At 73.5% G+C, this 54052-nt stretch carries 63 protein-coding genes (2 of these 63 cut by a window edge); 28 read left to right on the top strand and 35 right to left on the bottom strand.

The features are described 5' to 3' along the window. On the top strand, positions 1–528 hold the 3' portion of the coding sequence (locus O2W16_RS04415) for a GntR family transcriptional regulator (protein ID WP_269157595.1). The gene continues 192 nt to the left of window position 1, outside the view; the window shows 528 of its 720 coding nt (coding positions 193–720); its start codon lies beyond the left edge, outside the window; it ends in the stop codon at positions 526–528. A gap of 13 nt (positions 529–541) precedes the next feature. On the opposite strand, the gene O2W16_RS04410 is transcribed toward O2W16_RS04415, so the two are convergent. Then, a complete protein-coding gene (locus tag O2W16_RS04410) occupies positions 542–982 on the bottom strand; it encodes a rhodanese-like domain-containing protein (protein WP_269157594.1) in 441 nt (146 codons plus the stop codon). Positions 983–1091: 109 nt separating this feature from the next. Here O2W16_RS04410 and O2W16_RS04405 point away from each other — a divergent pair, with 109 nt between their 5' ends. The 6 genes from O2W16_RS04405 (at position 1092) to O2W16_RS04380 (ending at position 5889) form a co-directional block, all read left to right on the top strand. Then, positions 1092–1745, top strand: a complete 654-nt coding sequence (locus O2W16_RS04405; protein ID WP_442928900.1) for a GntR family transcriptional regulator — start codon at positions 1092–1094, stop codon at positions 1743–1745. After that, positions 1735–2793 carry a 1-aminocyclopropane-1-carboxylate deaminase gene (locus O2W16_RS04400; protein WP_269157592.1) on the top strand — a complete coding sequence of 353 codons (1059 nt, stop codon included), beginning with the start codon at positions 1735–1737 and terminating at the stop codon, positions 2791–2793. The genes O2W16_RS04405 and O2W16_RS04400 overlap by 11 nt, the downstream gene beginning before the upstream one ends. 641 nt (positions 2794–3434) lie before the next feature. Next, positions 3435–4049, top strand: coding sequence for an RNA polymerase sigma factor (locus O2W16_RS04395; protein ID WP_269157591.1), 615 nt, complete (start codon positions 3435–3437; stop codon positions 4047–4049). After that, positions 4046–5167 carry a hypothetical protein gene (locus tag O2W16_RS04390; protein WP_269157590.1) on the top strand — a complete coding sequence of 374 codons (1122 nt, stop codon included), beginning with the start codon at positions 4046–4048 and terminating at the stop codon, positions 5165–5167. The genes O2W16_RS04395 and O2W16_RS04390 overlap by 4 nt, the downstream gene beginning before the upstream one ends. 96 nt (positions 5168–5263) lie before the next feature. Continuing rightward, positions 5264–5512: a type II toxin-antitoxin system Phd/YefM family antitoxin gene (locus O2W16_RS04385; protein WP_269157589.1), complete on the top strand. Its 249-nt coding sequence runs from the start codon at positions 5264–5266 to the stop codon at positions 5510–5512. Then, positions 5509–5889: a PIN domain-containing protein gene (locus O2W16_RS04380; protein ID WP_269157588.1), complete on the top strand. Its 381-nt coding sequence runs from the start codon at positions 5509–5511 to the stop codon at positions 5887–5889. The genes O2W16_RS04385 and O2W16_RS04380 overlap by 4 nt, the downstream gene beginning before the upstream one ends. A gap of 3 nt (positions 5890–5892) precedes the next feature. On the opposite strand, the gene O2W16_RS04375 is transcribed toward O2W16_RS04380, so the two are convergent. Next, positions 5893–6426: a putative immunity protein gene (locus tag O2W16_RS04375; RefSeq protein WP_269157587.1), complete on the bottom strand. Its 534-nt coding sequence runs from the start codon at positions 6424–6426 to the stop codon at positions 5893–5895. 11 nt (positions 6427–6437) lie between these two features. Next, positions 6438–6911 (bottom strand): DUF6194 family protein, encoded by a 474-nt coding sequence (locus O2W16_RS04370; RefSeq protein ID WP_269157586.1) that lies wholly within the window; start codon positions 6909–6911, stop codon positions 6438–6440. Positions 6912–6957: 46 nt separating this feature from the next. Here O2W16_RS04370 and O2W16_RS04365 point away from each other — a divergent pair, with 46 nt between their 5' ends. Continuing rightward, positions 6958–7878, top strand: coding sequence for a MerR family transcriptional regulator (locus O2W16_RS04365; RefSeq protein ID WP_269157585.1), 921 nt, complete (start codon positions 6958–6960; stop codon positions 7876–7878). Between the two features lie 143 nt (positions 7879–8021). Next, positions 8022–8666, top strand: coding sequence for a LysE family translocator (locus tag O2W16_RS04360; RefSeq protein ID WP_269157584.1), 645 nt, complete (start codon positions 8022–8024; stop codon positions 8664–8666). 67 nt (positions 8667–8733) lie between these two features. Here the strand turns inward: O2W16_RS04360 and O2W16_RS04355 are convergent, their stop codons facing one another. Further along, a complete protein-coding gene (locus O2W16_RS04355) occupies positions 8734–9324 on the bottom strand; it encodes a TetR/AcrR family transcriptional regulator (protein ID WP_269157583.1) in 591 nt (196 codons plus the stop codon). Between the two features lie 110 nt (positions 9325–9434). On the opposite strand from O2W16_RS04355, the gene O2W16_RS04350 reads away from it, so the two are divergent. Beyond that, complete coding sequence (locus O2W16_RS04350; RefSeq protein ID WP_269157582.1) at positions 9435–10007, top strand: dihydrofolate reductase family protein; 573 nt, start codon at positions 9435–9437, stop codon at positions 10005–10007. 80 nt (positions 10008–10087) lie between these two features. On the opposite strand, the gene O2W16_RS04345 is transcribed toward O2W16_RS04350, so the two are convergent. Next, entirely contained in the window at positions 10088–10471 is a 384-nt protein-coding gene (locus O2W16_RS04345) for a hypothetical protein (RefSeq protein WP_269157581.1), read from the bottom strand. Positions 10472–10621: 150 nt separating this feature from the next. On the opposite strand from O2W16_RS04345, the gene O2W16_RS04340 reads away from it, so the two are divergent. Genes O2W16_RS04340 through O2W16_RS04330 form a run of 3 tightly spaced genes read left to right on the top strand, consistent with a single transcriptional unit; the run spans position 10622 to position 12116 of the window. Next, positions 10622–10918 (top strand): ArsR/SmtB family transcription factor, encoded by a 297-nt coding sequence (locus O2W16_RS04340; RefSeq protein WP_269157580.1) that lies wholly within the window; start codon positions 10622–10624, stop codon positions 10916–10918. Next, positions 10915–11304 carry a VOC family protein gene (locus tag O2W16_RS04335; RefSeq protein WP_269157579.1) on the top strand — a complete coding sequence of 130 codons (390 nt, stop codon included), beginning with the start codon at positions 10915–10917 and terminating at the stop codon, positions 11302–11304. Before O2W16_RS04340 ends, O2W16_RS04335 begins: the two co-directional genes overlap by 4 nt. 56 nt (positions 11305–11360) lie before the next feature. Then, the gene (locus tag O2W16_RS04330) at positions 11361–12116 is read left to right on the top strand and encodes a DUF6518 family protein (protein ID WP_331253733.1); all 756 of its coding nucleotides are present in this window, start codon (positions 11361–11363) and stop codon (positions 12114–12116) included. 28 nt (positions 12117–12144) lie between these two features. Here O2W16_RS04330 and O2W16_RS04325 read toward each other — a convergent pair whose 3' ends face one another. From O2W16_RS04325 to O2W16_RS04310, 4 genes are all read right to left on the bottom strand, one after another. Next, positions 12145–12873, bottom strand: a complete 729-nt coding sequence (locus O2W16_RS04325) for an alpha/beta hydrolase (RefSeq protein ID WP_269157577.1) — start codon at positions 12871–12873, stop codon at positions 12145–12147. A 25-nt stretch (positions 12874–12898) separates the two neighbouring features. Beyond that, positions 12899–13099 carry a hypothetical protein gene (locus tag O2W16_RS04320; RefSeq protein WP_269157576.1) on the bottom strand — a complete coding sequence of 67 codons (201 nt, stop codon included), beginning with the start codon at positions 13097–13099 and terminating at the stop codon, positions 12899–12901. 126 nt (positions 13100–13225) lie between these two features. Continuing rightward, on the bottom strand, positions 13226–14248 hold the full coding sequence (locus O2W16_RS04315) for an NADP-dependent oxidoreductase (protein ID WP_269157575.1): 1023 nt from the start codon (positions 14246–14248) through the stop codon (positions 13226–13228). Further along, positions 14245–15027 (bottom strand): SDR family NAD(P)-dependent oxidoreductase, encoded by a 783-nt coding sequence (locus O2W16_RS04310; protein ID WP_269157574.1) that lies wholly within the window; start codon positions 15025–15027, stop codon positions 14245–14247. Before O2W16_RS04310 ends, O2W16_RS04315 begins: the two co-directional genes overlap by 4 nt. Before the next feature lie 55 nt (positions 15028–15082). On the opposite strand from O2W16_RS04310, the gene msrA reads away from it, so the two are divergent. From msrA to O2W16_RS04295, 3 genes are read left to right on the top strand one after another with little or no spacing between them, the layout of a single operon-like run. Next, a complete protein-coding gene (msrA, locus tag O2W16_RS04305) occupies positions 15083–15736 on the top strand; it encodes a peptide-methionine (S)-S-oxide reductase MsrA (RefSeq protein WP_269157573.1) in 654 nt (217 codons plus the stop codon). Positions 15737–15792: 56 nt separating this feature from the next. Continuing rightward, positions 15793–16716 carry a haloalkane dehalogenase gene (locus O2W16_RS04300; RefSeq protein ID WP_269157572.1) on the top strand — a complete coding sequence of 308 codons (924 nt, stop codon included), beginning with the start codon at positions 15793–15795 and terminating at the stop codon, positions 16714–16716. Positions 16717–16730: 14 nt separating this feature from the next. Next, a complete protein-coding gene (locus O2W16_RS04295) occupies positions 16731–17864 on the top strand; it encodes a class I SAM-dependent methyltransferase (RefSeq protein ID WP_269157571.1) in 1134 nt (377 codons plus the stop codon). 59 nt (positions 17865–17923) lie between these two features. On the opposite strand, the gene O2W16_RS04290 is transcribed toward O2W16_RS04295, so the two are convergent. After that, positions 17924–18415: a phosphoribosyltransferase gene (locus O2W16_RS04290; protein WP_269157570.1), complete on the bottom strand. Its 492-nt coding sequence runs from the start codon at positions 18413–18415 to the stop codon at positions 17924–17926. Positions 18416–18604: 189 nt separating this feature from the next. Here O2W16_RS04290 and O2W16_RS04285 point away from each other — a divergent pair, with 189 nt between their 5' ends. Continuing rightward, complete coding sequence (locus O2W16_RS04285) at positions 18605–20215, top strand: methyl-accepting chemotaxis protein (protein WP_269157569.1); 1611 nt, start codon at positions 18605–18607, stop codon at positions 20213–20215. Between the two features lie 34 nt (positions 20216–20249). On the opposite strand, the gene O2W16_RS04280 is transcribed toward O2W16_RS04285, so the two are convergent. From O2W16_RS04280 to uraD, 4 genes are all read right to left on the bottom strand, one after another. Continuing rightward, complete coding sequence (locus O2W16_RS04280) at positions 20250–20984, bottom strand: GAF domain-containing protein (RefSeq protein ID WP_269157568.1); 735 nt, start codon at positions 20982–20984, stop codon at positions 20250–20252. 115 nt (positions 20985–21099) lie between these two features. Then, on the bottom strand, positions 21100–22005 hold the full coding sequence (pucL, locus tag O2W16_RS04275; RefSeq protein ID WP_269157567.1) for a factor-independent urate hydroxylase: 906 nt from the start codon (positions 22003–22005) through the stop codon (positions 21100–21102). A 62-nt stretch (positions 22006–22067) separates the two neighbouring features. Beyond that, positions 22068–22385: a hydroxyisourate hydrolase gene (gene uraH / locus O2W16_RS04270; protein ID WP_269157566.1), complete on the bottom strand. Its 318-nt coding sequence runs from the start codon at positions 22383–22385 to the stop codon at positions 22068–22070. Further along, complete coding sequence (uraD, locus tag O2W16_RS04265) at positions 22382–22885, bottom strand: 2-oxo-4-hydroxy-4-carboxy-5-ureidoimidazoline decarboxylase (RefSeq protein ID WP_269157565.1); 504 nt, start codon at positions 22883–22885, stop codon at positions 22382–22384. The genes uraH and uraD overlap by 4 nt, the downstream gene beginning before the upstream one ends. A gap of 20 nt (positions 22886–22905) precedes the next feature. Here uraD and O2W16_RS04260 point away from each other — a divergent pair, with 20 nt between their 5' ends. From O2W16_RS04260 to O2W16_RS04245, 4 genes are all read left to right on the top strand, one after another. Continuing rightward, positions 22906–24108: a DUF6986 family protein gene (locus tag O2W16_RS04260; RefSeq protein WP_269157564.1), complete on the top strand. Its 1203-nt coding sequence runs from the start codon at positions 22906–22908 to the stop codon at positions 24106–24108. Positions 24109–24380: 272 nt separating this feature from the next. Next, positions 24381–25292, top strand: coding sequence for a sensor histidine kinase (locus tag O2W16_RS04255; protein WP_269157563.1), 912 nt, complete (start codon positions 24381–24383; stop codon positions 25290–25292). A gap of 90 nt (positions 25293–25382) precedes the next feature. Continuing rightward, positions 25383–26231 (top strand): SDR family oxidoreductase, encoded by an 849-nt coding sequence (locus tag O2W16_RS04250; RefSeq protein ID WP_269157562.1) that lies wholly within the window; start codon positions 25383–25385, stop codon positions 26229–26231. Continuing rightward, complete coding sequence (locus O2W16_RS04245; RefSeq protein WP_269157561.1) at positions 26228–26794, top strand: MarR family winged helix-turn-helix transcriptional regulator; 567 nt, start codon at positions 26228–26230, stop codon at positions 26792–26794. Before O2W16_RS04250 ends, O2W16_RS04245 begins: the two co-directional genes overlap by 4 nt. 81 nt (positions 26795–26875) lie before the next feature. Here O2W16_RS04245 and O2W16_RS04240 read toward each other — a convergent pair whose 3' ends face one another. The 3 genes from O2W16_RS04240 to O2W16_RS04230 form a co-directional block, all read right to left on the bottom strand. Beyond that, positions 26876–27073: a hypothetical protein gene (locus O2W16_RS04240; RefSeq protein ID WP_269157560.1), complete on the bottom strand. Its 198-nt coding sequence runs from the start codon at positions 27071–27073 to the stop codon at positions 26876–26878. A gap of 84 nt (positions 27074–27157) precedes the next feature. Then, complete coding sequence (locus tag O2W16_RS04235) at positions 27158–27553, bottom strand: STAS domain-containing protein (protein ID WP_269157559.1); 396 nt, start codon at positions 27551–27553, stop codon at positions 27158–27160. Between the two features lie 29 nt (positions 27554–27582). Next, positions 27583–28164 (bottom strand): NUDIX domain-containing protein, encoded by a 582-nt coding sequence (locus O2W16_RS04230; RefSeq protein WP_269157558.1) that lies wholly within the window; start codon positions 28162–28164, stop codon positions 27583–27585. A gap of 39 nt (positions 28165–28203) precedes the next feature. Between O2W16_RS04230 and O2W16_RS04225 the strand changes: the two genes are divergently transcribed. After that, entirely contained in the window at positions 28204–28689 is a 486-nt protein-coding gene (locus O2W16_RS04225; protein ID WP_269157557.1) for a J-domain-containing protein, read from the top strand. Here the strand turns inward: O2W16_RS04225 and O2W16_RS04220 are convergent. The 4 genes from O2W16_RS04220 to O2W16_RS04205 form a co-directional block, all read right to left on the bottom strand. After that, positions 28648–28827, bottom strand: coding sequence for a hypothetical protein (locus O2W16_RS04220; protein WP_269157556.1), 180 nt, complete (start codon positions 28825–28827; stop codon positions 28648–28650). The two genes, O2W16_RS04225 and O2W16_RS04220, sit on opposite strands and share 42 nt — an antisense overlap. A 105-nt stretch (positions 28828–28932) precedes the next feature. Next, positions 28933–29484: a hypothetical protein gene (locus O2W16_RS04215; RefSeq protein WP_269157555.1), complete on the bottom strand. Its 552-nt coding sequence runs from the start codon at positions 29482–29484 to the stop codon at positions 28933–28935. Between the two features lie 189 nt (positions 29485–29673). Further along, on the bottom strand, positions 29674–31563 hold the full coding sequence (locus O2W16_RS04210; RefSeq protein ID WP_269157554.1) for a hydantoinase B/oxoprolinase family protein: 1890 nt from the start codon (positions 31561–31563) through the stop codon (positions 29674–29676). Then, positions 31560–33623, bottom strand: coding sequence for a hydantoinase/oxoprolinase family protein (locus tag O2W16_RS04205; protein ID WP_269157553.1), 2064 nt, complete (start codon positions 33621–33623; stop codon positions 31560–31562). The genes O2W16_RS04210 and O2W16_RS04205 overlap by 4 nt, the downstream gene beginning before the upstream one ends. A gap of 102 nt (positions 33624–33725) precedes the next feature. Here O2W16_RS04205 and O2W16_RS04200 point away from each other — a divergent pair, with 102 nt between their 5' ends. Further along, positions 33726–34235, top strand: coding sequence for a hemerythrin domain-containing protein (locus O2W16_RS04200; protein WP_269157552.1), 510 nt, complete (start codon positions 33726–33728; stop codon positions 34233–34235). Positions 34236–34283: 48 nt separating this feature from the next. Here the strand turns inward: O2W16_RS04200 and O2W16_RS04195 are convergent, their stop codons facing one another. The 11 genes from O2W16_RS04195 to O2W16_RS04145 form a co-directional block, all read right to left on the bottom strand. Beyond that, complete coding sequence (locus tag O2W16_RS04195; protein ID WP_269157551.1) at positions 34284–36731, bottom strand: FAD-dependent oxidoreductase; 2448 nt, start codon at positions 36729–36731, stop codon at positions 34284–34286. After that, positions 36728–37969 carry a beta-ketoacyl synthase N-terminal-like domain-containing protein gene (locus tag O2W16_RS04190; RefSeq protein ID WP_269157550.1) on the bottom strand — a complete coding sequence of 414 codons (1242 nt, stop codon included), beginning with the start codon at positions 37967–37969 and terminating at the stop codon, positions 36728–36730. The genes O2W16_RS04195 and O2W16_RS04190 overlap by 4 nt, the downstream gene beginning before the upstream one ends. Further along, positions 37966–39270, bottom strand: coding sequence for a beta-ketoacyl-[acyl-carrier-protein] synthase family protein (locus tag O2W16_RS04185; protein WP_269157549.1), 1305 nt, complete (start codon positions 39268–39270; stop codon positions 37966–37968). Before O2W16_RS04185 ends, O2W16_RS04190 begins: the two co-directional genes overlap by 4 nt. Continuing rightward, positions 39267–39698, bottom strand: a complete 432-nt coding sequence (locus O2W16_RS04180; protein ID WP_269157548.1) for a cupin domain-containing protein — start codon at positions 39696–39698, stop codon at positions 39267–39269. Before O2W16_RS04180 ends, O2W16_RS04185 begins: the two co-directional genes overlap by 4 nt. After that, positions 39695–40669: an ACP S-malonyltransferase gene (locus O2W16_RS04175; protein WP_269157547.1), complete on the bottom strand. Its 975-nt coding sequence runs from the start codon at positions 40667–40669 to the stop codon at positions 39695–39697. The genes O2W16_RS04180 and O2W16_RS04175 overlap by 4 nt, the downstream gene beginning before the upstream one ends. Continuing rightward, positions 40666–41160 (bottom strand): SRPBCC family protein, encoded by a 495-nt coding sequence (locus O2W16_RS04170; RefSeq protein WP_269157546.1) that lies wholly within the window; start codon positions 41158–41160, stop codon positions 40666–40668. Before O2W16_RS04170 ends, O2W16_RS04175 begins: the two co-directional genes overlap by 4 nt. Positions 41161–41259: 99 nt before the next feature. Next, positions 41260–41514, bottom strand: coding sequence for an acyl carrier protein (locus O2W16_RS04165; RefSeq protein ID WP_269157545.1), 255 nt, complete (start codon positions 41512–41514; stop codon positions 41260–41262). Continuing rightward, positions 41481–43031, bottom strand: coding sequence for an acetyl-CoA carboxylase biotin carboxylase subunit (locus O2W16_RS04160; RefSeq protein WP_269157544.1), 1551 nt, complete (start codon positions 43029–43031; stop codon positions 41481–41483). The genes O2W16_RS04165 and O2W16_RS04160 overlap by 34 nt, the downstream gene beginning before the upstream one ends. After that, positions 43028–43558: an acetyl-CoA carboxylase biotin carboxyl carrier protein gene (locus O2W16_RS04155; RefSeq protein ID WP_269157543.1), complete on the bottom strand. Its 531-nt coding sequence runs from the start codon at positions 43556–43558 to the stop codon at positions 43028–43030. The genes O2W16_RS04160 and O2W16_RS04155 overlap by 4 nt, the downstream gene beginning before the upstream one ends. Continuing rightward, positions 43555–45270 carry an acetyl-CoA carboxylase carboxyltransferase subunit alpha/beta gene (gene accA, locus O2W16_RS04150; RefSeq protein WP_269157542.1) on the bottom strand — a complete coding sequence of 572 codons (1716 nt, stop codon included), beginning with the start codon at positions 45268–45270 and terminating at the stop codon, positions 43555–43557. The genes O2W16_RS04155 and accA overlap by 4 nt, the downstream gene beginning before the upstream one ends. A gap of 47 nt (positions 45271–45317) precedes the next feature. Then, on the bottom strand, positions 45318–45644 hold the full coding sequence (locus O2W16_RS04145) for a TcmI family type II polyketide cyclase (RefSeq protein ID WP_269157541.1): 327 nt from the start codon (positions 45642–45644) through the stop codon (positions 45318–45320). A 378-nt stretch (positions 45645–46022) separates the two neighbouring features. Between O2W16_RS04145 and O2W16_RS04140 the strand changes: the two genes are divergently transcribed. Continuing rightward, complete coding sequence (locus tag O2W16_RS04140; RefSeq protein ID WP_269157540.1) at positions 46023–46733, top strand: LuxR C-terminal-related transcriptional regulator; 711 nt, start codon at positions 46023–46025, stop codon at positions 46731–46733. Between the two features lie 135 nt (positions 46734–46868). After that, positions 46869–47684 carry a response regulator transcription factor gene (locus O2W16_RS04135; RefSeq protein ID WP_269157539.1) on the top strand — a complete coding sequence of 272 codons (816 nt, stop codon included), beginning with the start codon at positions 46869–46871 and terminating at the stop codon, positions 47682–47684. Between the two features lie 58 nt (positions 47685–47742). On the opposite strand, the gene O2W16_RS04130 is transcribed toward O2W16_RS04135, so the two are convergent. Both O2W16_RS04130 and O2W16_RS04125 read right to left on the bottom strand, forming a co-directional pair. Then, positions 47743–48699, bottom strand: coding sequence for an ABC transporter permease subunit (locus O2W16_RS04130; protein WP_269157538.1), 957 nt, complete (start codon positions 48697–48699; stop codon positions 47743–47745). Next, on the bottom strand, positions 48696–49709 hold the full coding sequence (locus tag O2W16_RS04125; RefSeq protein WP_269157537.1) for an ABC transporter ATP-binding protein: 1014 nt from the start codon (positions 49707–49709) through the stop codon (positions 48696–48698). The genes O2W16_RS04130 and O2W16_RS04125 overlap by 4 nt, the downstream gene beginning before the upstream one ends. Positions 49710–50043: 334 nt before the next feature. Between O2W16_RS04125 and O2W16_RS04120 the strand changes: the two genes are divergently transcribed. Both O2W16_RS04120 and O2W16_RS04115 read left to right on the top strand, forming a co-directional pair. Continuing rightward, positions 50044–51321 (top strand): right-handed parallel beta-helix repeat-containing protein, encoded by a 1278-nt coding sequence (locus O2W16_RS04120; RefSeq protein ID WP_269157536.1) that lies wholly within the window; start codon positions 50044–50046, stop codon positions 51319–51321. 106 nt (positions 51322–51427) lie between these two features. Further along, positions 51428–51802: a VOC family protein gene (locus O2W16_RS04115; protein ID WP_269157535.1), complete on the top strand. Its 375-nt coding sequence runs from the start codon at positions 51428–51430 to the stop codon at positions 51800–51802. An 18-nt stretch (positions 51803–51820) separates the two neighbouring features. On the opposite strand, the gene O2W16_RS04110 is transcribed toward O2W16_RS04115, so the two are convergent. Continuing rightward, the gene (locus tag O2W16_RS04110) at positions 51821–52657 is read right to left on the bottom strand and encodes a dienelactone hydrolase family protein (RefSeq protein WP_269157534.1); all 837 of its coding nucleotides are present in this window, start codon (positions 52655–52657) and stop codon (positions 51821–51823) included. A 141-nt stretch (positions 52658–52798) separates the two neighbouring features. Here O2W16_RS04110 and O2W16_RS04105 point away from each other — a divergent pair, with 141 nt between their 5' ends. Beyond that, positions 52799–54052, top strand: partial view of a molybdopterin-dependent oxidoreductase gene (locus tag O2W16_RS04105; RefSeq protein WP_269157533.1) — the 5' portion only. 321 nt of this gene lie beyond the right edge of the window; only the first 1254 of its 1575 coding nucleotides appear in the window; the start codon lies at positions 52799–52801; its stop codon lies beyond the right edge, outside the window.

Raw genomic sequence — 54052 nt, 5'->3', positions numbered from 1 at the left:
CGGGTGCGCGGCAAGGGCACCTTCGTGGCCGAACGGCCCGCGCGGTCCCGGCTGCACCTGGCCTCCTTCCACTCCGACATGCGCCGGCTCGGGCTGCGGCCGAGCACCGTCGTCCTGGCGGTCGACCGCGCCGTGCCGCCGCCGGCGACCCGGGCCGCGCTGGAGCTGGCCGCGGGGGAGCGGGCCTGGCACGTGCGCCGGCTGCGGCTGGCCGACGACCAGCCCATGTCGGTCGACGACGGCTGGTACCCGGTCGCGGTGGCGCCCGACCTGGACGAGGCCGACCTGACCGGCTCGCTCTACACGCTGCTCGCCGAGCGGTACGGCTGCACGATCGAGCGGGCCGAGCAGACGGTGCGGGCGGCGGAGGCCGACCGGGACTGCGCCGTCCTGCTGGGGGTGTCGCCGTCCCGCCCGGTGCTGGTGTTCGACCGGGTCTCCTACAGCGCCGGCCGGCCGGTCGAGCACGCGCTGTCGACCTACCGCGGTGACCGGTACGAGGTGGCGATGACCGTGGAGCCGGGGTAGGGCTGAGCCCCCGTCAACAGCCGCAGCTGAGGCCCGCCGGTGCGGTCAGCGGGTCGACGTCCGGCCGCGCGATGCCTTCGGCCGTCTCGACCGGCAGGCCCTCCCGGGCCCAGTACTCGAACCCGCCGATCATCTCCCGCACGCGGTAGCCCAGCCGGGCCAGCGTCAGCGCCGCGCGGGTCGCCCCGTTGCAGCCGGGCCCCCAGCAGCAGGTCACCACCGGGACGGCGGGGTCGAGCTCGGCCGCCGCGCGCCCGGCGATCTCCCCTCCGGGCAGGTGGACGGCGCCGGGCACGTGCCCCTGCGCCCAGGACTCCGCGCTGCGGGTGTCGACCAGCACGAAGCCGGGCCGGCCGGACTCCAGGGCGGCGTGGACGTCGGATACGTCGGTCTCCACGGCCAGCCGCCGAGCGAAGTGGGCGGCGGCATCGGCGGGGGTGGTGGTCCAGTCCATGCCGTCGATGCTGGCGGCGGCGCGCCGGCCCGGACAGCGCCCGCCCTGCCGACGACCGCAGGGATCCGGCCCTTGACGCCGCCGCCAACTGACATGTCAGATGTCAGTCGTGTCCCTCGACCCCGTGCCGCGCGTGCTGCTGCGCGATGAGGCGCTGACCCGGATCCGCGACGCGATCGTGGCCGGTGACCTCCCACCCGGGACGGTGGTGAAGGACGCCGCGCTCGCCAGCCGGCTCGGTCTCTCGGTGGCCCCGGTGCGCGCCGCCCTGGCCCGGCTGACCGACGAAGGGCTGGTGGAGGCGAAACCGCAGAGCCACACGCGCGTGACGCCGCTGGTGCTCGAGCAGGTGCGGGACGCCGCCGTCGTCGTCCGGGCGATGCACGAGCTGGCGGTGCGCGAGGCCATCGGCCGGGTCACCGCCGAGGACGTCGCCGCGATGCGCGCGGCCAACGAGCGGTTCGCCGCCGCGCTGCGGGCCGCGGACGTCGACGCCGCGATGGACGCCGACGACGAGCTGCACGACGTCCTGCTGGCCCGCTGCGGGAACGCTGCGCTCACCGCCACCGTCGACCGCTTCACCCCGGCCATCCGCCGGCTGGAGCGGCAGCGGTTCGCCGCCCACGGCGAGGGTTCGGTCGCCCTGCACGACCGCCTGATCGCCGCCTGCGCGGCAGCCGACGCCGACACCGCCGTCGCGACCACCACCGAGATCTGGACGGCGCTGCTGTCCCAACTGGAGGAGACCCCCGATGGCCACTGACATCGCCCCGCCCGCCGCCCCGAAGGCGACGACCCTTGCTGACTTCCCCCGCCACTCCCTGCTGTTCGGCCCCTCGCCGGTGCACCGGCTCGACCGGCTGACTGCGCACCTGGGCGGCGCGGCGGTGTGGGCGAAGCGGGAGGACGTGAACTCCGGCATCGCCTTCGGTGGCAACAAGACCCGCAAGTTGGAGTACCTGGTCGCCGACGCGCTGGCCCAGGGCTGCGACACGCTGGTGTCGATCGGGGGCGTGCAGAGCAACCACACCCGGCAGGTCGCCGCGGTCGCCGCCCACCTGGGGTTGAAGTGTGTGCTCGTGCAGGAGAGCTGGGTCGACTGGCCGGACGCCGTGTACGACAAGGTCGGCAACATCCTCATCTCGCGGCTGGCCGGGGCCGACGTGCGGCTGGTCAAGGCCGGGTTCGGCATCGGCTTCAAGGAGAGCTGGGAGTCGGCGCTCCGGGAGATCGAGGCGCGCGGCGGCAAGCCGTACCCGATCCCGGCCGGGGCCTCGGACCACCCGCTGGGCGGCCTCGGGTTCGCCAACTGGGCGCACGAGGTGGCGCAGCAGGAGGCCGAGCTCGGGGTCTTCTTCGACACCGTCGTCGTCTGCTCGGTGACCGGCTCGACGCAGGCCGGCATGGTCGCCGGCTTCGCGCGGCTGGAGGAGCAGGGCGCCCGGCCGCGCCGGGTGCTCGGGGTGGACGCCTCGGCGAAGCCCGCGGAGACCCGGGACCAGGTGCTGCGGATCGCGCAGCGGACGGCGTCGGCGATCGGGCTGCAGCGCGAGCTGACCCTCGACGACGTGGAGCTCGACGAGCGGTTCCACGCCGGCATCTACGGCATCCCGGACGCGACGACGATCGCCGCGATGGAGCTGGCTGCCCGCACCGAGGGCATGGTCACCGACCCGGTGTACGAGGGGAAGTCGATGGCCGCGACCATCGACCTGGTGGGCCGGGGCGAGATCGACCGGTCGTCCACCGTCCTCTACGCCCACCTCGGCGGCCAGCCCGCGCTGAACGGCTACAGCGCCCTCTTCTCCTGACGCCGCTGAGACCGCAGAGCTCGGTACGTGACGCAGCCAGAAGCTGTGGCCACTCCAGCGCGGAAGACGATGCGCCCCAGCCACGGGATCTGTGGGTTCGAGGTCGCCGCCGCCATGGCGAAGAAGGAGAGCACGCACGCACCGGCCACCAGGGGGACACCGGCGGAGCGTGCCCGATGAGATCCGAGCGCTGGCCGTCGACGTGATGGGTCACTCCAGCGAGCAACACACCCCCCACGAGCCCCAGCACGAAGCCGGGCACGACGCCGTTCCCCAGACTCCCGGCGGACGCGCCGGGCAGGAGGAGCTGGGCCGTCGCTCCGGCAAGCGTGCCCAACAAGGTGGACTCGACCATGGGCGCGCCGATCAGCCGGTACCGGGACATCGCGCTGGATGACAACAGGACAGCCCCTCCGCCCGTCCCGTCGACGGCCTGATCGGGCCAGACCGTACGCACCCGTCCCGGTCTCCGACTGAGCCGGCGTCGGGCGTGTGGCGCGTCAGCAGTGGAGTGACCACTGCTGAGCGCGTCCAGTCCCGCCGCGAACCCGATTCGGTTCTGCGGACATGTACGGGTGTGATCACCACACATCCCATCGGACGCAAGGTGCCTTCCGGAATGTGCTCACGAGGCGTCACTCATGAGTGACCATCCGCCGGGAGGAACGTCGTCCATCGCCCGGGCGCCCGGGCAGCCGCTCAGTGACGAGGACGTGATCGTGGGGTCGGTCACCGACCCGGGGCAGTTCGCGATGCTCTTCGACCGCCACGCCCCGGCGGTGCACCGCTACCTCAGCCGACGGGTGGGCGACCTGGCCGACGACCTGCTGAGCGAGACCTTCCTCATCGCGTTCCGCCGCCGCTCTGCCTACCGTGCCGTGCACGTCGAGGTCCGCCCCTGGCTGCTGGGCATCGCCACCCACCTGGTCCACGGCCAGCAGCGCACCGAACAACGTCGGTTGCGGGCGCTGAGCCGCACCGCTCCGCTCGCGCCTGCACTGCCGGCCGACGACGACGACCTCTCCGACCGACTGACCGCCCGGGCCCTGCGCGGCCCGATCGCAGCCGCGCTGGCCGGTCTCAAGGCCGCGGACCGCGACGTCCTGCTGCTGTTCGCCTGGGAGCAGCTGACGTACGAGGAGATCGCCGCGGTCCTGGACGTGCCGATCGGCACCGTCCGCTCCCGCCTGCACCGCGCCCGCCGTCAGACCCGCACGGCCCTGGCCGACGCCCTTCCCGCTGAGGAGACCCGATGAACGAGATCACCCTGCTCCGCGACGTCGGCCCCGCGGCCACCCCGCTCACGGCCACCGCGCTGCGCACCGCCCGAGCCGCCTTGCTCCAGGAGATCGAGGCCGCCGCCCCCGCCCGGACGGCCCAGCCGGAGCCGGCATCGGTGCTCGCGGCCCGGCAGCTCGTCGACGACGCCCGCGGACGCCAAGGCGCCACCGTGGTCGGACGCCGGCGTCCGACCCGCCGAGGTGCCCTGCGCGCCGGCGGGGCGGTGTTGGTGGCCGCGGCTGCCGTGACAGCGGCAGTGCTGGTCGCCGAACCCGAAGCGGCCGCTCCACCGTCGGACCAGGTCGCGCAGGCAGACCGCATCAGGCTGGTCGACTTCGACCTGCCGACCCAGTCGCTGACCCTGCCCACGCCGCCGCCGGGGACCGCAGCTCCCACCTTGGGTGCCGACTCCGCCGGGGGAACATCGATGACCTACACGAGCACCGAGAGCCCCTTCGACTTCCTGAGCATCACCGTGGGGACCGAGCCCGGGTCCCCCGACGGCCCGGTCAGCTTCCCAGGGTCGGTGCCCGAGGACATCACCGTCAACGGCTCTCCCGCGGTGATCGTCGCTCCCACCCAGGACGAAGCGATCGCCGGTCTGAACTGGGAGCGCCGGTCGGGACAGTGGGTGACGATCTTCGCGCAGGGCCGGTACGCCCAGCGAGACCTGCTGACGGGGATCGCCGCAGACCTGGTCGACGACCCCCAGGGCATTCCGGTGCAGCTGCACCTGGCTCCGGCCGGGTACAGCCTCGACTTCTTCAAGGACGACGGTCGGATCGTGCGCCTGGCCGATGACACCGACCCGTCCCTGGGTCTGACCGTCCAACTGCTGTCCGCCGACGAGGTGACCTCCATCGAGGAGCAACTGCCGAGCGTGGGCAGCAGGCAGGACGGGACGGTCGAAGACGTCACCGTTCAGGGGCAGCCTGCTCAGCTGGCCCGCACCGACCACGGGGACGGCGGCGAGCACGGCTGGGTGCTCCAGGCGCTGCTGCCCGGGGGAAGGACCTTCGTGGTGGAGGCGCCGGGAGGCCTCACCTCCGAGCAAGTGGTGCAGATCGCCGACCAGGTGACCTACACGCCGTGACGGTCGCAGCCGTGAGTCCCGAGAGGACGCCGAGGCTCTGCCCGGAGCCTTCCCACACCTCGGCAACCGAGTAGCACAAGTGCTACCTTGCCGGGCATGGCTACGGTCGGGATTCGCGAGCTCCGCCAGCAGGCCTCCGACCTCATTCGACGCGTCGAGGCTGGGGAAGAGGTCACCGTCACTGTGGCCGGCCGTCCCAGTGTTCGTCTCATCCCCGCCAACGCACGCACCTGGCGTTTGTGGGCCGACGTCGAGGAGCTGTTCTCCGGACCCGCCGACCCGACGTGGGAGCAGGACCGTGGGCTCGTCGACGGGGAGGTCACCGACCCGTGGGTGCCGCAGTGAGGGCCGTCCTGGACACCAGCGTCGTCATCGCCCGGGACATCGGCCCACTGTCCGGCGAGCTGGCGGTCAGTTCCGTGACGCTGGCCGAGCTGCACTTCGGTGTGCTCGTCACCGCCGACCCAGCGGTGCGGGCCGAGCGGCTGCGTCGCCTGTCCGTCCTGCAGGGGAGGTTCGATCCCCTGCCGGTCGACGCGGCCGTCGCGGCCAGCTACGGGCAGCTGGCCGCCGCGGTGGTCGCCGCTGGTCGGCGTCCTCGTGCGCGGGCGATGGACCTGCTGATCGCAGCGACCGCACACGCCCATGGGGCGCGGCTCTACACCCGCAACGCGGCCGACCTGCAGGGAGCGGACGAACTCGTCGAGGTCATCACGGTCTGACGTTCATCCCGCGGTGATGTCGGCCTGGATGTGCCGGATGACGTCCGCCAGGACGCCGGTGGCCAGGAGCCCCGGGCCCAGAGGGCCGGCCGAGTCCTCACCCAGCGGCGGCAGCTGCCGCAGCGCCGCTCGGGTCGGCGTCGTCAGGCGGTCGAGCTGCCAGCGCACTTCGTGGAACGCCGCATCGGGCTCGGGTGTCGCGAGCCCGACGGCCTTGGCGGCGTACGCGGCTGCTCCCAGGGCGTGCGCGCCCATGTGGGCGACGGCGGCCGCCTGCGTCCCAGCCCGGGCCGCGGCCGCGGCAGCGGGTGAGGTGACCGCGCCGGCTGCTCGACCGGCCAGGAAGCGCCGGCGGATCTCTCCTGCGGTGTCGAGCTCGCCACGGCCGAACGCCCGGGTGCGGGCGATGGCGTCTCGCATGCGTTCGTCGTCGGGCGCCTCGGCTTCGAACAGCGGTAGGACGTGTTCGGCGCAGTCGGCGGCCCACCCGGCGAGGAGCCGCCGGTCGGCTTCGCTGAGCGTCTGGGGGCTGGGCACGTGGTCCTCGCTCAGTTCGACCGTTGGTGCCGGGCCCGTGCGCTGTCCCACACGGCCGTCAGCAGTGCGCGTGTGATGGCCTCGGTGCACTCGCCGGGGTTGATGACGGCCAGCCACCCCGCGCGGCCGTAGGTCGGGTGGGGACGCAGCACGTCGGCAGCGGCCAGATCGCTCGCGCCCGGCTGCGCACCGGTGCGGTCGGTGTCCTGCTGCTGGGCGAGGGCCCGGGCGGCGGCGTCCGTGCCGGCGTGGATGTTGACGCGGAAGGTCCCGGGGCGGTGCAGCTGACTGCTGACGTCGTCGGGGTAGTCCTTGGTCACGATGGTGGCGAAGGGCTGGGTGGCCGTGGGGACCGTCCCGTCGGGGGAGTAGTAGGCGAAGGAGTCTCCCCAGGCGATCTCGGGGGATCCGTCGCCCGGGGACGCCGTCCAGACCACCACCCCCTCGAGCGCGGCGAGGTGGGCGATGACGTCGTCTTCGGTCATTGCTCCAGGGTTGCAGTGAAGTCCTTCTGGAGGCTTTGCTGCACGAATGGCCCAGCTCTCGGGCAGAACCCTCCAACGGGACGTCCTGCGGCCGGTGGACGTCGCGCGCGCTCTGGGCTGCTCGGTGCAACTGGTACGTGACCTGGAGGCCCAGGGCGTGCTCCCGGCCGCCGACCGCACCGACAGCGGCTACCGGCGCTACACGGAGCAGCACCTGGACGCCGGCCGCGCCTACCGCGCGTTCGCTGCGGGGATGGGACCGGTGGCCGCCAAGGCCGTCCTGCGGGCCTTCCACCGGGGAGAGGTGGCGACGGCGCTGGCGCTGCTGGACGCCGCCCACGCGCGGTTGCACCACGAGCGCTCGCTGCTCGAGCAGACCCGGCGCGCGCTCGACCACCTCGCCGCGGAACCGATCCTGCCGATGCGGCCGTCCGACGCGATGGGGATCACCGAGCTGGCCGACGCGCTGGGGATGCGCCCCTCGGCGCTGCGGCACTGGGAGGTGGAAGGCCTGCTCACCGCCGACCGCCAAGGGGCACGTGCGGCGAGGCGGTACTCGCCCGAACACGTGCGCGACGCCCGCGTGGTCCACCAGTTGCGGGCAGCGGGGTACCGCGTCCCCACGATCCGCCGCCTGCTGCCCGAACTCCGGCGCGCTGGTCGGTCTGCGCGCGTCACCGCAGCCCTGGGCGACCGGGAGTCCACGCTGACGAACAGGTCCACGGCGCTGCTGAATGGCGCAGCATGCCTGTCGAAGGTCGCCTGGCCACCGCCCGGCGTGCACCGTGTCCGGACTGCGGATCACCTACCCGGTGCACCAGGCCACCGACATCCTCTTCTGCCGGGCCAGCTTGGTGCCCGTGGGACCTCCTCGACATCGCATCGCTGTGCACCGGCAGACCCCCGCACGACCTCGCCGACCAGCGGGCCGACCGCACTCTCAGCGACGTTCGAGATGCCATGCTGATGACCTACTGACCTACGCGGGCGACCCGCCATGGACCAGTTCCGGGCCGCCCGAAGAGGGCGTCGTGGTCAGCGCCATGGCCGGGCTGTACACGCATGACGATGTCCGATGGGCGGACTCATCGGCGTAAGGAGAACAGCCCCGTGGTCTCGACTTCGGCACTGCTCGGGGTCGCCCTGGTGGAGCTGGCCCTGGTCTTCACCCCGGGGCCGAACATGGTCTACCTGGTGTCGCGGTCGATCACCCAAGGTCGGCGCGCCGGCCTCATCTCCCTGCTGGGGGTGGCTGCTGGCTTCTTCGTCTACCTCGCGGCGGCCGCAGCCGGCCTGGCCGCGTTCTTCGTCGTCGTCCCCGCTGCCTACACCGCGTTGAAGCTGGCTGGAGCGGCCTACCTGCTGTACCTGGCCTGGCAGGCTGTCCGGCCTGGCGGCACGAACGTGTTCGCACCTCGTGAGCTCCTCGTGGAGCGGCCGCGCCGATTGTTCGCCATGGGGTTGTTCACGAACCTGCTCAACCCCAAGGTCGCCGTCCTCTATGTGTCGTTGCTGCCGCAGTTCATCGACCCGGCCGGTGCGCCGGTGGCGCTGCAGAGCCTCGTGCTCGGGCTCGTGCAGATCGCCATCGCGCTCACCGTGAACGGCCTGATCGTCGTCTTCGCCGGTGGCCTCGCCGGGTTCCTGTCGGCCCGGCCGACCTGGATGCGGTTCCAGCGCTACCTGATGGGCGGGGTGCTCGGCGGCCTCGCGGTCAAACTCGCCACCGACAGATCGCGGGCAGCTGTGGCCTGATGATGCATGTGGACGGCCGAGGGCGTCCCCATCGCGATGCACACGGCCGCCTGAACGTCGGCCCGGATCACGGCTCCGCGGTGGCCTCCAGGATCCGGTGGACGACCGCGGTGGTGATGGCCTCCGTGGACAGTCCACCGACGCCGTCGAGGACCTCGGGCAGGGTCAGGGACTCGACGACGAGCCAGTTGACGGCCAGGTAGAGCAGGACCGCTGTCGTCGTGTCCCCTGGCAGGTCGGTGTCCAGGTGGTAGGCGATGGTCGCCTCGAGGTCCGCGCGCACAGTGGCGGTGAGGACCTCACGCAGCGCGGGGCGGCGGGTGGCCTCCAGTCGCAGCTCCAGCAGTGCCAGCCAGCCGGTGCGGTAGCCCTGGATGCGTCCGGTCACCGCGGTCACCAGCTCCGCGACGCGCTGCCGGTCGCGGGGGCCGCTGCGGCTGACGGCCAGCGTGGCCGGGTCCGGTGCCAGCCGCTGGTAGATGCGCCCGCCGGCCTGGGTGAGCAGGTCGTCCCGGCTGGTGAAGTAGTTCGACGCCGTGCCCGCCGGTACCCCGGCCTGGGCGTCGACAGCCCGGAAGGTGAGCCCGCGAGCACCCTGATCGGCCAGCACCTCGATCGCTGCGTCGATGAGCGCCTGGCGCCGCTGCGCGTTGAGCACGCATCCCCCTCTCTCGACCTGACCACGTCAGCCGTAGTGCATCAGACGCCTGGACAACTACTGTGCCTGTAGTGGTCCCGCCCCGGGCGCCGCTGGTGAGGAGACAGGACATGCGCGCGCTGACCTACTACGTGGGGGTGACCCTGGACGGGTTCATCGCCGCCCCGGATGGTTCCTACGACTTCTTCCCGGTCACGAAACCGTTGCTGGAGTTCATCACCCGGGAGTTCCCCGAGACCCTGCCCACGCACGTCCGCAGTCAGCTGCACGTCACCGGCCCTGGCACGCGCTTCGATGCCGTGGTGATGGGGCGGGCCACCTACGAGCCGGCCCTCCAGGCCCAGATCACCAGCCCCTACGGCCACCTGGACCAGCACGTCGTCTCGACCACCCTGCCCGCCGACATCGACCCGGGGGTGCAGGTCGGTCGGGACCCGGTCCAGCTCGTGCAGCGACTCAAGGCCGAATCCGGCGCTGGGATCTGGTTGGCCGGCGGGGGATGCCTGGCCGGTGCGCTCCTGGCGGAGATCGACGTCCTGGTCCTCAAGCGCTACCCGATCGTCTTGGGCGCCGGCATCCCGCTGTTCAGCTCGGCAACGTTCGAGGCTCGGCCTTTCGCCATCATCGACGAGCATGTGGTCAGCGGCGACATCCGGGTCACCACCTACGCCCGGACCACCTGACCGCGCCACTGACCCAGCAGTGTGTCGGCAGGACAGATGTGTTCCAGCGGCAGACGCTTCCGCCCAGGATTTCGCGGCCGTCAGTCGGTGTCCGGCTCGGAGATCAGGTGGACGATGCTGGCCGGACTGCTGATCCAGTAGGCCGACGTCGTCCCGAGGGGCTCGATGTCGTCACAGCGAGCCACTCCGTGGGCGGCCAGGAGCTCGGCCGCCGCGGCGGTGTCGTCGGTGGTGACCTGCAGCCACATCTCAGCCTGGCTGATCGTCGGGACGCGGTCGATCCACAGCCTGTTCGCCCCGAACTCGAAGCCCACCGACTGCGGGCCGGTGTCGTAAGGGTTGTCCAGCTCTCGCAATGCCAGGGTGTCGCGGTAGAAGCGAACCGTCTCCTCCCACTGGTGGGGGGGCACCTTCATGGCGATGTTCCGGCCGCCGGTGAACGTCGGGGGCGTGTTGCTGGTCATGTGACTCCTCGGCTTCCCTGGATGGGGTGAACGGGGTGATGGTCCGGCCGGGTCGCGTCCTGGTTCCAGCACTCGATCGTGAGACGACGGGCGATGGCCCGTGCGGCCATCCCTTGACAGGCAAGTGTGCACTTACCTATACCTGTGTCTGTGGACGCCGACTCTGACCTCTTCAAGGCCATGGGTGACGCCACACGACGCACGATCTTGGACGAGCTGATCGACCGGGACGGCCAGACGCTGTTCGAGATCTGCGGCCGATTGACCATGAAGCACGGCCTGACCTCGTCGCGCCAGGCCATCTCCCAGCACCTTGCGGTACTCGAACAGGCCGGGCTGGTGCACACCCGGCGGCAGGGCCGATACAAGTTCCACCACATCGACACGAGCCCGCTGCGCTCGATCGTCGAGCGGTGGCCCATCCACCGAGAGGACCCCGAGCCGTGATCCGGATCAACATCACCAGCGTGTTCGTCGACGACCAGGCCACAGCGCTCGCCTTCTACACCGACAAGCTGGGCTTCATCGCGAAGACCGATGTGCCCGTCGGTGAGCACCGCTGGCTCACCGTGGTCTCCCCAGCCGATCCTGACGGTGTCGAGCTGTTGCTGGAGCCGACCGGCCACCCGGCGGCCGGCCCCTTCAAAGAGGCCCTGGTCGCCGACGGCATCCCGTTCACCCAGTTCGCCGTCGACGACGTGTACGCCGAGGTCGAGCGGCTCAAGGCGCTGGGTGTGGAGTTCACCCAGGACCCGACCGACTTCGGGCCGGTGGTCACCGCCGTCCTCGACGACACCTGCGGCAACCTGATCCAGCTCGCCACCATGAAGTAGGGCGCCGCCGGGTCAGAACGCCAGGGCGTCGTCTCGTTGCACGAGGCGAAGGCGCCATGCCGTGTTTGCCAGGCCATCACCTCTGTTCCACGATCGAGGCCCACCGCGTCGTCCTGACGTGTCGCCGGACTGATCGGACGTCGATGACGCTCACGTCCCGTTCCGCGCAACCGCAGACGCCACGTGCCCGAGCGTGGGCACTGACCCTCCTCGTGGCGGGAACGGTGGGGGTGGCCGTGGCCATCGCGGTCGTCTACGCCTACTACAACGACCCATGGCGTCCGCTGGCGCACTCACTGGGCCTGTGGGCGGTGATGGCCAGCGCGGTCGGCTTCCGTCGACGTCTGCCGCTTGCCGTCGGCGCCTCCATCGCTTCGCTCGCGACGGCGGTCGTCACCTTCTACGTCGGACTCAAGGTCGGCCACGACATCCGCTGGGCCGGCTCGGGCAGCGTCATGTCCGTCAACTGGGACCGGATCGGGCTGTGGCTGGTCCTGGCCGTCCTGGCCGGCGTCGCCTTCGGGCTGCTCGGGTCCTTCGCTCCCCACAGAGACTGGAAGGGAGCGGCGGCGACCGCCGCGCTGGTGGGGCTGCTCATGGCAGATGCCTACCGGCGGTACTCGACCTGGGGAGGGATCGACGTGGCGGTCGCCGTGGACGTGCTCGCAGCCCTGGCCGTGTTCGTCATCGCGACCAGGGACAACAAGCGACCACTCCTGACGCTGGGTCTGACGTTCGCGACGGCCGCCCTCGGACTGGTGGCTGTCTCCGCCCCGGACTTCATCGAGCAAGGCCTGATCGAGGGGTTCTAGAGCTCAATCGGCCCTCGCCCGTGAGGGGTCAGAGCGGGACGGCGAGGCCCTCGGGGCTGGGCTGGGCCAGCGCCTCCGCGATCGCCTCGGGCATCGGCGCCAGGCCGGTCCCGGCCAGGACGACGTCCCGGGCGAAGCGGTGCCAGCGCTGGGACCGCCGGACCATGCCGTGCCCGCCGACGATGGTGAACCGGGCGACCCGCGCCTTCGCCCGGCGGGCCCGGACAGCGAACTCCGCGGACAGTCGCGGGGGCACCCAGCGGTCGCCGCGGCCGTGCAGGATCACCACCGTCTGACCACCCAGGTGCATGACCGGCTCGCCGGGCGGGGTCCACGGCGCCAGGGCGCAGACCGCGGTCACCGAGGGCTCCCCGCCCGCCCGGAGCGCGGCCCGGCCGCCCATCGAGTGCCCGACCAGCACGATCGGGACGTCGGTGCCGTGCTCCTCGCGCAGCTGCGCGATCGCCCAGCGGACGTCCTGGTAGGCGTCGGCGGCCTCGCCGTTCCAGCCGGCCACCCGGTAACGCAGCATCGCGGTGGCGATGCCCTGATCGGCGGTGCTGGCGTGCACGAACTGCTCGAAGGCCCGCATCCGCACCAGCGAGAGCGCCCGGGTCTTCGGCGGCTCGATGCTGGCGGGGGTTCCGCCGTGACAGAACAGGGCGATGCCCCGCGTCTCCCCGATCGCGGGCCGCTGTTCCAGCTCGGGGGAGCGGGGGTCGGGGCGGTCGGCGTCGGGGCTGGGGAACTCGGTCACGTCGTCCTCGGGGTGGGGGCTGCGGTCAGCGGCGGCGCTTGCCGCCCAGCTTCACACGCGCCCGCTCGCCGAGGTCGCCGGCCTTGAGCAGGCCCTTGCTGATCGCCGAGGGGCCAGTGCGCTTCTCCAGGGTCTGGCCGAGGGCGCGCAGCACCTTCGTGGCCAGCGGAGCGACGACGGTGAGGATGACCCACATGCGGAGACGGCGGGTGAGGAAGAGCCACATGATCAGCTCTCTGCCCTGATCCTGCGGTCGCCAACCTGGCAGCCAGGGGCGTCGACACGATCACCACGGGCTGAGGGTGGTCTCGTTGGCGCGGAGACAACCCTCAGCCCGTGGTGATCATGGGGATCAGGACGGGTCGGGAGCCAGCCGGACGACCATCTTCCCGGTGTTGCCGCCGCTGAGCAGCGCCTGGAACGCGTCGACGGCGGAGTCCAGCCCGTCGACCACCGTCTCCCGGGCGACGACCGAGCCGTCCCGCAGCCACCCGGACACCGCACCGACGAAGTCGGGCCGCAGGTCGGCGTGGTCGCCGACGATGAACCCGCGCAGTGACAGCCGCTTGCCGACGATGAGCCCCAGGTTCCGCGGCCCAGGGGGCGCCGTGGTCGCGTTGTAGCCGGAGATCGCCCCGCACAGCGCGGCCCGCCCGTAGGTGTTGAAGGCACCGATCGCCGCCTCCAGGTGCTCCCCGCCCACGTTGTCGAAGAAGACGTCGATCCCGTCGGGCGCCGCGGCGCCGAGCAGGTCGGCGACGGCGCCGTCGTGGTAGTCGAACGCCGCGGAGAAGCCCAGCTCCTCGCGCAGCCAGCGCACCTTCTCCGGCGTCCCGGCGCTGCCCACCACCTGCGAGGCGCCGCGCAGCCGGGCGAACTGGCCGACCAGGCTGCCGACCGCCCCGGCGGCGCCGGAGACGAAGACGGCGTCCCCCTCGCGGAAGTCGGCCAGCCGGAACAGGCCCGCCCAGGCGGTGAGGCCGGGCATGCCGAGCACGCCGAGGTACAGCGAGAGCGGCAGGCCGGGGAGCGGCTCGACGACGGAGACGTGCGTGGCCGGGAGGACGGCGACGTCCCGCCAGCCCTGGCCGTGCAGCACGAACGCGCCCTCGGGGACGGCGCCGGACCGGGAGGCGACCACCTGCCCGACCGCCCCGCCCTGCATCGTCTCGCCCAGCTCCCAGCTGGCGGCGTAGGACTTCGCGGCGCTCATCCGGCCGCGCATGTACGGGTCGACCGACATGGCGATGGTCTGCACCACGACCTCACCGGGCGCGGGGTCGGGCCGGTCGACGGTCGCCAGGCGGAAGTCCTCGTCCACCGGCTCGCCGTGCGGACGCCGGACCAGCTGCCACTCGCGGGCGGAGATGCTCATCGCGGGAAGTCCGGCTCGTTGCGGGGGATGACGAAGGCCTCGGGGACGAAGCTGGTGTCGGGCATGGTGACCATGGTGAGCACCATGCGGGCCACGTCGGACGGCGGCATCATCCGGTGCGCCGGGATGCCCCAGCGCTCCATCATCGGGGTGTCCATCGCGGCCGGCACGATGCTGTGCACCCGCGCCGGGAAGGGGACCTCGGTGCCGTCGGGGAGGACCGTCCCCTTCTCCCGCAGCTCCCGCTGGATGCACCGGGTCGCGCTGCGGAAGGCGGCCTTGGAGCTGTTGTAGGCGATCGCGCCGCTGCCGGAGGTGACCGCCGACAGGGACGTCACGTGCACCACGTCGGCGACGGTGTCGGCCGGGCGGTGCTGGACGGTCTTGAGGAACTCGCTGGTCAGGAAGACCGGGCCCTCGCAGTTCACCGCCTGCACCATCCGGTAGTCGGCCAGGTCGATGTCGGTGATGTAGCCGGGGCGGTCGATGCCCGCGACGTTGACCAGCAGGTCGAAGGCGTCACCGTGCCGGGCGAACAGGTCGGCGACCACCCGGCGGCGGGCGTCGTCGTCGGTGACGTCGAGCGCCACCACCTCGGCGTCCCGGCCGATCCGGGCGCGGGTCTTCTCCGCGCCCTCGGTGTCGACGTCGCCCAGCGCCACCGTGGCCCCCGCCTCGGCCAGGGCGACCGCGACCGCGCGGCCCAGGCCACTGGCCGCGCCGGTCACCAGGGCCACCCGCCCCGTCAACTGATCTTCGGTCTGCTGTGTCGTCTGCACCCGGCCACCTTCGCCGACCCGGCCCGAGCTCGCAGGCCGGACCTACAGTCGGCGCATGTTCTTCTCCCGCGCCAAGACCCAGCCGGTCACCGCAGCGGACGCCCTGACCGGCCGTTCCGAGTCGCTGCCCGGCGTCCCCGAGGTGCACGCGGTCAACGGCAACCGCATCCAGCCGCCCTTCCCCGCGGGCCTGGAGACCGCCGTCTTCGGCGCCGGCTGCTTCTGGGGGGTCGAGAAGGTCTTCTGGGAGACCCCGGGCGTCTACTCGACCGCCGCGGGCTACGCCGGCGGGTACACCCCGAACCCCACGTACGAGGAGGTGTGCTCGGCGCGCACCGGGCACACCGAGGCCGTGCTGGTCGTCTTCGACCCGGCGGTCACCTCCTACGATCGCCTGCTGAAGGAGTTCTGGGAGGAGCACGACCCGACCCAGGGCATGCGCCAGGGCAACGACATCGGCACCCAGTACCGCTCGGCCGTCTACACGCAGGGCCCGGAGCAGGAGGCGGCCGCCAAGGTCAGCCGCGACGTGTTCCAGGAGCGGCTGACGGCGGCCGGCTACGGCGAGATCACCACCGAGATCGCCCCGCTCGGCGACTTCTTCCACGCCGAGGGCCACCACCAGCAGTACCTCTACAAGGTGCCGGGCGGCTACTGCCCGGTGAACTCCACCGGCGTCAGCTGCCCGGTCGGCCTCCCCGGCGTGTAGCCGCCAGGCCTCCTCGATAGCGTCGGGCGGAGTCCCACCAGTCGAGGAGGCCTGAGATGGACGCGCTGCGCACACCCGAGGACCGGTTCACCGACCTGCCGGAGTTCCCCTACGAGCCCCGGTACGTCGAGGTCGACGACGGGGACGGCGGCCGGCTGCGGGTCGCCGTCCTGGTCGAGGGCCCGGACGACGGCGAGACGGTGCTGCTGATGCACGGCGAGCCGTCCTGGTCCTTCCTCTACCGCCGGATGATCCCGGTGCTGACGGCGGCCGGGCTGCGCGTCGTCGTCCCCGACCTGGTCGGCTTCGGCCGCTCCGACAAGCCCACCGAGCTGACCGACTACACGTACGCCCGGCACGTCGGCTGGCTGCGGCAGGCGCTGCTGGACGAGCTGCAGCTCACCGACCTCACCCTGGTCTGCCAGGACTGGGGCGGGCTGCTCGGCCTGCGCCTGGTGGCCGAGCACCCCGACCGGTTCGCCCGGGTCGTCGTCGCCAACACCGGCCTGCCGACCGGTGACCACCCGATGAGCGAGGCGTTCCTGGCCTGGCAGCGGGCGGCGGCCGGCATGACGGACATGCAGGTCGGCCGGATCATCTCCAACGGCACGGCGACGGACATGGCGCCCGAGGTGGTGGCGGCCTACGACGCCCCGTTCCCCGACGCCCGCTACAAGGCCGGCGCCCGGGTGTTCCCGTCGCTGGTGCCCACCAGCCCCGACGACCCGGCGGCCGCGGCCAACCGGGCCGCGTGGGGTGTGCTGCGCACCTGGGAGAAGCCGTTCCTGACCGCCTTCTCCGACAGCGACCCGATCACCGGCGGCGGCGACGCGGTCTTCCAGAAGCTGGTGCCCGGCGCCCAGGGGATGCCGCACACCACGCTGGCCGGCGGCGGGCACTTCCTCCAGGAGGACGTCGGCCCGCAGCTGGCCCAGGTGGTCGTCGACCTGGTCGCGGCGACCCCGCGCTCCGGCACGTAGGGCATGGTGGGGGCGTGTCCCCCTCCGACCCCGCGACAGACCTGTTCGCCCAGCTCCGCCGCGAGCCCGACGTCGATGCGCCCGAACTGGTCGCCGTCGACGCGACCGACCGCCTGCTGCTCGACGAGGCGGCCGAGCTGATCCGGCAGCACCCGGACGGCGTGGTCGTGATCGACGACTCCCACGGCGCGCTCACCCTGGGCGCGGTGGCGCTGCACGGGGCGACCGGCGTCCGGGTGCACCAGGACCTGCTGGTCGGTGAGCTGGCCCTGGCCGGCAACGCCGAGCGCACCGGACACGCCGGCACCTACCGGTCGTTGCCACTGGGCGCCGAGCTGGTGCGCGGCGCCCGGGTGGTGCTGGCGCAGGCGCCCAAGGGGCTGGACGCACTGCGCGAGCTCGCCGAGGTGGTCGCCGCCGACGCCGACCCCGACGTCACCCTCCTGGTCGGCGGGCGGGTCAAGCACATGACCCACGCGATGAACGACGTCCTGGGCGAGCGCTTCAGCGACGTGCACGCGACCCGGGGCCGACAGAAGTCCCGGCTGCTGGTCGCCCGCGGCCCGAAGCCGGGGACGTCGTCCTTCCCGGTCTGCCGGGAGCACCCCGACCTCGGGCTCACCGTGTGCGCCCACGGCGCGGCCTTCGCCGGCGCCAAGGTCGACCGCGGCACCCGGGCGCTGCTCCGGTCGCTCCCCGGCGCCGTGCCGGACGCCGCGACGGCGCTGGACCTGGGCTGCGGCACCGGGGTGCTGGCCGTCGGGCTGGCCATGGCCCGGCCCGAGCTGTCGGTCGTCGCCTCGGACCAGTCGGCGGCGGCCTGCGCCTCGGCGGAGGCGACGGTGGCCGCCAACGGGCTGACCGGCCGGGTCACCGTGACCCGGGACGACGCCGCCGGCAGCGTCCCGGACGGGAGCGTCGACCTCGTGGTCTGCAACCCGCCGTTCCACCTGGGTGTCGCCGTGCACGCCGCCGCCGCAGAACGGCTGTTCGACGCCGCGGCCCGGGTGCTGCGGCCGGGCGGCGAGCTGTGGTGCGTCTACAACAGCCACCTGCCGCACCGCGACGCGCTCCGCCGGGTCGTCGGCCCCACCCGTCAGGTGACCCGCGACCCCACGTTCACCGTCACGGCCTCGACCCGCCGCTGACGGCCCCGTCCCGAGGCTCGTCCCGAGCCTGCGAGGGATGAGGAGGACGGGGTCCTTCCTCAGTGGCCGGTGCCGCCGCGGGAGACGACCGGCGGGAGGGTCGACCACGGGAAGTCGATCCAGGCGTCGGTGTGCTTCCAGGTGTAGTCGCACCGCACCAGCGACCGCGGCTTCTCGTAGACCACGGCGGTGCGCACCTCGGTGACGTGGCCCGCGCAGAACTCCTTGACCAGTTCCAGCGTCTTGCCGGTGTCGGCGACGTCGTCGGCGATCAGCACCTTCGTGCCGGTCAGGTCGACGACGTCGAGCGTCGGCGGCAGCACGACCGGCAGCTCCAGCCGCTCGTCGACGCCGGTGTAGAACTCGACGTTCATCACGAAGAGGTTCTTCACGTCCAGCGCGTAGCCGAGTGCGCCGCCGAGGAAGAGCCCGCCGCGGGCGATGGACAGGATCAGGTCCGGTTCGAACCCGCTGTCGGCGACCTGCTGGGCCAGCTCCCGTGCCGCCCGGCCGAAGTCCTCGTAGGTCAGGGTCTCCCGCTCGTCGCTCACGCACGGATACTGGCAGGTCCGGGCGGGCCGGCCGGCGAGGCAACGAACGTGTGATGCACAAGACGGAGGTGCGCGGCTCGCCTTCGATGTGTTGCGGTTCCGTTGTGATAGCCGTCTCGACTGCAGTCCGCCGCGCCTCGGTCGACAACGCAGGTACGGCAACTGCGCCGTCGACGACGGGAGCACGGCATGGCCACACGACTGCGGGACGTCCTCACCAGCGGAGGCTTGAGCCGGATCCGGATCAGCACCCGGCTCCTGGCGTTGGTGCTGGTGGCCGTGGTCGGCATGGGCACGATCGCCGTGATCGGGGCCCTCCAGGTGCGCCAGACGATCGAGGCCGAGCAGCGGAACAAGGCCCAGTCCGCGGTCGAGGCGGTGCTCGGCGTCGTGGCCTTCTACGGCGCGCAGGAGCAGAGCGGTGCGCTGACCCGGGACCAGGCCCAGGCCCAGGCCAGGAGCGCGCTCAGCGGGCTGCGGTACTCGGGGCAGGAGTACTTCTGGATCAACGACATGAACCCGACGATGGTCATGCACCCGATCAAGCCGGAGATGGACGGCACCGACCTCAGCGCCAACACCGACCCGACCGGCAAGGCCCTGTTCGTGGAGATGGTGCAGGTCGTCGAGCGCGACGGCAGCGGCTTCGTCGAGTACATGTGGCCCAAGCCCGGTGAGGAGGAGCCGCAGGCGAAGATCTCCTTCGTCGCGGGCTACGAGCCCTGGGGCTGGGTCGTCGGTTCGGGCCTCTACGTCACCGACCTGAACGGCGCCTTCCTCGACCACCTGCTCTCCATGGCCCTGTGGGCCGCCCCGGTGGTGCTGGTCATCGCCCTGATCTCCCTGCTGGTGTCGCGCAGCGTCACCCGGCCGCTGCGCCGGATGACCGACGTCCTCGCGGCCGGGGAGCTGCAGGAGCGGCTGGACGTCGGTGCCGGGCGCAACGAGCTGGACCAGCTCGCCGGTGCGCTGAACAACACCCTCGACCGGGTGTCCGACGTGGTCGACGAGGTGGCTGAGGCCTCCCGGCTGCTGGACGGGGCCGCCAAGTCCCTGTCGGCCACGGGGGCGACGATCGCCGGCGCGGCCGGGCGGTCCACCGGGCAGGCCGACGCCGTGACGACGGCGGCGAAGGACGTCAGCTGCTCGATCGACGCCGTCGCCACGGGGGCGGAGGAGATGGGCGCCTCCATCCGGGAGATCGCGCACAACGCCGCCGAGGCCGCGCGGGTGGCCGGGAGCGCGGTGACCGCGGCCGAGAGCGCGAACCAGACAGTGGCCCGGCTGGGTGAGTCCTCGGTCGAGATCGGCAACGTGGTCAAGGTGATCACCTCGATCGCGGAGCAGACGAACCTGCTGGCGCTGAACGCCACGATCGAGGCCGCACGGGCCGGCGAGGCCGGCAAGGGCTTCGCGGTGGTGGCCAACGAGGTCAAGGAGCTCGCACAGGAGACGGCGAAGGCGACCGAGGACATCGCCCGCCGGGTGGAGGCGATCCAGGCCGACACCGACAGTGCCGTCGGCGCCATCGGCGGGGTCACCTCGGTCATCGCCCAGATCAACGACTACCAGACGACGATCGCCTCGGCGGTGGAGGAGCAGACCGCCACGACGAACGAGATGAGCCGCGCCATCGCTGAGGCCGCACAGAGCGGGCGGTCGATCGCCGAGACGGTCGCCGAGGTCGCCCGGGCAGCCCAGGAGACCCACGCCGGCGTCGCCGAGATGCAGTCGGCCACCTCCGACCTGGTCCGGATGTCGGAGGGCCTGCAGCAGTCGGTGGACACCTTCCAGCGGTGACCCCCGGGGTGGCCGGTGCGCCGGCCACCCCGGCTCAGGGACCGGTCTCGGCCTGCTCCGACAGGTCGGCCATGCTCAACCGCTCCTCCAGCACCGCCTCGGCCACCGCGTCCAGGTCCTGGTCGGAGCCGTAGGCGTGGGCGCGCAGCAGGCTCAGCGCATCCGTGTTGTGCAGCTCCAGCCCGATGCCCACGAAGCCGATGGCCTGCCAGACGAGCGAGCGGCGGCCCGCGGCCGGGGCGTCCAGCCAGGACGGGCCGGACTCGCTGCGCGGCTCCTCGTCCATCGCGATGGCGAAGATCGTGCTCAGCGCCGTGCCGACCGTGAGGGTGTCGGCCAGGCTCAGGTCCCGGACGGAGCCGGGGGGCGTGACGTACAGGTCCAGGGCGCCGATCCCCTCCAGTCCGCCGTGCAACGGCAGGGAGACGATGCCGCGGAAGGGCGTGTGCGTGGCCAGTGCGTCGTAGAAGACCGGCCATCGGGTGCGCAGCTCGTCCTCGTCGGCGAACACCGGGCGGCCGAGACTGTGCGCGGTCAGGCACGGCCCCTCCCCGACGGTGAACTGCAGGCGCTCCGCGACTGCGGCGACCGGCTCACTGCCGCCGAGCGGCAGCCGCCGGTCGGCGGAGAAGTAGACGCTGATCCCGGCAGCGGCGACGGGCAGCACCTGCGCGCAGGCCAGGGCCAGCCGCACCGGCAGCAGCTCGGGGCCGGGCAGGTCGGCCTCCGACGCGGTGACGTGCGCGGTGAAATCCTGCGTGAGGTCCATGCCTCCCTCTCCGGGAGCGGACCGCGGGGGAGGGGGCCGGGGCTGGGCCGTGGGTCCGCGGTCTCGCCGCGTCCGGGTACCCCCACCAGCGGGCCCGGCACACCTCCGGTGCAGCTCAGCAGAAGCCGGGGGTGCCCACCCAGGCGGCCGGCGCAGCCGGGACGTCGTCCCGCAGCACGGTCCCCTCGATCAGCCCGTAGGGCCGGTCGTCGGCGTGGTAGACCACCGCACCCGGGCCGTCCAGGTCGTTGTCCAGCCCGAACGCGGAGAGGTCCTGCAGGAAGTGGTGCTTGTTCGGCATCGACATCCGCACCTCGGCCACGTCCCGGTGCTGCTCGAGCACCGCCTCGCCCATCGCGTAGAGCGACTGCTGCAGCGCGAGGGAGTGGGTGGCGGCGAACGTCTCCAGCAGCGTCGTCCGGACGGCGGCGTGGGTGGCGTTCCAGTCGACGTCGAGGCCGGTGTACCGCCACCGAGCGGTCACCGCGGTGGCCAGGATCCGGTCGGTGGTCTCCGGCAACGTGGTGTACCGGTCGCGGGGGAAGCCCCAGAACTCCGAGCCGGTGGTCTTGAGGACGACGAGGTCGCTGAGCCCGGCGAGCACGTGCAGGTCCCCGCCGTCGGCGGTGACCACCGCCGTCCGGACGTCGCCGCCCGTGCGGGAGAAGGCGTGGTCGTGCGGCGCCCCGCCCACCGCGATCCGGTCCCAGCCGTAGGACTCGATCGCCACCCGGGCGCCGGTGACCCACGCGTAGCTGCCGGCGAGGTGCCGGGCCAGCCGGAGGCCGAACTCCTCCGGCGAGCCGATGCCGTCGCGGGCGAAGGCGAAGACGGTGTTCTTCTGCGCGTCGGTGGTCAGCACGTGCGCGTTGTCGCCGGCGGTGTGCGCGGCCGCGAAGTCACCGCGCAGCGCAGAGCTGACGTTGAGGTCGACGAGGGAGTGCCGGGCGGTGGAGCGGTCGACCGCGACGACCCGCACCTCCGCCTTCCCGTACTGGTTGGGCCCGAGGACGATCGCCATGCGCGCACCTTCACTCATCAGCGTTGCGGTGGTGTTTCCCGTGGAACGTCCCGGGAGGGTCGTCAGGAGCCCCGGTAGGTCGAGTAGGCGAACGGGGAGAGCAGCAGCGGCACGTGGTGGTGCTCGGCCGGCTCGGCGACCGTGAAGGTCAGCACCACCTCGGGCCAGAACGTCTCCCGGCCCAGCCCGGCGGCCCACTCGCCGGTGCCGAAGACGATCCGGTGCGGGCCGGCGGCGGTGGGCTCCTCGGTGAGCCGGCAGCGGCCGTCGGCGTCGGTGACCCCGGCGGCGACCTGTCCGGCGTCGTCCAGCAGCTGCACCGTCATCCCCGCCGCCGGGCGACCGGCGACGGCGTCCAGCACGTGCGTGGAGACGCTCATGCGAGCAGCCCCGCGACCCGCAGGCCGGTGATCTGGGCCAGCTGCTCGGTGGCCTCGGCGCGCTCGGTCTCCGGGTCGTTGCCGAGCCGGCGGTGCAGCTCGGCGAGCATCTCCTCGGCCGACCGGCCGGACGCGCGGATCAGGAAGACGTGGCCGAACCGTTCCTCGTAGTCGTGGTTGCCGTCGACCATCGCGGTCCGGACCGAGTCCGCGGCGGTGGTCATCCCGCTCTGCTCCTCCCGCGACGTGCGCGCCTCCGCCGAGGCGCCCTGCATCCGGTCGCCGATCCGGGCGTGGGCCGCCAGCGCGGTGCTCACCTCGGTCCAGGGCAGGGCGCGGCTGACCTCCTCGGCGCGGGCGACCAGTGCATCGGTGGAGTCGTAGGGGCGGCCGGCGGTGACGGTCGGGGCGAAGGACGGCGCTGCGTTGCAGGACCGCAGCAGCTCCTCGGCCCGCGCTGCCGGTTCGGCGTTGAATCTGTCCAGCGGGGAGTCGGGCACGGCTGACAGGATGCCAGTCCATGATCCCCGCAGAGCTGTACGACGAGCTCGATCGGCGGCTGGCGCCCGTGGACGCCGCCCGGCTGGCCGCCTACCCGGGGGAGTCGTCGGCCCGGCAGCCGGTGCACACCTGCTACGTGCCCGCCGACGCCGTCGTCCCCGGGTTGGTCTCCTCCTGGGGTGCCGCGGCGCTGGCTGCGCTGGACGAGCACGGCCTCCCCGACCTCGGCCTGGACGCCGGCCTGGTCGAGCAGGTGCTGCCCCGGGTGCGGGCCAAGCTGGCCACCGAACCGGTCGAGGACCTGCGGGTCGACGCCGAGGACGGCTACCGCGGCCCCCCGGACGCCGAGGACGGCGACGTCACCGCGGCCGCCGCGGTGCTCGCCGCCGAGACCGTCCTGCCGCCCTTCCTCGGGGTGCGGGCCAAGTCGTTGGAGGAGCCGACCCGGCGCCGCGGGGTGCGCTCCCTGGACCTGTTCCTCACCGGCCTGGCCGGGGCCGGTCGGGAGCGGGCCGTCGTCACGCTGCCCAAGGTGACCGCGGTCGAGCAGGTCGCCGCGTTCCTGCCGGTGCTGGACGCCCTGGAGCAGGCCAGCGGGCTGACGCTGGACCTGGAGCTGCAGGTGGAGACACCGCAGGCGGTGCTGGGTGCCGACGGGACGACGACGCTGGCCCGGATGCTGCACGCCGGCGCCGGCCGGGTGGTCGGCCTGCACTACGGCACCTACGACTACAGCGCCGCCCTGGGCATCGCCGCGGCCCACCAGTCCTCCGACCACCCCGCGGCCGACGCCGCCAAGCAGGCCATGCAGGTGGCGGTGGCCGGCACCGGGGCCCGCGCGGTCGACGGCTCGACCAACGTGCTGCCCGTCGGCACGACCACCCAGGTGCACGAGGCCTGGCAGCTGCACGCGGGGCTGGTCCGCCGGGCACTGGAGCGCGGCTTCTACCAGGGCTGGGACCTGCACCCGGCGCAGCTGGTCACCCGCTACCTCGCCACCTACGCGTTCTTCCGGGCAGCCCTGCCGGCTGCCGCGGCACGGCTGGCCGGCTACGTCAGCCGGGTGGAGGGCGGGGTGCTCGACGAGCCGGCCACGGCCCGGGCGCTGGCCACCGTGGTGCTCCGTGGCCTGGACTGCGGTGCGCTGGACGTCGCCGAGGTCGAGTCGGCCACCGGGCTGGACCGCGCGGCGCTGGACGCCCTGGCCGGTCGCCGCCGCTGAGCCGACACGCGTGCCGCCCTCACGCAGCGCCTGCGGCCGGTCGCCGGTCGTGCCACTGTGCGGCGGTTCACCCGGTCGGGTGAGTGCTGTTCCGGGGGGCGGTTGCCGAGACCAGGGGTGGGTGATTGAGAATGCCAGCAGTTCCCAGGGTCCACCGTCGGTCGAGAGGTGTCGTGTCCGTTCTCGGAGCTCGTCCTGCGCCGTCGGTGCAGCACGCCCTGGACGAGGCGCCAAGCTCCCCGCCCGCGCCGACGCGCGGCCACACCGCACTCGTGATCGGCTCCGACGACGCGCTGCTCGCCGGGGCCGTCCCGTGGCTGGAGGCCGGCCTCGCCGCCGGGGACGTGACGGTGCTGTCCTGTGCGGAGGAGACGGCCGAGCTGCTGCGCGGGGCCGTGGGGGCCCCCGACACCCGGCTGCTCAGCGACCCCCGCGTCGCGATGCGCGGCGCCCGTGCGCCGGACGCCGTCATCGCCACCCGTCGGCTGCTGGACCAGGCCGCCGCGTCGCCGTCGGGGGCGCTCCGGATCCTGGGCACACCGGACTTCGGTCCGATGCCCCGCACCTGGCGGGAGGGGCAGCGGTACGAGTCGGTGGTCAACGACCTGCTCGCCCGGTCCCCGTTGGACGCGCTGTGCGTCTACGACCAGCGGCAGCTGTCCACCGACGTCGTGGCGAGCGCCGGGCAGACGCATCCGCACCTGCTCGTCGACGGCGTCCGGGTGGCGAGCGAGGACTACCTGCCGCCGGCGCAGTACCTGGCCACGCTGCCGTTGCTGCGCGAGCCGATGGAGGACGGTCCGCCGCTGTTCGCCGTCGACGGCGCCCGGGCGCTGGCGCCCCTGCGGCACCAGCTGGCCGCGGTGCTCGCCACCTGCGTGCCCGACCGGGACCAGGGCACCGACCTGCACCTGGCGGTCAGCGAGATCGCGGCCAACGCGTTCCGGCACGGCACCCCGCCGGTGGCGGCCCGGGTGTGGGCCTCGACCGACCGGGTGGTCTGCACCATCAGCGACTGCGGCACCGGGTTCGCCGACCCGCTGGCCGGTTTCCAGCCGGCGCACGGCGACGACCTCTCCCAGGGCGGGATGGGCCTGTGGCTGGCCCGCAAGCTCTGGGACCACGTCGACCTGGTCAACGGGCCGGACGGCCTGACGGTCCGGCTGAGCTCACCGCTGCGCTGAGCCGGCCCCGGTGACGGACGGGGCCCGCGATCTCCCTCCATCCGGGCACGAGACCTGCCGCGGAGGTCGTTCAGAACTAAGGTGTCCGGTGTGATCGTGGTGACTGCGGCCGGCGGCCTCACGGGGACGGCGGTCGTGCGTGCCCTGCGCGCCCGGGGGGAGTCCGTGCGCGCCGTGGTCTCCCGCCGCGGCCCGCGGCCCGAACTGGCCGACCTCGGCGCCGAGGTCGTCGTCGCCGAGCTGACCTCACCGATGGCCTGGTCCTCGGTGTTCGGAGGCGCGGATGCCGCATACCTGATCTGGCCGAACTTCGACCCGGACGAGGCCGAGGGCGCGGCGGCCCTGTTCGCCGAGGCCCGCCGGGCGGGGCTGCCGCGGATGGTCTACCACTCGGTGATGCGCCCGCAGCTGCGGGTGATGCCCCACCACGCCGGCAAGGACCTGGCCGAGGAGGCACTGGACTCCAGCGGGTTGTCCTCGTGGCGGGTGCTGCAGCCCTCCTCCTACGCCGAGAACCTGCACCCGGAGCTGGAGGCGGCGCGCACCAGCGGCGTGCTCCGCAGCATGTGGGGCCTGCGGGCGGCGCAGTCCCTCGTGGACGTGCGGGACGTGGCCGAGGCCGCCGCCGTGCTGCTCACCGAGGACGGCCTGGACGGCGGCACCTTCGAGGCGGCCGGCCCGGAGGCGCTCACCGCACCGCGGCTCGCCGAGCTGATCGGCGAATGGCTCGGTGACGAGGTCGTCGCCGACGACGTGATCCCCGGGGGCGAGGTGCCCACGGGCTACGCCGCCCGTTGCCGGCGCACCATGTTCGACCACTACCGGGCGCACGGCTTCGTCGGCAGCCCGCGGGTGCTCACCGACCTGCTGGGCCGCCCGCCGCGCACGTTCGCCGAGCACCTCGCCGACCTGCCGCGGCCCGAGGAGCCGACCTCGTGAGCGACCTGCTCGACGGGTCGACGCCCACGCGCGGCGGGGAGACCGGCACCGGGGACGCGATGGACGTGATCCTCGCGCAGTGGGCGGAGGAGCGGCCGGACCTGGACTGCTCGCCGATGGGCGTCATCGGCCGGATCAGCCAGCTGCAGCGGGAGGTCTTCCTGGCCCAGCGGGCCACCTTCGCGCGGCACGGGCTCGATGCGCCGTCCTTCGACGTCCTCGCGGCGCTGCGCCGGGCGGGGGAGCCCTACCAGCTGACCCCCACCGCGTTGATGCGCACCGCGCTGGTCACCTCCGGGGCCATCACCCAGCGGCTGGACCGGCTCGAGGAGAAGGGCCTGATCACCCGCGGGCGCAGCGAGGCCGACGGGCGGGCCGTCGTGGTCACGCTGACCGACGCGGGGCGGACGGCGCTCGACGCGGCGCTGCCCGACCACCTGGAGACCGAGCACGGGATGCTGGCCGCCCTGTCGCCCGAGGAGCGCAGCCAGCTGGCCGGGCTGCTCCGCCGCTGGCTCATCACGCTCGGCCGCGTCCCCGGGGGGATGCCCGACCCCAGCTGAGGCGTCTCTGCCGCCGCCGGGGCCGGCCGAGCTGATCGTCGAGCAGGCCCCGGCCGTACGGCAGATGTTCTCGCTGGTCGGTCAGCCCTCGGTGTCCTCGATCTCCTCCTCGAGGTCGCCGACGCCGTCCTCGAGGTCGGTGACCCCCTCCTCGACCTCCTGCTCGACGCCGTCGTCGACGACGTCGTCTCCGCACGCCACCGTGGTCAGTGACGAGGCGGCGATGGCGAATGCGGCGAAGGTGCGGCGCACGGTACGGGGACGGGTGGAGCGGGACATGGGAACTCCTGGTTCGACGATGGTGACCACGAGGCCATGCCCGGTCCCGCCTGCTGAAAACGCGCCGAGACGGAGGCGGCGCCGCTAGCTGTGCTCGGGGCTGCGCGGGGTGGCCTCGTGCACGTCCTCCGGGTGGCCCTCACGGCGGTCGATGATGGTGAAGCGCCGCCACAGGCCGCTGAGCTGCAGCGGGCGGGCGACGGCGGCGGTGTGCACCACCAGCGGTGTGTCGATGCCCCGGGGCTGGGCCATCCGCTCCAGCTGCACCAGCGTCGCCATCCCGGCGGAGTTCATGAAGGTGACCTCGCACAGGTCGACCCTGACCTGCTTGAGCGTCGCGTCGGCCAGCATCAGGTCGGTCATCACGCGCACCAGCGGCCGGCGCGCATGCTCGGTCAGCTCACCGACGACCGTGATCTCGGCGGACTCCGCATCGTGCGTGGTGACCGTGACCTCGACGTTGGGGGCAGGTTCGTCCATGGCTCCTCGGTTCCCGTCCGGGCTGGAGTTCACTCCTCGGGATCCGCCACCTGTGTCGTGTCGGCCTCCGCGGCGCGGGCGAGCAGGAGCAGACCGTAGGCGGCCAGCGAGGGGCCGTCGGAGAACCGGCCGTCGCGCACCATCGCCCGGAACTCGGCCTCGGTGACGAACGCCGCGCGCATGTCGACCTCGGTCGCCTCGCGGGCGGTGGGGCCGGGCGTCAGGTCCTCGGCCAGCCAGACGTCGAACTCCTGCGTGGTGAGCCCCGGCGCCAGGTCCAGGTGCCCGAGGTGCCGGAGGGAGGCGGCGCGCAGACCGGTCTCCTCGGCCAGTTCGGCGCGGGCCAGCGCCTCCGCCGACCCGTCGGCGCCGTCGGGCTGGACGCCCCCGGACCAGGTCCCCTGCGGGAACTCCCAGGTCCGCCGGCCCAGTGGGTGGCGGAACTGCTCGACCAGCCAGAAGCCGTCCCGCTCGGCGGCGATCACCAGGCCGAAGTCGGGCCGCTCGATGACGGAGTAGACGCTCGGCGACCCGTCGTCCAGCTCGATGGCGTCCTCGCGCAGCCGGAGCCACGGGTTCCGGTAGACCTCACGGGTGCTCGTCGTGCGCATGCGTCCCACACTGGCAGAGGAGCGTGGAGGAGGACGCCGATGACGGAACGCAAGCCGGAGGGCATGTCGTTCGAGAGCTGGGTCGAGCACCAGATCGCGCAGGCCCGCGAGCGGGGCGACCTGGAGGGGCTGGCCGGCGCGGGCAAGCCGCTGCCTCGGCGTGACCGGGAGAAGACCACCTACGAGTGGGCGCTGGAGTGGGCGCGGCGGGAGGAGGCCGACGTCGCCGCGATCATGCCCACCGGGCTGGCGCTCCGGAAGGAACGCGAGGAGCTGGCCGCCCGGGTCGCCCGGCAGCCCACCGAGGAGCTGGCCCGCGCGGTGGTCGAGGCGCACGTCGCCCGCGTCGACCGGTACTACCGGCAGCCGGTCGACGGGCCGTGGATCGCGGTCGGGATGCCGGACGTCGAGGAGGTGGTCGCCGAGTGGCGGCGGGGCCGCCCGCCCGTCGTCCCCGAGCCCGAGGTGCCGGAGCCGGTGGTGTCATCCCGCCGGCGGCGGTGGCTCCGGCGACGGGCGGCCTGACCGGTCGGGCTCGTCGGTCCCGCCGTCGTCGGAGTGGCGGGCCTGCAGCTCGCGGGTGGCCATCCCGCCGGTGCCGCCCTCGTCGTGCTGGCCGGGGTGCAGGTTGAGCTGGTCGGTCTCTGGCTCGGGCTCGTTCATCACGGTCGAGCCTGCGGTGCCCGCCCGGTGTCGGCCACCTGGCGCGGCTCGTGCGGTGCCCGCCGGGCGGGCATCGCACGAGCCGGCGCGGGGGTCACGGAGGGGTCACTCGTCCTCGGTCGGCACCGTGGTGTCGACGCTGTCCGCGACGATGTACTCCGCGTTCTCGAAGTCGCCGTAGGCGTCGTCGGTCAGGTCGAGCCCCAGCTCCTCCTCGACCGCGACCTCCTCGAAGGCCTCCTGCACGGTGCCGGTGACCTGCACGACCTCACCCTCCTCGAGGGCGCCGGCCATCTCCGCACCGACGATGAGCAGCGGCTCGACGGAGGTCTCCTCGGTGCCGGCGATGGTGAAGGAGTTCGGCCCGAACACCTCGTTCACGGTCGCGGACACGGTGACCTCCTGGCCCACGTACCCGGTCCGCTCCTCGTAGAAGGCGGAGTCGTAGAGGCCGTCGTAGCCGAGCCCGGCCTCCGCGCCGGCGTCGATGCCGTCCTCCTCCATGCCCTCCTCGACGCCGTCGTCCTCCTGGATGTCACCGACGCTCACGCCCTCCTCGGGGCCGGCGGTGTCGTCACCGCAGGCGGCCAGGGTGAAGGGGGCGACGGCGAGGCTGCCGGCGAGGAAGAGCTTGGTGATGGGGCGGGTGTGCTGCATGGTGGTTCCTCTCGTCGGGCGGGCACGGTGCAGCCCGCCGCTCTGTTCGGACACCACATGCATTGCCTCAACCGGCCGCGCCATGCTCGACGGCGGGGACCTGATGCGAACCCGTGACGGAGTGATACGCATCGGGCAACCGAGATGTTCCCCCTCGGAGTGGGCGTGACCCGATCGTGACGGGCTCGGTCAGAGGAGGTCGAACTCGTTGTACGGCTCGCCGCCGGACAGCAGTGCGTAGCCGGGGCCGCGGTCGAAGAACGGCTCCACCTCCGGCCGGGCCGCCCGGAGCTCGTCGCGCAGCTGGGCGGTCGCCGTCTCGTCGGCCGTGCCGTCGTCCCGGACCACGACGCCGTAGTCGTCCCGGGCACCGGCGACGCTGACCTTGTGCCAGGCGATGTCCCGCAGCACCTCCTCGACCGGCCGGTCCAGCGGGTCGCCCCAGCCACCGCCGCCCGTCGTCCGCACCCGCACCACCGTGCCGGCCGTGAGCGGCTCGGCGTCGGCCAGCGCGTCGACCTCGTGCTCGTCCGGCCCGCCCGGGTCCACGGTGATCGAGAACGGCCGCCCGGCCTTGCCGCCCTTGACCCCCCAGCAGGACAGGATCGACCGGTCGGCGATGGACATGAAGTGTGCGTCGCGGAGCACCCGGATGTCCTTCTCGTAGCCGCAGCCGCCGCGGTACCGGCCCGGCCCGCCGGAATCCTTCGCCAGCGCCAGCCGCTCGATCCGCAGCGGGAACCGGGACTCGGTGAACTCCGTCGGCAGGTTCCGGGAGTCCGGCACGACGTGGATGGTGTCCTCGCCGTCGGCGTAGTACCGCCCGCCGGACCCGCCACCGAGCACCTCGCGCATCAGGTACGGCTCACCGTTCGCGTCGGTGCCGTAGACGCCGGTGTAGCGGATCGTCTCCTGGTCGGCGGGCATCCGACCGCCGGTGGCCTTGGCCAGCACCCCGGCCAGCACGCCGAGCAGCCGCAGGATCACGAACGTCCGGGCGTTGGTGGGCGCCGGGAAGATCGGGGTGAGCAGGGTGCCCTTCTCCGGGAACCGCATCTCGATCAGCGGGACGACGCCCTCGTTGACGTCCAGCTGTGCCATTCGCTCCGGCGACTCAGCGAGGTTGCGCAGGATCGGCGCCAGCCACTTCTTCAGGAAGTTGCCGTCGGCGTAGTCGCCGCAGTGGTTGATCGGGCCCTTGGCCTGCGGGCCGGTGCCGGTGAAGTCGATGACCAGTGGGACGTCCTTGGTGGAGTCCATGGTCAGCGTGATCCGCTGCCGGTGCAGCTGGGGGGCGTCGACGCCGTCGTGCTCGGCGTAGTCCTCCCAGACGTAGGAGCCGTCGGGGATCTGGGACAGGATCTCCCGCCGGTACACCTCGGTCGAGCTGCTCAGGATCGACTCGAAGCAGGCCTCCACCGCAGCGACGCCGTACCGGTCGAACAGCTCGCCCAGCCGGCGCGCCCCGGCCAGGCAGGCCGAGCACTCGGCGTCCAGGTCGGCGGCGAGCGAGTCGGGCATCCGCGAGTTGCGGGTCATGATCGTCAGCGCGGCGTCGTTGCGGACGCCGCGGTCCCACAGCTTGATCGGCGGGACCATCAGGCCCTCCTCGAACACACTGGTCGCCGCGGACGGCATGGAGCCCGGCACCGCGCCGCCGATGTCGTCGTGGTGGCCGAACGCCTGGATGAAGGCGACCACGGTCGGGGCCCCCTCGACGTCGGCGAAGACCGGGACCGTCACGCACAGGTCGGGCAGGTGGCCGATCCCGCCCTCGGAGAGGTAGACGTCGTTGTGGAAGTAGACGTCGCCGGGGTTCATGGTGTCGATCGGGTGGTCGCGGACCACCGGCTGCACCAGCGCGGAGTAGGACCGGCCGGTGAGCTTGCGCAGCTGCCGGTCGTGGATGCCGGCCCGGAAGTCGTGCGCGTCGCGGATCATCGGCGAGCGGGAGGTCCGCCCGATCGACGTCTCCACCTCCTTCTCGATGGCGGCCAGCGTGCCGGCGACGATCTCGACCAGCACCGGGTCGGCGGCGGAGGGGCCAAAGTCGCGACTTTGGCCCTGATCGGTGCTCATCGGGCGGTCTCCTTCGTGAGCAGCAGGTTGCCGAATCGGTCGACGGTGGCGGAGAAGCCCGGGTGCACCGGGACGGTGGAGCCGAACTCCTCGACGATCGCCGGACCGGCGACGACGTCGCCGGGGGAGAGGTCCGGTCGCCAGAACAGCGGCGCCTCGACCCACTCGTCGAAGAACACCGGCCGGGTGCCGCGGCGGGCGTCGCGGTCGGACGGTGCCGGCTCGACGATCTCGGGCCGGCGGATCGGGCCGATCCCGCTCACCCGCAGGTTCACCCACTCCACCGCCTGGCGCGGATCGGTGGCGAAGTCGTAGCCGTAGAGCTGGCGGTGCGCCGCGTGGAAGGCGGTGGCCACCGCGTCGATCGCCGCCTGGTCCAGGTCGCCCGCACCGACCGGGACCCGCACCTCGAACGCCTGGCCGACGTAGCGCAGGTCGGCGGTGCGCTGCATCCGCTGCTCGCCGCGCGGGAACCCCTCGCCGTCCAGGGCGACCTCGGCCTGGCCCTCCAGGTCGGCGAAGGCGGTGGCCAGGGTGGCGGGGGAGACGTCGGCGTGCCGGGCGACCATGGTCTGCACGTAGTCGTTGCGGACGTCGACGGTCAGCAGGCCGAAGGCGCTGACGTTGCCCGGGTTCGGCGGCACCAGCGTGCGCGGCAGCCCCAGCACGTCCATCAGCCGGCAGGCCAGCAGCGAGCCGGAGCCGCCGAAGGTGGTGAGGGTGAAGTCGCGGACGTCGAGGCCACGGGCGACGGTGACCTGGCGCAGCGCGTTGGCCTGGTTCCACGCCGAGATCTCCAGGATCCCGCTGGCCAGCGCTTCCACCGACAGGCCCAGCTCGCCGGCCAGCTTCGCCAGCCCGGCCCGGGCCGCGTCGACCGACAGCGGGATCTCCCCGCCCAGCAGGTGCGGGGGGATCCGGCCGAGGACGACGTGCGCATCGGTGACGGTGGGCTGCTCGCCCCCGTTGTCGTAGCAGATCGGGCCCGGGTCGGCGCCGGCCGACTTCGGCCCCACCTTGAGCGTGCCCTCCGGCGACAGCCAGGCGATCGAGCCGCCGCCGGCGCCGACGGTGACGACGTCGATCATCGGGATCTTGGACGGGTAGTCGCCGACCGAGCCCTCGGTGGTCAGCGTCGGCTCGCCGTCGATGACCACGGTGACGTCGGTGGAGGTGCCGCCGCCGTCGCAGGTGAGCACTCGGTCGAACCCGGCGGTGCCGGCGATCAACGCGGCGCCCAGCGCGCCCGCAGCGGGGCCGGAGAGCATCGTGGTGATCGGCTGGTGCACCACCTCCGCCGCGCTGAGCACGCCGCCGTTGCTCTTCATCACGTAGAAGGGGACGGCGGGGGCGATCTCGTCGAGGCGGCGGCGGATGTTGGTGACGTAGGCGCCGACCTTCGGCTTCACCGCGGCGTCGACGAGCGTGGTCACCGAGCGCTCGTACTCGCGGTACTCGCGCAGCACCTGGGAGCTGATCGAGACCACGGCGCCCGGATGTTCCACGTGGATCACGTCGAGCATCGCCCGCTCGTGGGCGTCGTTCGCGTAGGAGTGCAGGAAGCAGACGCCGATCGTGGTGATCCCGGCGTCCCGGAAGAACCGGGCGGCCGCGACGGCGTCCTCGGCGGAGAAGGGCCGGACCTCGGCGCCGCTGACGTCGAGCCGCCCGCGCACGGTGCGGACCAGGTCGGCCGGCACGATCCGCGGCGGCTTGACCCAGAAGTAGCTGTTGCCGTAGCCGTCGGGCACCGACTGCCGGGCGATCTCCAGCACCGACCCGTAGCCCTCGGTGGTGATGAAGCCGATCCGGTCCAGCTTGCCCTCGAGCAGCTGGTTGGTGGCGACCGTCGTCCCGTGGCTGACCGCGGTCACCGACGACCCGTCCAGGCCCAGCTGGCCGAGCACCTTCTGCACACCGGCGAGGAAGCCGTCGGCCGGGTCGCTCGGGGTGGACGGCGTCTTGGTGGTGGAGACCTCCCCGGTCTCCTCGTCGACGGCGACCACGTCGGTGAAGGTGCCGCCCGTGTCGATCCCGATGCGGACCCGGCGAGTGCTCATGCCGAGAAACCTTAGTGCTGAGATACCTCAACCGGAAGGTGCACGCCGAGTCCGATCGGCGGACGGCGCATCCCGACCCGTCGCCCGGGGCAACGACCCACCATGGACATCACCGAGATCATCCTGGAGCAGCACCACCAGCAGCGGCGCATGTTCGCGCTGCTCGACGAGATGCCCCGCGGCGACAACGAGGCGCTGGGCGCCATGTGGGACCGGCTGGCCGCCTTCCTCGAGGTGCACGCCGAGGGCGAGGAGAAGTACTTCTACCCGCAGGTCCTGAAGCTCGGGAAGGGCAACCCGGACGGCGGCGTGCACGACGAGGTCGAGGACGCGGTCTCCGACCACAACGAGATCCGGGACGCCGTCCGGAAGACCCAGGACCACCAGGTCGGCAGCGACGAGTGGTGGACGGCGGTGTGGGAGGCGCGCAAGGCCAACGACGACCACATGGCCGAGGAGGAGCGGGAGGACCTGCTCGACTTCCGGCACCACGCCGACCTGCAGGTCCGGCACGACATCGCCGTGCAGTTCCTGACCTACGAGGCCACGCACGCCGCCGGCATCCCGATCCGGGACAAGGACCCGGAGGAGTTCATCGCCGCGAACAGCTGACCGGGGGCCCCGCGTGGCCGGCCGGCGCCGGCCACGCGGGGCCGGACCTCAGCCGGTGAACACCCCCGCCAGGTGCTCGCGCAGGGCCGGCTCGCTGACCGGTCGGGTGCGGAAGCCGACGTGCCCGTCGGGCCGCACCAGGTAGGCCGCCGCCCCCGCCCCGCCCGTGCCGTAGGCGGCGGCGAACGCACCCCGGGCGTCCCGCAGGACCGGCAGGTCCACCAACGGCGGGACGGCGACGTCCGGACCGGCGACCAGGTAGGGGCGCACCTGGCCCCCGGTCGACCGGCGGACGGACGCGGCCAGCTCCTCCAGGGCCTGCAGCTCCTCGGCGCTCGTCCCGTCCCCGGCGGTCAGCAGCAGGGTGGCGTGCGTGCCCCGGGTGAGGTCGAACAGCCGCAGGTCGTGCGCGACCCCGAACCGGCGCAGCCCGAGCACGTCCGGTGCCCGGTGCCCGGGCAACGGCCCGCCGGTGAACCCGGCCGGGCCGGTGGCCTCCCCGACCAGCGGGCTGCCGGCGTAGTTCATCGTCATCTGCATCTCGAGCAGGAACTGCGCCCGCTCGTCGTCCATGTCCATCTCGTCGGTGAACGCGACGGCCACGGCGCGGTCGACGATCGCCTTGCCGGCGGGCCGCCGCTCGGCCTCGTAGCTGTCCAGCAGGCCGGGTGCGGCCTGCCCGCGGACGGCGAGGGCGACCTTCCAGGCCAGGTTCCAGGCGTCCTGGATCCCGGTGTTCATGCCCTGGCCCCCGGCCGGCGGGTGCAGGTGGGCGGCGTCCCCGGCGACGAAGACCCGGCCGGTGCGGTACCGGTCGACGATGCCGTGCTTGACCCGGAAGATCGACGACCAGCGCAGGTTGCTCGCCGTCGTCCCGGCCGGGCCGAGGTCGTCGATCGCGGCCTGGATGTCGGCGAGCCCCGGTGGGTCGTACTCCTTCCAGAACCCGGGCGGCACGACGCCGCTGCCGATCGTCTTCTGCAGCCGCTGCGGTGCCAGCGTCGCCACCCGGTAGCGGTGGTGGCCCTTGAGCGGCACGCACACCAGCATCCCGGTGAAGTCGCCGTCCTCCTCGATCCGCACCCAGCGCACCAGGTGCCCCGGCGGCATCTCCCAGTCGACGTCGACGTCCCCGAGCATGAACAGCTGCGGGAACATCGACAGGCCGCCGTCGAAGGTGAGGCCGAGCTGCTCCCGGACCGCGCTCCCCGACCCGTCGGCGCCGACCAGGTACTGCGCGCGGGTGCTCGACCGGTTGCCCGCCGCGTCGACGAGCTCGGCGGTCACGCCGTCGTCGTCCTGGGTGAAGCCGGCGAGCTCGACCCCCCGGTCGACCGGGACGCCGAGGGAGGTCAGCCGGTCCCCGAGGATCCGCTCGGTCTCGTACTGCGGCAGCCCCAGGTGGGCGTAGGGCAGCTCTTCCAGGCCGGACCAGTCGACCTGGTGGGTCTGCTTGCCGTTGACGAACACGGTCTGCCCGTGCAGCCAGCTGCCGGCGTCCATCGCCTCGGTGACGATGCCCTGGTCCTCCCAGATCTCCATCGTCCGGCAGTGCACGCCGATGGCCTTGTCCGCCTGGGCGGCGGGCCCGCTGCGCTTGTCCACCACCCGGACGGCGATGCCCCGCCGGGCCAGCTCGATCGCCGCGGTCAGCCCGGTCGGGCCCGCGCCGACCACCAGCACCTCGCACGCGGTCCGGGTCGGGACCTCCACCGGCGGAGGGGTGGCCGCGACCGCCGGTTCGGTCCGGGGCGCCGGCACGCTGGTGGTCTCCGGCGCCGCAGGAGCCGGCGCGGGGCGGGTGGCCCGGACCCCGCGGACCCCGGCCTCCTGCGGGCGGAAGCGGATCTCGTAGAGCTTGCGCTCGAAGAAGACCGACAGCCAGCGGATCAGCGGCCCGCTCTGGTCGGCGTGCGAGGGGTCGTCCACCCAGTTGCGGAAGTCCTGGTCGGACTCCCACTCGGCGAAGATGTGGAAGACGTCCGAGCCCGGTTCCCGGAGCAGCTCCTCCCGGATCAGGCCGGGCGTCCCGCGCAGCCGGTCGGTGACGATGGCGTACGCCCGCTCGAACGCCTCCTCCTCGCCCGGGGCCACCCGGGTGCTGATGTCCACCCGGACGTGCGAGGCCTGCTCGCCCCCGGCGATGCCGTAGCGGATCTCGTAGGTGCTGCGGTCGGCGTCCTCCCGCAGGTCGCGGAGCGAGGCGGTCAGCGCCTCCCGGGCGGCGGACCGGCCGAACGCGTCCGCCGCAGCCCGGTCGGCCCACTCGCCGACGATCAGGAAGGTGCGGGCGTCGTCGGCGTCCCGCATCAGCTCCTGCTTGACGTTGCCCGGCTCCCCGGCGATCTGGACCGCCGCCGTGCGCCACGCCTCCTCGAACCGCTCCTCGCAGCCCTCCCGCACCCGCATCCGCAGCAGCGTGCGGACCGCGCCGCCCGGCTCGGCGGCGGTGGCCGTGGCGGCGTCCTCCCCCGTCGCCTCCTGCACTGTCGTCATGACGTCCTCTCCTCGGCGGGCCGGCGCAGCACCAGGCTGCTGTTGAAGCCGCCGAACCCCCGGGCGAGGACGACGACCGTCTCGACCTGCTGGGCGCGGCTGTGCTGGACGAGGTCGAGGCCGGGGGCGTCGACGGGGTCGTCGAGGTACGCGGTGCCGGGCACGATCCCGTCCCGCATGGCCAGCAGTCCGGTGGCCACGTTGAGCGCCGAGCCGCCGGCCATCAGCCGGCCGGTCCAGGACGACGGCGCGGTCACCGGGACCGGGTCGGCGCGCCCGCCGAACACCCGCTGCAGCGCCTCCAGCTCGAGGGCGTCCAGCTCCGGCACGCCGGCCCCGTCGGCGAGGACCAGGTCGACCTCCTCCGGGGTGATCCCGGCGTCGGCGAGGGAGAGCTGGATGGCCCGGGCGTACTGCCGGGCGTCGGGAGCGGCATCGGCGTGGTGGTGGGCGTCGTGCGTGGCGCCGTGGCCGGCCACCTCCCCCCACACCCGCTCCACCCCGCGGGCCCGGGCGGCGCCGGGCTCCTCGACCAGCAGGATCGCGCCGCCCTCGCCGACGACGTGGCCCGAGGCGCGCCGGTCGAACGGCTTGTAGGCGTCCTCGGGGGCCGTCGCCGTGGAGAGCCGGCCGCTGGTCGCCTGGCAGAGCAGGGCGTACGGGGTCACCCCGGCCTCGGTGCCCCCGACCAGCACCGCCGGGGTACCCCGGCGCACCACCCGGCGGGCCCAGCCGATGCTGTCCAGCCCGCCCGCCCCCTCGCTCACCACGACCCCGGAGGGCCCCTTGTAGCCGTCCCGGATGGAGATCTGGCCGGTGCTGGCCGCGTAGAACCAGGCGATCGACTGGTACGCGCCGACCGACTTGGGTCCCTTGGCCCACAGCCCCTGGATCTCGTGCTGGCTGAACTCGTTGCCGCCGGAGCCCGCGGCCAGGAACACCGAGGTCGCGTAGGCGTCCTCCGGTGCGCTGTACCCGGCGTCCTGCGCGGCGAGCGTGGCCGCCGCCAGCGACATCCAGGTCCACCGGTCGGTCTGCACCATCAGCCGTGGGTCGACGTGGTCGGTGGGGACGAAGCCGGTCACCTGCCCGGCGAGGGAGACGCCGTACTGCGCCGGGTCGAAGCCGACGATCGGCCGGATGGCCGGCTCGCCCCGCACCAGGGAGGACCAGTGCGCCTCCACGCCCACGCCGGTCGGCGCGACCACGCCGATCCCGGTCACCACCAGTTCCGTCATGGTGTCCTCCTCGTCGGGTGGGCGAGCACGATCGCGGACTGGAAGCCGCCGAACCCGCTGCCCACCGACAGCGCGACGTCGACCTTCTGCTCCCGGGCGGTGTTGGGCACGTAGTCCAGGTCGCACTCGGGGTCGGGCACCGCGTAGTTCGCCGTCGGGGGCACCACCCCGCGCTGCACCGCGAGCGCGGTGGCGGCGATCTCGATCGAGCCGATCGCGCCCAGCGAGTGGCCGATCATCGACTTGATCGAGCTCATCGAGACCCGCTGGGCGGTCGGCCCGAGGCTCAACTTCACCGCGGCCGTCTCGTGCCGGTCGTTCTGCTTGGTCCCCGAGCCGTGCGCGTTGACGTAGCCCACCTCGTCGGCGTCGATCCGGCCCTGGTCCAGCGCCAGCCGGATGGCCTCGGCCATCTCCACCCCGTCGGGGCGCAGCCCGGTCATGTGGTGGGCGTTGCACCGGTTGGCGTAGCCGCTGACCTCGCAGTAGACGTCCGCGCCCCGCCGGCGGGCGTGCTCGAGCTCCTCCAGCACCAGCACCGCGGAGCCCTCGCCCATCACGAAACCGTCGCGGCGGGCGTCGAACGGCCGAGCGGCGTGCGCCGGGTCGTCGTTGTTGCCGGTGGTCGCCCGGATCGTGTCGAAGCAGGCCATGGAGATCGGGGAGATGGGGGCGTCGCTGGCCCCGGCGAGGACGACGTCGGCGTCGCCGTCCTCGATCAGCTGGCTGCCGTAGCCCACGGCGTCGATGCCGGAGGTGCAGCCGGTGGAGACCACGGTGGCCGGCCCGTGGGCACCGAAGCGCACGGCGAGCTCGGTGGCGCCGCAGCTGGGCACCAGGGCGTGGTGCAGGAACTGCGAGGCGTACTGCGGGTCGACCAGCCAGTGCGTGCCGGCGTCGCTGACCGCCACGTACTCGTTCTCCAGCCGCATGGTGGCCCCGACGGCGCTGCCGAGGACGACGCCCACCCGGTCGGGATCGGGGCCCTCCAGGGCTCCGCTGCCCAACGCCAGCCCGCTGTCGGCGACCGCCTCGTCGGCGGCGACCATGGCCATCTGCACGAAGCGGTCGTTGCGGAACACCTCGTGCGCCGTCAGGCCCTGCCGGCGCCCGTCGAAGTCGACCTCGGCGGCGACCTGGGACCGGAACCGGCCGGGGTCGAAGAAGGTGATCCGCCGGGTCGCCGTCCGGCCGGCGGTGATCATCTCCCAGAAGCCCTCGCGGCCCATCGAACCGGGTGCGACGACGCCGATCCCGGTGATGACGACCCGGCGCCCGGTGGTGCGCCCGGTGGTGCTCACCGGACGCCCATGGAGCCCGGCGAGGGCTCGGTGTCGACGTGGCCGAGCTCCGGCCGGGGGGCCAGCGGGCCGGCCAGGAAGACGAAGAACGCCGGCTCGGCGCCGTCGTTGACGATCCGGTGCCGGACCCCGATCGGGATGTGCAGCGCCGACTCGCCGCCCAGCCGGCGCTCCTCACCGTCCAGCGTGACCAGGACGTCGCCGGAGACGCAGTAGAGGAACTCCTCGGAGTACGGGTGCCAGTGCTCGGTCACCACCTCTCCCGGCTCCAGGGTGAGCGTGCCCATGAACCCGGCGGTGGCGCCCACGCTGGTCGGCGAGAGCAGCACCCGGATGTCACCGCCGCGACGGCGGTTGGGGGCGGCGTCGGACCGGGACACGGTGGGCCCGCAGTGCACCTTCGTCGTGGGGTGCTGGATGGTGGTCATCTCTCTCCTCTGCTGGGCGCAGCGCCGGTGAGCGCGTGTGCTGGACGTGCGGGCGGGTCGGGCAGCCCCGGTCCGGGGGCCAGGCGGACCGGGAGGTCGGGGTGGACCTGGCGGATGAGCGGACCCAGGGTCGGGACGGCGCCGACCTCGACGACCCAGGTCGCTCCCGCCTCCTCCACCAGGGCGTGCGCGGTGGCCTCCCACTGCACCGGCGACGTCAGGTGCCGGTGCAGGCAGCCGGCCAGGTGCTCCGGGTCGCGGGAGGGCCGGGCGTCGACGTTGGACAGGACGGGCACGTCCGGGACGGACCAGTCCAGCTCGTCGAACGAGTCGGTCAGGCGGGCGGCGATCGACTGCATCAGCGGGCCGTGGCCGGCGGCCCGCCCCGGCAACCGGACCAGGTCCAGGCCGGCGGCGAGGACGGCCTCCCGGGCATGGGCCAGTTCCGGGCACCAGCCGGAGAGCACCACCTGGGCCGGGCCGTCGTACGCGGCGATCGCCAGGCCCGAGGTGTCCCCCAGGTCCGCGATCACCGCGCGGGCGACGTCGCCGGCCCCCGGCCCCACGACGGCGGCCATCCCGGCGGAGGACGGGCGCGGTGAGTGCGCCAGCATCTCGGCCCGGCAGTCGACGAGGTCGACCACCTGGTCCAGGCGCAGGGCGCCGGCGGCCACCAGCGCTGCGTACTCGCCGACGCCGTGCCCGGCGAGGGCGACCGGCTGCAGGCCGGCGTGCGCCAGGCTGCGGGCGCCCGCCACCCCGACCACGAGGGAGGCCAGGTGGGCCACCGCCGGGTCGTGCAGGTTGAGCGGGTCGCCCCACCACGCGACGACGTCCCGGCCCAGGACGTCGGAGGCCTCGGCCACGACGTCCCGGGCGACCGGGTCGGGCAGCCACGGCTCCAGGGCACCGGGTGCGGTGGTCCACTCGCCCGGGAGGACGACGGCCGCCCCGGTGCGGGAGCCGGTCACCGAGCAGGCTCCGGATGCCGGGCTGCCGCCTCCACCTTGTCCCGGATGACAGCCATCTGGACCTTGCTGTTGGCGTCGATCCGCTCGGTCATGCCCGCGGTGTCGATGGGGGCCTCCGGGCGCATCCGGAAGTCCTGCACCCACCGCATCCGGGTGCCGGTGCCCTCCGGGGCGTAGCTCCACCGGATGTCCATGAACTCGAAGGGGCCGGGCTCGACGCGGTGGGCCACCACCTCGTGCCGGGCCTCGTCGAGCGTCCGCTCGGAGACCCAGCTCCAGACCCGGCCGCTCTCGTCGGGGTGCATCTTGAGCCGGAACCGGAAGGTCGAGCCGGTGTGCGCGAGCACCTCGACCTCGGCGTACTCGGTGAACAGGTCCGGCCAGGACGGCAGGTCGTTGGTCATCCGCCACACGTGGTCGATGTCGGCGTCGATGAAGATCGAGTTGTCGGTGTGGCCGACGGTCCGACCGGTGTTCTCGGGAGCGCTCATCTGGGTCCTCCGGTGGTCGAGGGGATGTGACGGTGTGGTTCGGCCCCGTCCAGAGGCTCGCGCCGAGCTCGCGAGGCGTGAGGAGGACGGGGTCCTTCTTCAGGCCGGCTGGGACTGGGCAGCGCAGACCTTCTCGACGATGTCGCCGAGCGTGTAGCGCTCCGCGTCGTCGTCGGGCATCTCGGTGCCGAAGCGGTCGTGCAGCTCCGTCTGCATGGAGAGGAAGGCCAGCGAGTCCAGCCCGATGTCGGAGAAGTGCGCGTCGGGGTCGGTGGTGCGCGACTCCGGCGGGAGACCGGCCTTCTCCGACAGCAGGTCCATCAGGTCGTCGAGGGTGAACGGGGCGTGGGACATGGGTGCGTCGGACATGGGTGCGGCGGACATGGCGGTGTTCCTTCCTGGGACGGGGCAGGGGCGGGAGCCTCCGGCCGGTGCTGCTCGGGGGCCGGGACGAGTTGGAGGGGGCCGTGCGGGACCGGGAGCCCGGTGATCGAGCGCTCGCCGAGGGTCGCGGCCTGCACGAGCAGGTCGGGCAGCGCGCGGTCGAGGAACTCGATGTCGTGGCGGTCGGCGCACACGTCGGGATGGCGCAGCAGGGCCCGGTGCAGGTCGACGGTGGTGCGCAGGCCGGGGCCCTCGACCCGCAGCTCGGCCAGCGCGCGGTCCATCCGCCGGATCGCCTGGTCGCGGTCGGGTGCCCAGACGATGAGCTTGCCCAGCAGCGAGTCGTAGTGCGGGCTGACGTCGTCGCCCTGCCGGTAGCCGGTGTCGAACCGCGTCCACGGGCCGCCCGGCGGGCGCAGGACGTCCAGGTGCCCGGGTGCCGGGGCGAAGCCGCGGGTGGGGTCCTCGGCGTTGATCCGGCACTCGATCGCGGCCCCGCGCGGGACGACGTCCTCCTGCCGCAGCTGGAGCCGCCGCCCGCCGGCGACCAGCAGCTGCTCGCGGACCAGGTCGACGCCGGTGAGCATCTCGGTGACCGGGTGCTCGACCTGGATCCGCGCGTTCATCTCCATGAAGTACGCGCCCGCCGCGTCGACGAGGAACTCGACGGTGCCGGCCCCGGTGAAGCCGACCGAGAGCGCGCCCTGCACGGCCAGCGCCCCCAGCTCCTCCCGCTGTTCGGGGGAGAGGTGACCGGCCGGGCCCTCCTCCAGCAGCTTCTGGTGCCGCCGCTGGAGGGAGCAGTCCCGCTCGCCGAGCGAGACGCCCGAGCCGTGCGCGTCGCAGAGGACCTGGACCTCCACGTGCCGGGCGCGGGTCAGGTAGCGCTCCACGTAGACGGTGGCGTCGCGGAAGACCGCCCGGGCGATCGCCCGGGTGCTGGCGAAGGCCTCGGCGAAGTCCGCCGGGTCGGTCACCACGGTCATCCCGCGGCCACCTCCGCCGGCGACGGCCTTGATGATCACCGGGTAGCCGATCGCGTCGGCGATGGCGCGGCCCTCGTCCGCCGTCCGGACGGGCTCGACGACCCCGGGCAGCAGCGGCAGGCCGGCGTCGGTCATCAGCCGCCGGGCCGTGGCCTTGTTGCCCATCTGCTGCATGACCTCCGGCGGCGGGCCGACGAAGGTGAGCCCCTCCTTCTGGCAGATCTCGGCGAAGTCGGGGTCCTCGGAGAGGAAGCCGTACCCGGGGTGCACGGCGTCCGCGCCGGTGCGCAGCGCCGCCTCGATCAGGTTGGGCACGTGCAGGTAGCTGTGCCGTGGCGCGGCGGGACCGATGTGGACGGACTCGTCGGCCATCTCCGCGACCGCGGAACCCCGGTCGGGGGTGGAGCAGGCGGCGACCACCTCGATGCCGAGCTCCCGGCAGGCGCGGGCGATCCGGACGGCGATCTCACCGCGGTTGGCGATGAGCAGCCGGCTGATCACCGGGGGGCCCCGTCGCAGCGCAGGTACATCAGCACCTGCCCGTACTCGACCGACTCGGCGTCCCCGACGACGACCTGGGCGACCACGCCCGGTTCGTCGGCCACGATCGGGTTCATCAGCTTCATCGCCTCGACGATCCCGAGCGTCTGACCGGCCTCGACCTCGTCCCCGACCTGCACGAACGGCCCGGCGTCCGGTGCGGGCGCCGCGTAGAACGTGCCGACCAGGGGCGCGTGGACGGCGGTGAGGTCCGCCGGCACCTCCGGTTCGGCGGCGGGGTCGGTCGCGAGGATGAGACTGCGCTGCCCGGGGACGCCGGGCGTGTCGACCGCCGCGTGGTCCTCGGCGGCCCACTCGACCTCGATCGAGCTGTCCCCGCTGCGCACGGTGAGCCGGCGCAGCCCCGCGGGCAGGGTCCGGGCCAGGTGCAGCACGTCCTCGCGCAGCGAGCGGACCGCGTCGTCCTCCCCGGCCGGGGGGCCGGGCACCTCGGCTCGCTGGGCGAGCTCCCCGGGGCGCACGGTCACTGCTCCACCGGCAGGACGGGCTGCAGGGCCCGCACCGGCCGGCCGTCGTCGACGTCGATCTGGGAGAACCGCCGCGACCGGGCCGCGAGCAGGGTCTCGACGTCCTGGCCGGCGAGCTCGTCCAGCTCCCGGCGGATCGCGGCGCGGAGCAGCCGCGCCGCCGCGGCGGGGTCGGTGTGGGCCCCGCCCGGGGGCTCGGGGACCACGGCGGTGGCGATGCCGGACCGGTACAGGTGGGCCGCGCCCAGCCGCATGGCCCGGGCGGCGGTCGGTGCGGCGGTGGCCGTCCGCCACAGGATGGCGGCGCAGCCCTCGGGGCTGATCACCGACAGGTAGGCGTTCTCCAGCACCAGCAGCCGGTCGGAGGTGCACAGCGCCAGTGCGCCGCCGCTGCCGCCCTCCCCGGTCACCACCGAGACCACCGGCACCCGCAGCCGGCTGCTGCGCATGATGATCTCGGCGATCGCGTGGGACTGGCCGTGCTCCTCCGCCTCGGGTCCCGGGTGGGCGCCCGGGGTGTCGACCAGCGTGACGACCGGCATCGAGTGCGTCTCCGCGTGCCCGAGCAGCCGCATCGCCTTGCGGTAGCCCTCCGGGTGGGGCATCCCGAACTGGTGGGCCACCCGTTCGCGGACCGAGTGCCCCTTCTCGTGCCCGAGGACGACGACGGAGTGTCCGCCGATCGAGGCCACCCCGCCGACCAGGGCCGGGTCGTCGCCGAAGGCGCGGTCGCCGTGCAGCTCGACGAAGTCGTCGAAGGCGGTGTGCAGGTAGTCCAGGGTGGTCGGCCGCTCGACGACCCTGGCCCGCTGGACGACCTCCCACGGGTCGCTGTCCAGCGGCGGTGTGTCGTCTGCGGAGGGGGCGTCCGGCTCGTCCTCGGCTGCTCCCCGTGGCCTGTCCGGCGCGTGCAGGGCCAGCAGCCGGGCCAGCAGCGGGCGCAGCTCGGCCCGGCTCTCCACCCGGTCGACCAGCCCGTGGGCCAGCAGGAACTCCGCGGTCTGGAAGTCGTCGGGGAGCTCGGCCCGGATCGTCTCCTGCACGACCCGCGGGCCGGCGAAGCCCACGTGCGCACCACGCTCACCGACGAGGACCGAGGCGAGGGTGGCGAACGACGCGGACACGCCCCCGTAGGTGGGGTCGGTGAGCACGCAGACGGAGAACGACCCCGCCTCGTGGAGCCGGCCGAAGGCCTCGCTGACCCGGGCCATCTGGAAGAGGGAGAAGACGCCCTCCTGCATCCGGGCCCCACCGCTGGCGCACACGGCCAGCAGCGGCAGCCCGCGCTCGAGCGCCAGCGCGGCGGCGCCGCTCACCCGGCGCCCGACCTCCACGCCCATGCTGCCGCCGAGGAAGCCGAAGTCCATGACGGCCAGGGTCACGGGGGTGCCGCCGATCGTGGCCACCCCCACCACGACCGCCTCGGACTCCCCGGAGCGGTGCGCGGCGTCGCGCAGCCGGTCGGGGTAGGGGCGCAGGTCGGTGAAGGCGAGCGGGTCCCCGTCGCGCTGCGGGAAGACCGTCTCGGTGAAGCTGCCGGGGTCGACGAGCTGGTCGATGCGGGCCCGGGCGCCGAGCCGGAGGTGCGCGTCACACTCCGGGCAGACGTGCAGATCGCGCTCGAGTCGCTTCCGGTACAGCAGCCACCCGCAGGCGGGGCAGGAGGTCCAGTCCGCCGCTACCCGGGGTGCGGGCACCCCGGGCGTGGTCATCGAGGAACGTGTCATGTCGGCCTCTCAACCGTGTGCTGCCGCTCGCCTCACTCGGGCGAGGACGTCCAGTGGTAGAAGCGGCGGGCCATCGCGTCCTGCGGTGAGCGCCAAGTGGGGCTGTAGGCCTCGATGTAGGGCTTGAGGTCCTCGCTCACGGCACGGAAGGCCGGCAGCGACTGGGCGACCTGCATGGACTCGGCCGGGGGGCGGTCGAAGCCGATCAGGTGCACGTAGAGCCCGTGGAACTGGAAGAGCGACCGGTGTCGCACCCCGATCTCGTGCGGCATCGACGTCGCGTCGTAGCGCCCGAAGACGGCGGCCACGTCGTCGGCGTCGGCCGGGTCCATCTTCGCGATGATCATCGTCTCGTGCACGGCTGCTCCTACGGCGTCGGGACCGGACGAACGAGGCGAACGCTAGGGCGGCGGGGGGTGCTCGGGCATCGGCCGGACGGGCGGTTCCGGGGGCGCACCCAGGGGCGGGGGAGGGGTGGGCGCGTCCTCCGGAGGGGGGGGCGGCGGTGCCCGCCGGACGCGCGGGGTGGCCCGCCCGCCGTCGGTCACCTCCACCACCCGGAGTGGTCACGGAGCGCACCTTGGAGCGCAGGGACCACGACCCGGGTATGAACCGGCGCCGCATTCGGGCTGAACGCGCCCAACGCGGTGGCGTTCACCGTGCGTCATCCCCTAACTTCCGAGACCGGTGGTGTCCAGGCGATCGCCCCGCGCCCGTCACGAGCGGAGTTGACAGGGATGACCGGCGACCCGTACGCAGGCACGGCCCCGGAGGTGCTGTCCGGGAGCGACGGCGTCCCCTTCCGGGTGCTGATCTGCGACGACCACGAGGTGCTGCGGCAGGGGCTGCGCGCGGTGCTGCTCCGGGCGACGGACCTGCGCGTGGTCGCCGACGCGGGTTCGGCGGCCGAGGCGCTCCTCCTCGCCGCCCGGCTCCGGCCCGACGTCACCGTGCTCGGCCTGGGCGCCTGGGGGCCGGTCGTGGCGGAGCTCGTGCGCTCGTTGAGCGAGCTGGGGGTGCGGGTGATCCTGCTGGGTGAGCCCGGGGCAGGCGGCGAGCTGGTCGACGCGCTCCAGGCCGGTGCGTGCGGCTACGTGCACACCACGGTCAGCCCGCAGCGCCTGGTCGACGGGGTGCGGGCGGTGGCCCAGGGCGAGGTGGTGCTCGACGCGGCCGCCACCGGTGAGCTGCTGCACCGGCTCGACGACGCCCCGCGGCACGCCGACGGCTCGCGGGCGTCGTCCACCGGGGCGCTGACCGCCCGGCAGCTGGCCGTGTCCCGGCTGGTCGCCGAGGGCCTGACGAACGCGGAGATCGCCGAGCGGCTCGAGGTCAGCCGGGCGACCGTCAAGGGGCACATCACGGTGGCGCTGCGCCGGCTGGGGCTGCGGGACCGCACCCAGCTGGCGATCCACTTCCACCGCACCGCCGGCGACCTGCAGGCCTGAGCGCAGGCTGTGAGTTCCGTGGACGAGAACCGACACCCACACTCGATTGTCCGTTACCGTTCTGTCACCGCAGCTCCCGCCGAACCGTCGGGGAGGTCAGGGGCGCTCGTCGCGGCAGCAACAGGGGGAGTCCGCATGAGCCTTGCCGACCCAGTGATCGATCCGCGGCGCGCCGGCGCCCGCCTTCTTCCGGCCGATCCGCCGCGTGCCCGGGACCTGCTGCACGACGTGGTGGTCGGGCCGGCTCCTGCCCCGCCCCGGTCCGACCTCCGGCCGTGTGCGCAGCGTCCGCCCCGGCCCCTGGTGCGGGTGCTGCTCTGCGAGGACCAGGAGGTCTTCCGCCTCGGGCTCCGCACGGTCTTCGAGGCGCAGCCCGACATCGCGGTCGTCGCCGAGACCGCTGACCTGGCGGAGGTGCTGGCTGCCGCCGACGGCCCGGGGAGCCGGGTCGTCGTCGTCCGGCAGAGCCTGGTCGGCAGCGCCGCGCTGCCGGTGCTCCGCGAGCTGTGCCAGCGCGGGATCGGTGTGCTCGTGCTCGCCGAGGCGAACGGCGGCAGCCGTACCAGCCTGATGGACGTCCTGCAGTGCGGGGTCCGCGGCTTCCTGCCGCGCCGCGCAGCCGCGCAGCGGCTGGTCGAGGCGGTGCGCGCGCTCGCCCGCCAGGAGCCCGCCCTCGACGCCGCCGTGACCAGTCAGCTCGTGCGCCACCTGACCGGGGAGGTGCCGCGGCCCACCGCGGTGACCCGGGCCCTCGACCGGCTGACCGAGCGTCAGCGTGAGGTGGCCGAGCTCGTCGCGCAGGGGCTGAGCAACGAGGAGATCGCCGGGCGGTTGTTCCTCAGCTCGGCAACGGTGAAGAGCCACCTGACGGCGGTGATGCGCCGGCTCGACGTCCGGACCCGGACGCAGCTGGCCATCCTGGTCAACCGGGACCACGCCCCGGCCGCCTGAACACGGGACCGGCCCTCCGCACCTCCGCGCACCCGGGGTGCGGAGGGCCGGTCCGCGCTCAGACGACGTCGCGTCGGGTCAGCAGCAGCGCGGTGAGTGCCGTGAAGAGCACGAGGAACCCGGCCAGCACCCCGGCGGCCTGGGCTCCGTCGACGATCGCCGCCACCCCGGGTGTGCGGAGGGTCGCACCGGGTCCGGCGAGCGCAGCGACCAGCGAACCGGCGTTGACCCCGGGCAACGCGGCCTGGGCGGTGTCGAACGCCCCGAGCAGCGGTGCGGCGACGTTCACGATCAGGTTCTCCACGGCCAGCACCCAGACCAGCCCGAGGGCGATCGGGAGGGCAGTGCTGCGCAGGGCGTGCCCGAGCAGCAGGCCCAGGGCCCCCCAGGTGGCCGCGATCAGCAGTCCGCCGCCGAGCCCCCGGAGGAGCCGGCCGACCGTCGGCCAGTCGGCGGCCGCGGACTCGCCGGCGGCGATCGCCCCGCTGGCCAGCGCGGTCAGCGCGAAGCTCACCACCACGGTCGCGGCCAGCACGACGAGCAGCGCCAGGAGCTGGGCCGCCAGCACCTGGAGCCGGCGGGGGCCCTGGCCGAGCAGGGTCTTCAGGGTGCCCCAGCCGTACTCGCTGCCGGCCAGCAGGGCGCCGAGGGTCAGCAGGAGCGCCCCGCCGAACAGCGGCAGCCCGGACAGCGAGTTCAGCACCAGCTGGTCCGGCAGCATGCTCGCCAGCACCGCCTCCGGCGGCAGGCCCTCGAACGAGGCGCCGCGCTGGTAGCTGACGTAGGGGATGACCGTGCTGAACACCAGCTGCAGCGCGGGCCACAGCCCGAGCAGCACCCAGGTCGCCGGTCGCCGCAGCAGCTTGGTCAGCTCGGCGGTGATCATGGCCCCGAGCGACCCCGCCGTCCGGTGGGCCGGCTCCGCGGGCCGCCCGGGCCCGGCCGTCGCGCTCGCGGGCCGCTCCGTCTCCGGCGTCCCGCTGCCGGGACCGCCGGTCTCCGTCGTCGTGCTCACCGTGCTGCTCCTCTCCGGGGCAGCCGCCCGGTCCGCTGCGCCGGAGGACCGTCCGGATCGGGGCCGGCGGCGGCGAGCTCCGAACCGGTCATCTGCAGGAACACCGCCTCGAGGGTCTGCGCCTCCTGGCGGAGCCCGGACACCTCGACGTCGGCCAGCACCAGCGCCCGGTTGATCCGGGCGGCGTCCTCCGGCCCGGCCTGGGCGTGCACGGCCCCGCCGACGACGGAGACCCGTTCCGGACCGAGCAGCCGGGTGGTGATCGCGGCGGCCTCGCCCAGCGGCTCGGCCTCGATCACCAGCCGGTGGAGCCCGAGCAGCTCACCGACGCTGCTCTCGACGACCAGCCGGCCGGAGGAGATCACCGCCACCCGGTCGCACACCTGCTCGACCTCCCCGAGGAGGTGGCTGGACAGCAGCACGGTGTGGCCGTCGGCGGAGAGCCGGCGGAGCAGGGCTCGCATGTCGGAGATGCCCGCGGGGTCCAGCCCGTTGGTCGGTTCGTCCAGGACGACGAGCTCCGGGTCCTTGAGCAGCGCGGAGGCGACGCCCAGCCGCTGCTTCATGCCCAGGGAGTAGGTGCTGTAGCGGTCGCGGGCACGGTCGGTCAGGTCGACCGTCTCCAGCACCGTGTCGACCCGGCCCGCGGGCGCGCCGGCGTACCGGGCCAGCACCCGGAGGTTCTCCCGGCCGGAGAGGTACGGGTAGAAACCGGGGCCCTCGATCAGCGCGCCGACGCCGGACGACGCCGCCCCGGCCGGCCGGCCCAGCACCGACGCCGTCCCGCTGGTCGGGCGCACCAGGCCGAGGAGGGCGCGCAGGGTGGTCGTCTTGCCCGCCCCGTTGGGGCCGAGGAAGCCGTACACCTCCCCCCGGCGCACGGTGAGGGAGAGGTCGTCGACGACGGTGCGCGACCCGTAGCGCTTCGTCAGGCCGGCGATCACCACCACCTCGTCGTCGGGGCGGGGCTCGACGAGGGGCCGCGCACCGACGGCCTGCGCTGGGGGCATGGCGGGACTGTGCTCCCAGCGCCCGCCCGCTGTCGACGGCGACCCGGGGACGATCCGCAAATCCCTCGGCGGGCGGCAGACCTTAGGTGCGCGAGACAACCAGGACCTACGACCCGGGACGCGTCCGGGACGCGACCCAGGTCGGGGGTCGACTCCTCCGCCGGTCGGGGTGTGCCACCTCGGGTGGGGGGAGTTGTCGACCCGCGGCGTCTGGGCGCGGTGCGGCGCGTCATCGAGGGTTGTCCTCGCCTCGGGACCGATGCGGGACCGGGACGTCGGAGTGGGCGCCGCACCGGCGCGGCTCACCAGCGCGGTTCCTTCCAGGAGGGCGAGAATGAGAAGCACGAGCACAGCGAAGGCCGACCGGACCAGCTGGCAGACCCGCGGCCGGACGATCGTCCTGGCTGCAGCACTGACCATCGGGGCCCTGCCGGCGGGCACCGCCGCCGCGGGCGGCCCCAGCACCCTGGTGGTGCGCCCGGGGGAGTCGATCCAGGCGGCGGTCGACCGGGCGTCCTCCGGCGACACCATCAAGATCGCACCCGGCACCTACCAGGAGGCCGTCTGCGTCGAGGGCAAGGGCCTGAAGATCATCGGGTCCGGCCCGAACACCACGGTGATCACCTGGCCGGAGTGGGGGCAGGGGGCGCCGCTGCCCGAGGTCGCGCCCAACGCCTGCTGGGAGGCCCACGAGCGCACGGACGCCGAGGGCGACCCCGGCACGCTCGCCGACGACGTCTCCGGGATCTTCTTCCTCAACCCGGACAGCCCGGTCACCGTCGCGAAGCTCGGCACCCGCAACCACCCGGCCAGCGGGATCGTCGGCTGGCAGGCAGCCGGCTTCACCGTCAAGGCCACCTCCGGCATCGGCCACGAGCGGTACGGCGTGCTCGCCGCGGCGAGCACCGACATCACGATCGCCGGCAACGTCGAGAAGGGCGTCGACCGCGGAGCGCCCTGGTTCTCCGGCACCGCCGGGATCGGGATCGGCGACTCCGACGGTGCGAACGCCCGGGTCACCGCGAACTACGTCGAGGGGTTCAACCTCGGCATCTTCGTCCGCGAGTCGCGCGGCGGCTCGCTCGTCGCCAACAAGGTGACCGGCAACTGCGTCGGCGTGCTCTTCTTCGACGACGCGGTCACCGAGGTCCCGGACAACACCCGGCAGGTCCAGGGCGGTGACTTCACGATCAAGGGGAACGCCTCGATCGCCAACAACCGCTACTGCATCGCCGGGCGCGGCGGCGAGCAGCTGGTCTCCGGGGTCGGGATGTCGATCACCAACGCGGACTCGGTGCGGGTCGTCGGCAACCTGATCAAGGGGAACCGGCCGGTCATCCCGCCCGGCCAGGCGGACGTCAACTACCCGGCCGGTGGGCTGACGCTGGTGAGCTTCGCCCCGCCGCCGGGCACCCTGCCGCCGGGCGTCGCCGGCCCGGGGCTGGTGGAGAACATCGAGGTCATCGGGAACCGGATCGTGGACAACCAGCCGGTGGACGTCTGGGTGACCCGGCCGATCCCCGGCACGCTGCTGCAGGAGGCCGGTCCGGGCATCACCTTCCGGGCCAACAAGTGCGGGGTGAGCGACCCGGCGGGCATCTGCGCCGGCTGACGAGCGCACCGTGCGAGGCCCCCTCCCGGACGGGAGGGGGCCTCGTGCCCGCGCTGACGGGCCGGAACCGTGCTGAGCTGGACCGATCGACCCCGAGGAGGCTCCCGTGCCCGACCGACCGCGGATGACGCTGACCGCGACCGTGCTCGACACCCCGGACCCGCGCGGGCTCGCGCGCTTCTACGCCACGCTGCTCGGCTGGCCGATCGGTACCGACGACCCCGAGTGGGCCACGCTGCGCCCGGGCGGGCCCGGCCTGTCGTTCCAGCGGGAGGCCGACCACGTGCCCCCGGTCTGGCCGGCCGGCCCCGGTGACCCGCGGATGCAGGCGCACCTGGACATCGCCGTCGACGACCTGGACGCCGCGGTGCAGTTCGCCCGGTCGCTGGGTGCGACCGTCGCCGAGTCCCAACCCCAGCCGGACGTGCGGGTGCTGCTCGACCCGGCCGGCCACCCGTTCTGCCTCTACCTCCCGGAGTGACCCGGCCGGGCCGTGCGGTCAGCCCCTCCCGGCGCCCACACTGCCGGCGGTCTGGACGGCCAGCCGGTCCCGCAGGAAGGCCACGACCTGCTCGCGCGCCTCATGGGTCGGGTGGCCGGGGTTCTCGACGTCCTTGCTGGTCAGCACCTGGTGCTCGCGCTGGCCGATGCCCGCGTCGTTGCCCGGCCGGTTGTTCAGCGACACCGGCAGCCAGCCGTCGCCGAACGCCGCGCGCAGGGCCCGGAAGCGGTCACTGGGGGAGGCGGCGTCCTCGCTGAACCGCAGGCCCATCAGGCACAGGCCCTCGCTGCTGACCCGCCGCTGGACAGCCTCGCGCTCCCGGTCGGACATGCCCAGGTCCCGCCGGCGGCCCGGGGTGAACGGGAGCGGCGTCGACGGCTGGCTGGCGACCGGCGCGAGCACGGCCGGCTCGGCGGCGGAGGCCAGCGCGAACCCCCCGCTGAAGCACATGCCGATCACCCCGACCCCCGGCCCGCCCACCCGGTCGTGCACCCGGCGGGCCACGGCGCGGACGTACTCGGCCACCGGCCGGTCGGCCCGCCTGGCGAAGGCGCGGAACTCCCGGCTGATGCAGGCCCCGGCGAAGCTGCGTGCCGCGTACCCGGGGCTCATCGGCCGGCCCGGGTCACCGAAGAGCTCCACGACGGTGACGGTGAAGCCGGCGCCGACCAGGTGGTCGGCCAGGCCCAGCACCTCCGGCGTCAGGCCCGGTACCTCGGGCAGCAGCACCACGCCCGGCCCGGAGCCGCGCGTGTACAGGGTGTGGGTGATGCCGGCGTTGGTGAAGGGCTCGGGGGCCCAGCCGGCCAGGACGGCGGATGACGACTCTGTCATCGGGTGATCGTGGAGCACGGAGGCCGATCGGTCGAGTCCTCCCGCCGTGTCCGCTCGATCGGGCTCACCCGTCCGTGACGATCCGGCGTCGGTTCCCCGGCTCGACGTGTGGCGTCGACCGGGTCGGGTGAAGCTTGGTGCATGGGCGAGCCACAACTGGTCGAACAACCGCGCGACGACGACACGGCGCGGCGCGCACCGGCTGCGCAGGCGGCGCTGTCCGGGCTGCTGGCGGCTGCGGCCGGGATCGGGGTGGTCGAGCTGGCCGCCGGCGCCATCGACGCGGTGCCGTCGCTGGTGATCTCGGTGGGGGACGCCGTCATCGACAGCGTGCCCGGCTGGCTGGAGCGCGCGGCGATCGCCGCGCTGGGCACCAACGACAAGCCGGTGCTCCTCGCCTCGATCGGGCTGGTCGCCGCGCTGCTGGGTGCCGGCACCGGCCTGCTGGCACGACGTTCGTTCGTGGCGGGCGCGATCGCGTTCGTGCTGATCACCGCCCTCGGCGTCGCCGCGGGCCTCGCCGCGCCGGACGCCTCGCCCGTCCTGACCGTGCTCGCCGGGGTGCTGGGTGCGGCGGTCGGGGTCGCGTTGCTGCACGTCCTGCTGGCCGCGGCGAGCGCGTACGGGCCCCCGTCGGAGGGGTCCGGGACGACGGGCCGCCGCAACTTCCTCCTGCTGGCCGGCGGCGCAGCCGCGGTGGCGGTGATCGGCGGTGTCGGCAGCCGGCTGCTCATGGGGCGTGAACGGTTGACCGAGCTGCGGGCGGCGATCCGGCTGCCCGTGCCGGTCCGGCCGGCCGGGCCGGTCCCCCCGGGCGCCGACCTGGAGATACCCGGGCTCACGCCGCTGTTCATCCCCAACGAGGAGTTCTACCGGATCGACACCGCACTGCGGGTGCCCACCATCGACCCGGCCGAGTGGCAGCTGGAGATCCGGGGGATGGTCGACAACCCGTTCACCATCACCTACGCCGAGCTGCTGGAGATGCCGCAGATCGAGGCCGACATCACCCTGTCCTGCGTCTCCAACGAGGTCGGCGGCGACCTGGTCGGCAACGCACGCTGGCAGGGGGTCCCGCTGTTCCGGCTGCTCGAGCGCGCCGGGCTCCAGGAGGGGGCGACCCAGCTGATCGGCCGGTCGGTCGACGGGTTCACCGCTGGGTTCCCCACCCTCACCGCCCTGGACGTCACCGAGGCGATGGTGGCGGTCGGGATGAACGGCGAGCCGCTGCCCGCCGAGCACGGCTTCCCGGCGCGGCTGGTGGTCCCCGGCCTGTACGGCTACGTCTCCGCGACCAAGTGGCTCTCCGCGATCGAGCTCACCGACTGGGACGTCGACGGCTACTGGATCCCCCGCGGCTGGGCCAAGGAGGGGCCGATCAAGACGTCGACCCGG

The sequence above is a fragment of the Modestobacter sp. VKM Ac-2984 genome, from assembly GCF_026967985.1.
In the GTDB taxonomy this organism is placed as follows: Bacteria; Actinomycetota; Actinomycetes; order Mycobacteriales; family Geodermatophilaceae; genus Modestobacter.
The sequence above is the reverse complement of the archived record's forward strand: the minus strand, read 5'-3'. Positions and strand labels throughout refer to the sequence as shown.

Coding starts and splice junctions, on each gene's coding strand:
- O2W16_RS04385 (WP_269157589.1), top strand. CDS start 5,264: ATGGCTACGGTCGGGATTCGCGAGCTCCGCCAGCAGGCCTCCGACCTC.
- O2W16_RS04260 (WP_269157564.1), top strand. CDS start 22,906: ATGATCCCCGCAGAGCTGTACGACGAGCTCGATCGGCGGCTGGCGCCC.
- O2W16_RS04140 (WP_269157540.1), top strand. CDS start 46,023: ATGACCGGCGACCCGTACGCAGGCACGGCCCCGGAGGTGCTGTCCGGG.
- O2W16_RS04135 (WP_269157539.1), top strand. CDS start 46,869: ATGAGCCTTGCCGACCCAGTGATCGATCCGCGGCGCGCCGGCGCCCGC.
- O2W16_RS04280 (WP_269157568.1), bottom strand. CDS start 20,984: ATGGACCTCACGCAGGATTTCACCGCGCACGTCACCGCGTCGGAGGCC.
- O2W16_RS04110 (WP_269157534.1), bottom strand. CDS start 52,657: ATGACAGAGTCGTCATCCGCCGTCCTGGCCGGCTGGGCCCCCGAGCCC.
- O2W16_RS04400 (WP_269157592.1), top strand. CDS start 1,735: ATGGCCACTGACATCGCCCCGCCCGCCGCCCCGAAGGCGACGACCCTT.
- O2W16_RS04120 (WP_269157536.1), top strand. CDS start 50,044: ATGAGAAGCACGAGCACAGCGAAGGCCGACCGGACCAGCTGGCAGACC.
- O2W16_RS04390 (WP_269157590.1), top strand. CDS start 4,046: ATGAACGAGATCACCCTGCTCCGCGACGTCGGCCCCGCGGCCACCCCG.
- O2W16_RS04300 (WP_269157572.1), top strand. CDS start 15,793: ATGGACGCGCTGCGCACACCCGAGGACCGGTTCACCGACCTGCCGGAG.
- O2W16_RS04200 (WP_269157552.1), top strand. CDS start 33,726: ATGGACATCACCGAGATCATCCTGGAGCAGCACCACCAGCAGCGGCGC.
- O2W16_RS04285 (WP_269157569.1), top strand. CDS start 18,605: ATGGCCACACGACTGCGGGACGTCCTCACCAGCGGAGGCTTGAGCCGG.
- O2W16_RS04345 (WP_269157581.1), bottom strand. CDS start 10,471: ATGACCAGCAACACGCCCCCGACGTTCACCGGCGGCCGGAACATCGCC.
- O2W16_RS04215 (WP_269157555.1), bottom strand. CDS start 29,484: ATGCAGCACACCCGCCCCATCACCAAGCTCTTCCTCGCCGGCAGCCTC.
- O2W16_RS04225 (WP_269157557.1), top strand. CDS start 28,204: ATGACGGAACGCAAGCCGGAGGGCATGTCGTTCGAGAGCTGGGTCGAG.
- O2W16_RS04235 (WP_269157559.1), bottom strand. CDS start 27,553: ATGGACGAACCTGCCCCCAACGTCGAGGTCACGGTCACCACGCACGAT.
- O2W16_RS04230 (WP_269157558.1), bottom strand. CDS start 28,164: ATGCGCACGACGAGCACCCGTGAGGTCTACCGGAACCCGTGGCTCCGG.
- O2W16_RS04220 (WP_269157556.1), bottom strand. CDS start 28,827: ATGAACGAGCCCGAGCCAGAGACCGACCAGCTCAACCTGCACCCCGGC.
- O2W16_RS04395 (WP_269157591.1), top strand. CDS start 3,435: ATGAGTGACCATCCGCCGGGAGGAACGTCGTCCATCGCCCGGGCGCCC.
- O2W16_RS04240 (WP_269157560.1), bottom strand. CDS start 27,073: ATGTCCCGCTCCACCCGTCCCCGTACCGTGCGCCGCACCTTCGCCGCA.
- msrA (WP_269157573.1), top strand. CDS start 15,083: ATGTTCTTCTCCCGCGCCAAGACCCAGCCGGTCACCGCAGCGGACGCC.
- uraH (WP_269157566.1), bottom strand. CDS start 22,385: ATGAGCGTCTCCACGCACGTGCTGGACGCCGTCGCCGGTCGCCCGGCG.
- accA (WP_269157542.1), bottom strand. CDS start 45,270: ATGACCACGCCCGGGGTGCCCGCACCCCGGGTAGCGGCGGACTGGACC.
- O2W16_RS04320 (WP_269157576.1), bottom strand. CDS start 13,099: ATGTGGCTCTTCCTCACCCGCCGTCTCCGCATGTGGGTCATCCTCACC.
- O2W16_RS04125 (WP_269157537.1), bottom strand. CDS start 49,709: ATGCCCCCAGCGCAGGCCGTCGGTGCGCGGCCCCTCGTCGAGCCCCGC.
- O2W16_RS04205 (WP_269157553.1), bottom strand. CDS start 33,623: ATGAGCACTCGCCGGGTCCGCATCGGGATCGACACGGGCGGCACCTTC.
- O2W16_RS04170 (WP_269157546.1), bottom strand. CDS start 41,160: ATGAGCGCTCCCGAGAACACCGGTCGGACCGTCGGCCACACCGACAAC.
- O2W16_RS04195 (WP_269157551.1), bottom strand. CDS start 36,731: ATGACGACAGTGCAGGAGGCGACGGGGGAGGACGCCGCCACGGCCACC.
- O2W16_RS04350 (WP_269157582.1), top strand. CDS start 9,435: ATGCGCGCGCTGACCTACTACGTGGGGGTGACCCTGGACGGGTTCATC.
- O2W16_RS04410 (WP_269157594.1), bottom strand. CDS start 982: ATGGACTGGACCACCACCCCCGCCGATGCCGCCGCCCACTTCGCTCGG.
- O2W16_RS04210 (WP_269157554.1), bottom strand. CDS start 31,563: ATGAGCACCGATCAGGGCCAAAGTCGCGACTTTGGCCCCTCCGCCGCC.
- O2W16_RS04165 (WP_269157545.1), bottom strand. CDS start 41,514: ATGTCCCACGCCCCGTTCACCCTCGACGACCTGATGGACCTGCTGTCG.
- O2W16_RS04315 (WP_269157575.1), bottom strand. CDS start 14,248: ATGAGCATCTCCGCCCGCGAGTGGCAGCTGGTCCGGCGTCCGCACGGC.
- O2W16_RS04370 (WP_269157586.1), bottom strand. CDS start 6,911: ATGACCGAAGACGACGTCATCGCCCACCTCGCCGCGCTCGAGGGGGTG.
- O2W16_RS04180 (WP_269157548.1), bottom strand. CDS start 39,698: ATGACCACCATCCAGCACCCCACGACGAAGGTGCACTGCGGGCCCACC.
- O2W16_RS04365 (WP_269157585.1), top strand. CDS start 6,958: ATGGCCCAGCTCTCGGGCAGAACCCTCCAACGGGACGTCCTGCGGCCG.
- O2W16_RS04190 (WP_269157550.1), bottom strand. CDS start 37,969: ATGACGGAACTGGTGGTGACCGGGATCGGCGTGGTCGCGCCGACCGGC.
- O2W16_RS04330 (WP_331253733.1), top strand. CDS start 11,361: ATGCCGTGTTTGCCAGGCCATCACCTCTGTTCCACGATCGAGGCCCAC.
- pucL (WP_269157567.1), bottom strand. CDS start 22,005: ATGGCGATCGTCCTCGGGCCCAACCAGTACGGGAAGGCGGAGGTGCGG.